Origin of the sequence: Streptomyces sp. M41 (genome assembly GCF_043673425.1) — a bacterium.
Lineage (GTDB): Bacteria > Actinomycetota > Actinomycetes > Streptomycetales > Streptomycetaceae > Streptomyces.
Window position 1 is genome coordinate 1 of the sequence record NZ_JBIMKE010000037.1, and the last position, 54,661, is coordinate 54,661.

Annotated in this window: 56 protein-coding genes, 2 tRNA genes and 1 other RNA gene (1 of these 59 cut by a window edge); 31 read left to right on the forward strand and 28 right to left on the reverse strand. The window is 71.8% G+C overall.

Annotation, left to right across the window (positions count from 1 at the left end; all coding sequences use genetic code 11):
- A partial coding sequence (locus ACHBTE_RS31620) for a DNA polymerase III subunit gamma and tau (protein WP_394728401.1) occupies positions 1–1,611 on the reverse strand: 1,611 nt, incomplete at its 3' end.
- 74 nt (positions 1,612–1,685) lie between these two features.
- Positions 1,686–1,780: signal recognition particle sRNA small type (gene ffs / locus ACHBTE_RS31625), an RNA gene on the reverse strand.
- A gap of 73 nt (positions 1,781–1,853) precedes the next feature.
- Between ffs and ACHBTE_RS31630 the strand changes: the two genes are divergently transcribed.
- The 7 genes from ACHBTE_RS31630 to ACHBTE_RS31660 all read left to right on the forward strand — a co-directional run bounded on the left by ACHBTE_RS31630 (position 1,854) and on the right by ACHBTE_RS31660 (position 8,283).
- A tRNA-Ser gene (locus ACHBTE_RS31630) sits at positions 1,854–1,938 on the forward strand.
- A gap of 266 nt (positions 1,939–2,204) precedes the next feature.
- A complete protein-coding gene (locus tag ACHBTE_RS31635) occupies positions 2,205–4,646 on the forward strand; it encodes a helicase-associated domain-containing protein (RefSeq protein WP_394728403.1) in 2,442 nt (813 codons plus the stop codon).
- A gap of 73 nt (positions 4,647–4,719) precedes the next feature.
- Entirely contained in the window at positions 4,720–5,652 is a 933-nt protein-coding gene (locus ACHBTE_RS31640) for a phosphorothioated DNA-binding restriction endonuclease (RefSeq protein WP_394728405.1), read from the forward strand.
- A 75-nt stretch (positions 5,653–5,727) separates the two neighbouring features.
- Positions 5,728–6,006, forward strand: coding sequence for a CopG family transcriptional regulator (locus tag ACHBTE_RS31645; protein ID WP_394728407.1), 279 nt, complete (start codon positions 5,728–5,730; stop codon positions 6,004–6,006).
- Complete coding sequence (locus tag ACHBTE_RS31650; protein ID WP_394728409.1) at positions 6,003–6,428, forward strand: hypothetical protein; 426 nt, start codon at positions 6,003–6,005, stop codon at positions 6,426–6,428. Before ACHBTE_RS31645 ends, ACHBTE_RS31650 begins: the two co-directional genes overlap by 4 nt.
- 498 nt (positions 6,429–6,926) lie before the next feature.
- Positions 6,927–7,061: a hypothetical protein gene (locus tag ACHBTE_RS31655; RefSeq protein WP_394728411.1), complete on the forward strand. Its 135-nt coding sequence runs from the start codon at positions 6,927–6,929 to the stop codon at positions 7,059–7,061.
- Positions 7,062–7,065: 4 nt separating this feature from the next.
- Positions 7,066–8,283, forward strand: a complete 1,218-nt coding sequence (locus ACHBTE_RS31660) for a serine hydrolase (RefSeq protein WP_394728413.1) — start codon at positions 7,066–7,068, stop codon at positions 8,281–8,283.
- A gap of 132 nt (positions 8,284–8,415) precedes the next feature.
- Here the strand turns inward: ACHBTE_RS31660 and ACHBTE_RS31665 are convergent, their stop codons facing one another.
- Genes ACHBTE_RS31665 through ACHBTE_RS31685 form a run of 5 tightly spaced genes read right to left on the reverse strand, consistent with a single transcriptional unit; the run spans position 8,416 to position 13,054 of the window.
- Positions 8,416–9,126 (reverse strand): ABC transporter, encoded by a 711-nt coding sequence (locus ACHBTE_RS31665; RefSeq protein ID WP_394728415.1) that lies wholly within the window; start codon positions 9,124–9,126, stop codon positions 8,416–8,418.
- The gene (locus tag ACHBTE_RS31670) at positions 9,123–10,712 is read right to left on the reverse strand and encodes an ABC transporter permease (protein ID WP_394728417.1); all 1,590 of its coding nucleotides are present in this window, start codon (positions 10,710–10,712) and stop codon (positions 9,123–9,125) included. Before ACHBTE_RS31670 ends, ACHBTE_RS31665 begins: the two co-directional genes overlap by 4 nt.
- The gene (locus ACHBTE_RS31675) at positions 10,709–11,584 is read right to left on the reverse strand and encodes an ABC transporter ATP-binding protein (RefSeq protein WP_394728419.1); all 876 of its coding nucleotides are present in this window, start codon (positions 11,582–11,584) and stop codon (positions 10,709–10,711) included. Before ACHBTE_RS31675 ends, ACHBTE_RS31670 begins: the two co-directional genes overlap by 4 nt.
- Positions 11,581–12,465 carry a zf-HC2 domain-containing protein gene (locus ACHBTE_RS31680; protein ID WP_394728421.1) on the reverse strand — a complete coding sequence of 295 codons (885 nt, stop codon included), beginning with the start codon at positions 12,463–12,465 and terminating at the stop codon, positions 11,581–11,583. Before ACHBTE_RS31680 ends, ACHBTE_RS31675 begins: the two co-directional genes overlap by 4 nt.
- A complete protein-coding gene (locus ACHBTE_RS31685) occupies positions 12,431–13,054 on the reverse strand; it encodes an RNA polymerase sigma factor (protein ID WP_394728423.1) in 624 nt (207 codons plus the stop codon). Before ACHBTE_RS31685 ends, ACHBTE_RS31680 begins: the two co-directional genes overlap by 35 nt.
- A 371-nt stretch (positions 13,055–13,425) precedes the next feature.
- Between ACHBTE_RS31685 and ACHBTE_RS31690 the strand changes: the two genes are divergently transcribed.
- Positions 13,426–13,764, forward strand: coding sequence for a hypothetical protein (locus tag ACHBTE_RS31690; RefSeq protein WP_394728425.1), 339 nt, complete (start codon positions 13,426–13,428; stop codon positions 13,762–13,764).
- Positions 13,765–13,931: 167 nt separating this feature from the next.
- Here the strand turns inward: ACHBTE_RS31690 and ACHBTE_RS31695 are convergent, their stop codons facing one another.
- Genes ACHBTE_RS31695 through ACHBTE_RS31710 form a run of 4 tightly spaced genes read right to left on the reverse strand, consistent with a single transcriptional unit; the run spans position 13,932 to position 16,068 of the window.
- Complete coding sequence (locus tag ACHBTE_RS31695; protein WP_394728427.1) at positions 13,932–14,444, reverse strand: GNAT family N-acetyltransferase; 513 nt, start codon at positions 14,442–14,444, stop codon at positions 13,932–13,934.
- Positions 14,441–14,863: an arsenate reductase ArsC gene (locus ACHBTE_RS31700; RefSeq protein WP_394728429.1), complete on the reverse strand. Its 423-nt coding sequence runs from the start codon at positions 14,861–14,863 to the stop codon at positions 14,441–14,443. The genes ACHBTE_RS31695 and ACHBTE_RS31700 overlap by 4 nt, the downstream gene beginning before the upstream one ends.
- Positions 14,864–14,890: 27 nt before the next feature.
- Positions 14,891–15,691: an aquaporin gene (locus ACHBTE_RS31705; protein WP_394728431.1), complete on the reverse strand. Its 801-nt coding sequence runs from the start codon at positions 15,689–15,691 to the stop codon at positions 14,891–14,893.
- Complete coding sequence (locus tag ACHBTE_RS31710; RefSeq protein WP_394728433.1) at positions 15,688–16,068, reverse strand: ArsR/SmtB family transcription factor; 381 nt, start codon at positions 16,066–16,068, stop codon at positions 15,688–15,690. Before ACHBTE_RS31710 ends, ACHBTE_RS31705 begins: the two co-directional genes overlap by 4 nt.
- Before the next feature lie 80 nt (positions 16,069–16,148).
- Here ACHBTE_RS31710 and ACHBTE_RS31715 point away from each other — a divergent pair, with 80 nt between their 5' ends.
- Positions 16,149–16,622, forward strand: a complete 474-nt coding sequence (locus tag ACHBTE_RS31715; RefSeq protein WP_394728435.1) for an ArsI/CadI family heavy metal resistance metalloenzyme — start codon at positions 16,149–16,151, stop codon at positions 16,620–16,622.
- A 129-nt stretch (positions 16,623–16,751) separates the two neighbouring features.
- Positions 16,752–17,534, forward strand: a complete 783-nt coding sequence (locus tag ACHBTE_RS31720; RefSeq protein WP_394728437.1) for a DUF899 family protein — start codon at positions 16,752–16,754, stop codon at positions 17,532–17,534.
- A 4-nt stretch (positions 17,535–17,538) separates the two neighbouring features.
- On the opposite strand, the gene ACHBTE_RS31725 is transcribed toward ACHBTE_RS31720, so the two are convergent.
- The 9 genes from ACHBTE_RS31725 to ACHBTE_RS31765 form a co-directional block, all read right to left on the reverse strand.
- Positions 17,539–17,844 (reverse strand): hypothetical protein, encoded by a 306-nt coding sequence (locus ACHBTE_RS31725; RefSeq protein ID WP_394728439.1) that lies wholly within the window; start codon positions 17,842–17,844, stop codon positions 17,539–17,541.
- Positions 17,845–17,957: 113 nt separating this feature from the next.
- Positions 17,958–20,528, reverse strand: coding sequence for a SpoIIE family protein phosphatase (locus ACHBTE_RS31730; RefSeq protein ID WP_394728441.1), 2,571 nt, complete (start codon positions 20,526–20,528; stop codon positions 17,958–17,960).
- Between the two features lie 100 nt (positions 20,529–20,628).
- A complete protein-coding gene (locus ACHBTE_RS31735) occupies positions 20,629–21,432 on the reverse strand; it encodes an Fpg/Nei family DNA glycosylase (RefSeq protein WP_394728443.1) in 804 nt (267 codons plus the stop codon).
- A gap of 80 nt (positions 21,433–21,512) precedes the next feature.
- Complete coding sequence (locus ACHBTE_RS31740; RefSeq protein ID WP_394728445.1) at positions 21,513–22,853, reverse strand: TerD family protein; 1,341 nt, start codon at positions 22,851–22,853, stop codon at positions 21,513–21,515.
- Between the two features lie 131 nt (positions 22,854–22,984).
- Positions 22,985–24,745, reverse strand: coding sequence for a copper resistance CopC/CopD family protein (locus ACHBTE_RS31745; RefSeq protein WP_394728525.1), 1,761 nt, complete (start codon positions 24,743–24,745; stop codon positions 22,985–22,987).
- Between the two features lie 163 nt (positions 24,746–24,908).
- On the reverse strand, positions 24,909–25,676 hold the full coding sequence (locus tag ACHBTE_RS31750; RefSeq protein ID WP_394728447.1) for an SDR family NAD(P)-dependent oxidoreductase: 768 nt from the start codon (positions 25,674–25,676) through the stop codon (positions 24,909–24,911).
- Positions 25,673–26,146, reverse strand: a complete 474-nt coding sequence (locus ACHBTE_RS31755) for a cupin domain-containing protein (RefSeq protein ID WP_394728450.1) — start codon at positions 26,144–26,146, stop codon at positions 25,673–25,675. Before ACHBTE_RS31755 ends, ACHBTE_RS31750 begins: the two co-directional genes overlap by 4 nt.
- On the reverse strand, positions 26,143–26,766 hold the full coding sequence (locus ACHBTE_RS31760) for a GNAT family N-acetyltransferase (protein WP_394728452.1): 624 nt from the start codon (positions 26,764–26,766) through the stop codon (positions 26,143–26,145). The genes ACHBTE_RS31755 and ACHBTE_RS31760 overlap by 4 nt, the downstream gene beginning before the upstream one ends.
- A complete protein-coding gene (locus ACHBTE_RS31765) occupies positions 26,759–29,119 on the reverse strand; it encodes a penicillin acylase family protein (protein ID WP_394728454.1) in 2,361 nt (786 codons plus the stop codon). The genes ACHBTE_RS31760 and ACHBTE_RS31765 overlap by 8 nt, the downstream gene beginning before the upstream one ends.
- A 77-nt stretch (positions 29,120–29,196) precedes the next feature.
- On the opposite strand from ACHBTE_RS31765, the gene ACHBTE_RS31770 reads away from it, so the two are divergent.
- From ACHBTE_RS31770 to ACHBTE_RS31805, 8 genes are all read left to right on the forward strand, one after another.
- Positions 29,197–29,916 (forward strand): siderophore-interacting protein, encoded by a 720-nt coding sequence (locus ACHBTE_RS31770; RefSeq protein ID WP_394728456.1) that lies wholly within the window; start codon positions 29,197–29,199, stop codon positions 29,914–29,916.
- 236 nt (positions 29,917–30,152) lie between these two features.
- Positions 30,153–31,640 (forward strand): FG-GAP-like repeat-containing protein, encoded by a 1,488-nt coding sequence (locus ACHBTE_RS31775; RefSeq protein WP_394728458.1) that lies wholly within the window; start codon positions 30,153–30,155, stop codon positions 31,638–31,640.
- Positions 31,641–31,665: 25 nt separating this feature from the next.
- Positions 31,666–32,259 (forward strand): HhH-GPD-type base excision DNA repair protein, encoded by a 594-nt coding sequence (locus tag ACHBTE_RS31780; RefSeq protein ID WP_394728460.1) that lies wholly within the window; start codon positions 31,666–31,668, stop codon positions 32,257–32,259.
- Positions 32,260–32,538: 279 nt separating this feature from the next.
- The gene (locus tag ACHBTE_RS31785) at positions 32,539–33,231 is read left to right on the forward strand and encodes an HdeD family acid-resistance protein (RefSeq protein WP_394728462.1); all 693 of its coding nucleotides are present in this window, start codon (positions 32,539–32,541) and stop codon (positions 33,229–33,231) included.
- Positions 33,232–33,317: 86 nt separating this feature from the next.
- The gene (locus tag ACHBTE_RS31790; protein ID WP_394728464.1) at positions 33,318–33,644 is read left to right on the forward strand and encodes a hypothetical protein; all 327 of its coding nucleotides are present in this window, start codon (positions 33,318–33,320) and stop codon (positions 33,642–33,644) included.
- Between the two features lie 46 nt (positions 33,645–33,690).
- Complete coding sequence (locus ACHBTE_RS31795) at positions 33,691–33,816, forward strand: hypothetical protein (RefSeq protein ID WP_394728466.1); 126 nt, start codon at positions 33,691–33,693, stop codon at positions 33,814–33,816.
- A 503-nt stretch (positions 33,817–34,319) separates the two neighbouring features.
- Entirely contained in the window at positions 34,320–34,616 is a 297-nt protein-coding gene (locus ACHBTE_RS31800; RefSeq protein WP_003999914.1) for a type II toxin-antitoxin system VapB family antitoxin, read from the forward strand.
- A gap of 111 nt (positions 34,617–34,727) precedes the next feature.
- Complete coding sequence (locus tag ACHBTE_RS31805; protein WP_394728469.1) at positions 34,728–35,369, forward strand: LytR C-terminal domain-containing protein; 642 nt, start codon at positions 34,728–34,730, stop codon at positions 35,367–35,369.
- A gap of 103 nt (positions 35,370–35,472) precedes the next feature.
- Here the strand turns inward: ACHBTE_RS31805 and upp are convergent, their stop codons facing one another.
- Positions 35,473–36,108, reverse strand: coding sequence for a uracil phosphoribosyltransferase (upp, locus tag ACHBTE_RS31810; RefSeq protein WP_394728471.1), 636 nt, complete (start codon positions 36,106–36,108; stop codon positions 35,473–35,475).
- A gap of 137 nt (positions 36,109–36,245) precedes the next feature.
- Between upp and ACHBTE_RS31815 the strand changes: the two genes are divergently transcribed.
- The 9 genes from ACHBTE_RS31815 (at position 36,246) to ACHBTE_RS31855 (ending at position 41,835) form a co-directional block, all read left to right on the forward strand.
- The gene (locus tag ACHBTE_RS31815) at positions 36,246–36,521 is read left to right on the forward strand and encodes a hypothetical protein (RefSeq protein ID WP_394728473.1); all 276 of its coding nucleotides are present in this window, start codon (positions 36,246–36,248) and stop codon (positions 36,519–36,521) included.
- Between the two features lie 316 nt (positions 36,522–36,837).
- A complete protein-coding gene (locus tag ACHBTE_RS31820) occupies positions 36,838–37,371 on the forward strand; it encodes a hypothetical protein (RefSeq protein WP_394728527.1) in 534 nt (177 codons plus the stop codon).
- Between the two features lie 38 nt (positions 37,372–37,409).
- Positions 37,410–37,928 carry a nucleoside deaminase gene (locus tag ACHBTE_RS31825; protein ID WP_394728475.1) on the forward strand — a complete coding sequence of 173 codons (519 nt, stop codon included), beginning with the start codon at positions 37,410–37,412 and terminating at the stop codon, positions 37,926–37,928.
- Positions 37,929–38,002: 74 nt separating this feature from the next.
- Positions 38,003–38,087: transfer RNA gene (locus ACHBTE_RS31830), tRNA-Ser, on the forward strand.
- Between the two features lie 142 nt (positions 38,088–38,229).
- Positions 38,230–38,409 carry a hypothetical protein gene (locus ACHBTE_RS31835; protein WP_394728477.1) on the forward strand — a complete coding sequence of 60 codons (180 nt, stop codon included), beginning with the start codon at positions 38,230–38,232 and terminating at the stop codon, positions 38,407–38,409.
- A gap of 28 nt (positions 38,410–38,437) precedes the next feature.
- Positions 38,438–38,731, forward strand: a complete 294-nt coding sequence (locus ACHBTE_RS31840) for a Dabb family protein (protein ID WP_394728479.1) — start codon at positions 38,438–38,440, stop codon at positions 38,729–38,731.
- A gap of 165 nt (positions 38,732–38,896) precedes the next feature.
- Positions 38,897–39,781: an RNA polymerase sigma factor SigF gene (locus tag ACHBTE_RS31845; protein WP_394728481.1), complete on the forward strand. Its 885-nt coding sequence runs from the start codon at positions 38,897–38,899 to the stop codon at positions 39,779–39,781.
- A gap of 268 nt (positions 39,782–40,049) precedes the next feature.
- Positions 40,050–40,958: an RNA polymerase sigma factor SigF gene (locus tag ACHBTE_RS31850; RefSeq protein ID WP_394728483.1), complete on the forward strand. Its 909-nt coding sequence runs from the start codon at positions 40,050–40,052 to the stop codon at positions 40,956–40,958.
- Positions 40,959–41,007: 49 nt separating this feature from the next.
- Positions 41,008–41,835 carry a hypothetical protein gene (locus ACHBTE_RS31855; protein ID WP_394728485.1) on the forward strand — a complete coding sequence of 276 codons (828 nt, stop codon included), beginning with the start codon at positions 41,008–41,010 and terminating at the stop codon, positions 41,833–41,835.
- A 12-nt stretch (positions 41,836–41,847) separates the two neighbouring features.
- On the opposite strand, the gene ACHBTE_RS31860 is transcribed toward ACHBTE_RS31855, so the two are convergent.
- A complete protein-coding gene (locus ACHBTE_RS31860) occupies positions 41,848–42,039 on the reverse strand; it encodes a hypothetical protein (protein ID WP_394728487.1) in 192 nt (63 codons plus the stop codon).
- Positions 42,040–42,245: 206 nt separating this feature from the next.
- On the opposite strand from ACHBTE_RS31860, the gene ACHBTE_RS31865 reads away from it, so the two are divergent.
- From ACHBTE_RS31865 to ACHBTE_RS31880, 4 genes are all read left to right on the forward strand, one after another.
- The gene (locus ACHBTE_RS31865; RefSeq protein WP_394728489.1) at positions 42,246–42,746 is read left to right on the forward strand and encodes a MarR family winged helix-turn-helix transcriptional regulator; all 501 of its coding nucleotides are present in this window, start codon (positions 42,246–42,248) and stop codon (positions 42,744–42,746) included.
- A gap of 13 nt (positions 42,747–42,759) precedes the next feature.
- On the forward strand, positions 42,760–45,276 hold the full coding sequence (locus ACHBTE_RS31870) for an MFS transporter (protein WP_394728491.1): 2,517 nt from the start codon (positions 42,760–42,762) through the stop codon (positions 45,274–45,276).
- Between the two features lie 89 nt (positions 45,277–45,365).
- Positions 45,366–46,190 (forward strand): YceI family protein, encoded by an 825-nt coding sequence (locus tag ACHBTE_RS31875; protein ID WP_394728493.1) that lies wholly within the window; start codon positions 45,366–45,368, stop codon positions 46,188–46,190.
- 49 nt (positions 46,191–46,239) lie between these two features.
- Positions 46,240–46,710: a PPOX class F420-dependent oxidoreductase gene (locus tag ACHBTE_RS31880; RefSeq protein ID WP_394728495.1), complete on the forward strand. Its 471-nt coding sequence runs from the start codon at positions 46,240–46,242 to the stop codon at positions 46,708–46,710.
- A gap of 7 nt (positions 46,711–46,717) precedes the next feature.
- Here the strand turns inward: ACHBTE_RS31880 and ACHBTE_RS31885 are convergent, their stop codons facing one another.
- From ACHBTE_RS31885 to ACHBTE_RS31910, 6 genes are all read right to left on the reverse strand, one after another.
- Positions 46,718–47,485 carry a TetR/AcrR family transcriptional regulator gene (locus ACHBTE_RS31885; protein WP_394728497.1) on the reverse strand — a complete coding sequence of 256 codons (768 nt, stop codon included), beginning with the start codon at positions 47,483–47,485 and terminating at the stop codon, positions 46,718–46,720.
- 147 nt (positions 47,486–47,632) lie between these two features.
- A complete protein-coding gene (locus ACHBTE_RS31890) occupies positions 47,633–49,132 on the reverse strand; it encodes an MFS transporter (RefSeq protein WP_394728499.1) in 1,500 nt (499 codons plus the stop codon).
- Positions 49,133–49,207: 75 nt separating this feature from the next.
- Positions 49,208–51,427: a glycosyltransferase family 39 protein gene (locus ACHBTE_RS31895; protein ID WP_394728529.1), complete on the reverse strand. Its 2,220-nt coding sequence runs from the start codon at positions 51,425–51,427 to the stop codon at positions 49,208–49,210.
- Between the two features lie 71 nt (positions 51,428–51,498).
- Entirely contained in the window at positions 51,499–52,818 is a 1,320-nt protein-coding gene (locus ACHBTE_RS31900) for a glycosyltransferase (protein WP_394728501.1), read from the reverse strand.
- A 14-nt stretch (positions 52,819–52,832) separates the two neighbouring features.
- The gene (locus ACHBTE_RS31905; RefSeq protein WP_394728503.1) at positions 52,833–54,434 is read right to left on the reverse strand and encodes an ATP-binding protein; all 1,602 of its coding nucleotides are present in this window, start codon (positions 54,432–54,434) and stop codon (positions 52,833–52,835) included.
- A protein-coding gene (locus tag ACHBTE_RS31910; RefSeq protein WP_394728505.1) for a response regulator transcription factor crosses the window boundary here: on the reverse strand, positions 54,431–54,661 show its final stretch. 510 nt of this gene lie beyond the right edge of the window; only the last 231 of its 741 coding nucleotides appear in the window; its start codon lies off the right edge, out of view; it ends in the stop codon at positions 54,431–54,433. Before ACHBTE_RS31910 ends, ACHBTE_RS31905 begins: the two co-directional genes overlap by 4 nt.

Genomic DNA, 54,661 nt, shown 5'->3' on the forward strand with positions numbered 1-54,661 from the left:
GCCTGCCGACGCGGCGGTGGGCCAGGCGCCGGGGGCGGAGGCGGGGGGCGTGGAGGCGGGGGGCCCGGAGGGGTGGGCGTCCGCGGGAGCAGGTGCGGGAGGGGCGGGCGGGGCGGGCGGGGCGGGCGGCATCGGAGGCTGGGCCGCAGCCGGATCGGGAGCCGAGGGTGCGGGCGGGGCTGTCCGGTCCGAGGCTGCGCCCTGATCCGCGGCCGAGGCCGCCGCGGCCGTACCGCTGCCGGGGCCACCAGGAACGCCGGCACCAGCCACGCCCCCCGGTCCTCCCGGACCGGGCGCACCGGGCCCGCCTGCCGGTGCCCCCGACGTACGTACGGCGGCTCGGGCCGCGGCGGGACCGCCGCCCGGCGGAACGGGTGCGGCGCTCGCTCCCGCATGGGCGTCGGGACCCGGCACGTACCCCATCGTCGGCATGCCGCCGCCCGCGGAGAAGTTGACGCCTCGCTCCAGCCGGTCGAGGCGGGCCATCACGGAACGCTCGTCCCCGTAGGCCGCGGGCAGCAGTACGCGCGCGCAGATGAGCTCGAGCTGGAGGCGGGGCGAGGTGGCGCCCCGCATCTCGGTCAGCCCCTCGTTGACCAGGTCGGCGGCGCGGCTCAGCTCGGCGGCGCCGAAGGTGCCCGCCTGGGCCCGCATACGCTCCAGCACGTCGGCGGGGGCGTCGAAGAGCCCCTTCTCGACGGCATCCGGCACGGCGGCCAGGATCACCAGGTCCCGCAGCCGCTCCAGCAGATCGGCGACGAACCGCCGGGGGTCGTTGCCCCCCTCGATGACACGGTCGACGACCTCGAAGGCCGCGGCCCCGTCACCGGTCGCGAAGGCCTCCACGACGGAGTCGAGCAGCGAGCCGTCGGTGTACCCGAGCAGGGAGGTGGCCATGGCGTATGTCACACCCTCCTCCCTCGCTCCGGCGAGCAGCTGGTCCATGACGGACATCGAGTCACGCACGGATCCCTGGCCGGCGCGCACGACGAGCGGCAGCACTCCGTCCTCGACGGGGATGTTCTCCCGGCCGCACACATCGGCGAGGTAGTCGCGCAGCGTGCCGGGCGGGACGAGCCGGAAGGGGTAGTGGTGGGTCCGCGAGCGGATGGTCCCGATGACCTTCTCGGGCTCGGTGGTGGCGAAGATGAACTTCAGATGCTCGGGAGGCTCCTCGACGACCTTCAGCAGCGCGTTGAAACCGGCCGACGTGACCATGTGGGCCTCGTCGATGATGTAGATCTTGTAGCGACTGCTCGCGGGCCCGAAGAACGCCTTCTCGCGCAGCTCACGTGCGTCGTCCACACCGCCGTGCGACGCGGCGTCGATCTCGATGACGTCGATGGACCCGGGCCCGTTGCGCGCGAGGTCCTGGCAGGACTGGCACTCCCCGCAGGGGGTCGGCGTAGGACCCTGCTCACAGTTCAGACACCGCGCGAGGATCCGCGCGCTGGTCGTCTTGCCACAGCCGCGCGGACCGCTGAACAGGTACGCGTGATTGACCCGGTTGTTCCGCAGCGCCTGCTGCAACGGGTCGGTGACATGCTCCTGCCCGATGACCTCGGCGAACGACTCCGGGCGATAGCGGCGGTACAGCGCGAGAGACGACACGCATACGAGGTTATAGGCGCCCACTGACAACGAGCCCCGCCCGTAGATCACCCACGGCCCGGAACCCCGCACACGCAAGGGCCCCCCACGCACCCGCCAGAGCCAACCTACCCTTGCTGCCTTCCGGCCCTGGGGGAGTTCAGTCAGATAGCGCCGCGTGAGGGGCTTCCCAGAGAGTACCCGATGTCAGCAGCGCGGAACGAGTTCGCGAGCACTCCTCTCGGTCATGTAATGTTTCCGGCGGAGGATTCGCCTAGAGGCCTAGGGCGCACGCTTGGAAAGCGTGTTGGGGGCAACCCCTCACGAGTTCGAATCTCGTATCCTCCGCAGCCGCCTGAACAGGCGAAACGAGAACCCCGGACCGCTCAGCGGCCGGGGTTCTCGGCATGTTCTGGTCTCAGTCCTGGTCTCATTCATTTCCGGCATAGAGCACTTTTCGCGCATCGCTTTGCCGCTGGTGGGTCGATCCACAGGACAACGCCTTCACTCCCAAGCGGCTTCTTGCCGCCGCAGGACTCAGGTGCCCCCGCGATGCGCCATTCTGGAGCGTGTGCTGGACCGGTTCCGGTTCGAAGAGCAACGGCGTCGTCTTGGTGAGGTGCCCCATCGGCAAGCCCAGCGGATCAACTCTGGCCTCGTGGCTGAGTGGTCTGGAAGTCGGTCGACTTGAGCGAGTCCTGGCGACTCGCCTGGATGCCGTGTCCCCGCCGGAGCCACGATCGTTCGGCGAACTCGCGGACCGCCTTCAGCGCCCGGCGTCGGTGGCACCGGTGCTGGCGGAGCTCGCGCTGCCACAGCTGCAGGTGGCTGAGGCGCTGGCGGCGCTGGGACCCGTTCCACGTGCCGCTTTGGCCGATCTGCTGGACGTGACCGAGCCTGGAAGCGATCGCGGGCTGGACGCGGTCCTGGAGACACTGGCCGATCACGCGCTCGTCTGGCCGGACGGCCAAGGGCTGCTGCACCTGGTGGCGCCGTTGCGGCAGGCGTGGGATTCGCCGCTGGGGCTGGACGGGCCGCTCGCCCGGCTGCTGGCGGACACGACCTCCGAGGAGCTGCGCCGCATGCTGGTTGCCCTGGGCGTCCCGTCGCCCGGCACCACCAAGAAGGACCGGCTGGCCACTCTGCTGGAACACCACAGTGATCCGGAGCGGGTGGCCGCGGTGGTCGCTTCGGCGCCTGTGGCCACTCGGAAACTGCTTGAGCGGCGAGCCCGTCACCAGGGTGAACAGACGCAGGGACAGGCGGAATTCATCATGCTCGGGGCTCCACGGGCCGACTCCGAACCGGGTGCGCGGTGGGCGCTGGAGCGAGGACTTCTGGTCCAGGACCGGTACTCCGGGTACGGGCCCGCACGCATGCCGGCCGAGGTGACGCTCGCGCTGCGAGGGGCCGACTGGCGCGCCCGGTTCGAGCCGTTCCCGCCCGTCGTGCAGACGGTGTCCGTCACCGACGCGGAGGTGGATCGGGAGGCGGCGGCAGCCGCCACGGCGTTCGCCGCCCACGCCGCCTCGGTTCTGGCGGCGTGCGCCGCGTCCCCGCCGGCCCGTCTGAAGTCCGGCGGGGTCGGGGCGCGTGAGCTGTCCCGGATCGGCAAGGCCACACAGTGCGACGACATCGTCGTACGCCTCGTCCTGGAGACGGCGTACGACGCCGGGCTGCTGGCCCGGGACGGTGACCGGGTCGCGGCGACGGACGGCTACGACGCCTGGGCGGAGCGGGAGCCGGCGGAGCAGCTCACCGCGCTCCTCCAGGCATGGCGGACGCTGCCGCTGACCCCTACCCAGGCCCGCGACGAGGACGGCAAGGCGCTGCCCGCACTCGCCGGAACACCACCCTGTGGCGGCTGTGCGCAGGCCCGGGACGGGCTCCTCGCCGCGGCGGTGGGTCTCCCGGCGGGCCAGGGAGTGAAGAGCCCCGTGGAACTGGGGCCGCTCGTCGCCTGGCACCGTCCGCTCGCCGATCAACTCCCCCAGGACGCCGCGCCCTTCGCCTCCGTGATCCGCGAGGCAGAACTGCTCGGTGTGATTGCCCGCGGCTCCCTGTCCCGCATCGGTGCCGCCTTGCGGGCCGATGACGGCGAAGCACTGGCCGCGGCCAGTCGGCGGCTGCTGCCGACGGCCACCAGCACGGCCCGCTTCGGCGCGGACCTCACCGCCGTCGTCACGGGCACACCGTCAGCCCGCCTGGCCGCTCTGCTGGACGCCGTCGCAGACCGGGACGCCGTCGGCACGGCGTCCGTGTGGCGGTTCAGCCCGGGCACCATCCGCGGCGCCCTGGACACCGGCCGTACACCCGACGCCATCACCTCCGACCTGGCCGACGTCGCCGTCGGCGCCCTCCCCCAGCCGCTGTCGTATCTGATCCATGACACCGCGCGCGCTCACGGCCGTGTGCGCATCGCCCCCGCGGCCTGCGTGATCCACGGCGAGGAACCCGCCCTCCTCGCCGAACTCGCCGCCCACCGGGGGCTCGCCGAGCTCGGGCTGCGGCAGCTGGCACCGACCGTGCTGGTCTGCCGGACTCCGCTCGACAAGACCCTCGCCACGCTCCGGGCCGCAGGCTACGCCCCCGTCGCCGAGACGGCCGACGGAACCGTACGCGTCGAGAAGACCCGAAGCCGACGTGCCTCCGCCCCGACTCCGACCCCACTCCCAGGCCAGCGATCGCGGTCTGTGCCGACGGAGACCCCGGTGGACATCGGTCTGAGCGCCCTGGCCGCCAGGCTGCGGGACGCCCCGCCGACGCTTCCGGATCCCGACCCGTTCGGCACCGGGGTCCCCTACGGCACGGACACCGAGGAGATCATCGCCGGGTACGCGAAGAACCTGACGTACAGCGATGTCCGCCAGCTCGCCCACGCCGTCGACGCCGGCGCGGCCATCACGGTCGAGTACGTCGCCGCCTCGGGCAACCGGACCGTACGTACGCTCAGCGAGCTCGATCTCGACCCGCCCCATCTGTATGCCTGGTGCCATCTGCGTGAGGACGAACGGGTCTTCACCCTCTCCCGCATCCTCGGCGTCATGCCCGCGTAGCCCTCGACTTGTCCCATTGGCCCACCCCGTGCACGGGTCACTGTTTCGCGAGCCGCCACTACGATCGCCGGTCATGGACTGGGTCGAGCGCACCGCGCAGCTGAGGCAGTGGACGAGGAGTGGGGTGCGGGCTCCGCACAAGCCGTTGCTGTTCCTGTACGCGCTCAGCCGGTTCCAGCAGGACGCCGACGGCGAGCTGCGGTACAGCGCGGTGGAGCAGGACCTGCGGCGGCTGCTCGCCGAGTACGGGCCCGGAAACCGGACAACGCCCGCTTATCCGTTCCATCACCTGGTGAGTGACGGAGTGTGGGAGGTGCGCACCGCGCGCGGGACGGGTAGCCCCGGGACCGGGGTCAGGGAGCTGCGGGCGACCGGGGCCGCCGGGCGGCTGACGCCTCAGCTGCGGGCGGCGCTGCGGCGGGAGCCGTCCCTGCTCGGCCGGATGACTCGGGTGCTGCTCGATCTGAACTTCCCGCCCTCCCTCCACGGCGAGCTGTGCGAAGCCGTCGGCCTGGAACCGGAGGAGGCCGAGACCGGACGGCTCTCAGCCGCGCGCAGGCAGCGGGACCGGCGGATGCGGGAGCTGGTCCTGACGGCGTACGAGTACCAGTGCGCCTTCTGCGGGTACGACGGCAGGATCGGCGCGGTGCCGGTCGGGCTGGAGGCCGCCCATGTGCGCTGGTGGGCGTTCGACGGACCGGACGACATCGACAACGGGCTGTGCCTGTGCTCGCTGCACCACAAGCTCTTCGACAAGGGCGTTCTCGGTATCGGATGGGGGTCCCCCCGCTCGAGCGAAGCCGAGAGTGGGGGAGGCCACCGCATCCTGGTCTCGCAGAGCTTCGTCGGCCGCAGTGCCGCCGCCCGCGAGCACGTCATCACGCTCGCCGGCCGTCCGGTCATAGGTCCCCAGCCGGGCGTCCGCCCCATCGCCGTCGCCCACCGCTCCTGGCACACCAGCCAGGTCTTCCACGGCAGCCCACGCCCCGCCGCCGTGACCGTCTGATCGCCGATCCGGTGGTCACATGAACGCACTGAACGCGCTGGTAAGGAACGCGATACCAAGAGTATGGTCTCTTGTATGGCGACGAAGAAGGTGACGGTGACGATTCCCGAGGATCTCCTGGACGAGATCCGCGCGGAGGCGGCGGAGCGGGGCCTGTCGGCGTACGTCGCCGAGGCGCTGCGCTTCAAGCGCGACCGGGACCGGCTGCGGGAGCTGTCCGACTGGCTGCAGGAGGAACACGGCTCCCTCACCGAGGCGGAGCGCACGGCAGCGTTCGAGGAGTTGGAGGAGCTCGACGCCGAGCACGAGCGCCGTCGCGCCGCCGGAACGCACGGCGCGGGAGAGGCCGCGTGAAGAAGCGGGCCGGTGAGCCGGGGCAGCGGCCACTGCGTGTCTTCGTACTCGACTGCGAAGCCCTGTCCCTGGCCGTACGAGGCGACCGGAAGATGATCGCCTGGATCGACCTCGCGGCCGGAGGTGAAGCCGAGGTCGTGACATCTCCGATGACGCTGATCGAGGCGTTCGACGGCAGAACCACCGAGCAACGCTGGGACTGGGTGCTCTCGCGGCTCAGAGTCGCCGACATCGGAAAGGACGAGGCCCGCCAGGCCCGCCGTTTGCTGGCAGATGCCAAGCTGCATGGCCACAAGTACGCGATCGACGCGGTGCTCGCCGTCATCGCGCGCCAGCAGAAGGGGCAGGTCACCGTCTTCACCTCGGACGTGGACGACCTGGAGAAGCTGGTTCCGGAGTCGATCGTCGTCAAGAAGGTGTGACCCGGCACTCTGGTCTCACTTCTGGTCTCATTCACCCCCGTCCAGAGCCGTTCATCAACCGTCCGAATCTCGGCTCCGCCCCAGGTCAGAACGCCCCCGTCCCTCCTTGAACCCCCAGACGAACATTTGGAAAGCGTGTTGGGGGCAACCCCTCACGAGTTCGAATCTCGTATCCTCCGCCAGTGCCTCACCGGGCACGATCTCGATGGGCCCCACCGTTCGCGGTGGGTGCCCATCGACGTTGTCGGCCTCAGTTTCCGTCGCAGTTGGTTGACGTGGAAGTCGGTATTACGGATGCGGACGTACCCCGCGTCGAGGTCGACCGTGCATGATCCAGGGGAACGGAAGATCGCCAGCGCGCCTGCGCGGAAACTGTGGGACGGCCCGCAGGGCGGCTTCCTCTGCCTAACAGATCGAACGATCTACTGGGGCGCATGGCTGGGTGATGGAAGACGGACCAGGCCCGTTCGCCCAGGCTGTCCCGGTCGGCATTCACCGATGGGAGGGCCCGGGCCGTTCGCCACTCCGATGGGCGTGGCCAGGATGTACCGGTCCGTGCCGTCGGTGACGCTGGCGGAGGACCAGCCCTTCTCGCTCGTCGCGGCTGGATGCGTCGACATACGGGAGTCGTGAGCCAATGGGTCGGTGCAGAGGACGTCTGCTGGGTGCTCTTGTCCTGGTCAGCGTCCTGGCATTGTCGGCATGCGGGTCGAACGACGACAGCACGGAATCGAGTGGCAGTGGCCCTCTCGACGCGGCGACCGAGGCCAAGCTGGAGGACATCGTCCGCCGCTTCCAGGATACGAACCGTACGCCGGGAGTCGTTGTCGGCATCTGGAGCCCGAAGGGGGCGTTCGTCAGCGCCACTGGTGTCGCCGACCTCGCGACCGAGGCGCCCCTTCGATCGGACATGCAGTTCAAGATCGCGAGTCAGACCAAGACATTCACGGCCAATCTCGTCCTGCAGCTCGTCGGGGAGGGCAAGGTCGCCCTCGACGACCACATCTCCAAGTGGGTGAAGGGCGTACCCAACGGAGACCGGATCACGATCCGGCAGCTGCTCAACCACACCAGCGGCCTCGCGGACGGCTTCACGTCGCCCACCGTCCAGTCGAAGGTACAAACCGGCTGCACCGTCGCGGAACTCCTCACGGCGGAGGCAAAATTTCCCCCCGTCGCACCTCCCGGCACCAAGTGGTCCTACAGCAACTACGGTTACAACCTGCTCGGCCGGGTCGTCGAGCTGGCCGGCGGCCAGGATCTGAGCGCCGCGGTCCAACAGCGCATCGCCCGACCGCTCGGACTCCGGCGCACCTTGCTCCCCACTTCGGGCAACGGCCTCAGCGAACCCTTCACACACGGCTACGGGCTGGGAGACGTGGGCCCCACCCAGGCACCCACCGCTTCCGACGATGCGACGGACCTCCCGGCGTCGTGCCTCTGGGCGCACGGAGGCATGGTCTCGACGCTCTCGGACATGCGGGTCTGGTCCCGCGCCCTGGCGACCGGTGAGCTGCTCGAGCCAGAGGTCTGGGCCGAGGCGACCAAGAACCCGATCCCCTTCACCTTCGCGGGGAACTACAACGGACCCGGCAAGTGGCGGTACGGACTGGGGTTCGTCGAGACTGGCGGCTTCATCGGTGGAGAGGGAAGTTTCGCCGGCTATGAGTCGACCGCCATGTACTCGCCCACCCGTCGGACGGCGATCGAGGTGGTAAGCACCAAGAATCCCAACGCCATCACGCCTCCCCCGATGTTTCAGGCTCTGGCCATGGCGATCTACGGCACAGACATCGGCTTCGGTCTCACGCCCGAACAGGCGCTCGCGCCCACGCTCAAGGGGGCGGCGGGATGAAGCGGCGCACGGTCGCACAAGCCGTCAGCCGCACGCGTGTCGAAGGAGCCCAACATCCGAACGGGATTCCCTGGAAGGCGCCACGACACGCGGCAGCGGTGATGTGACGGTTCAGCCCGTCGCCGCGCAGGCCTAGTGGACTGCCCGCCCCGGGGAAGCGGGAGAAGGCGTGGCCGGGGAGCGGGGCGGGCGTTTTGCGCGGGGCTCGGGGCGTAGTTGTGCTGTGCAGGCGGTCAGGGCGGCGGTCAGCAGCGCCGTCCATCGCAGGGTGGCGTCGGTCCAGTTCGGGTCGCCCGGTGTGGGAAACAGTTCCAGGCCGTCCGGCAGAAACATGGCCGCCATGACGAAGACCGTCAGCGCTGGGGCGGCGAGCAGGCTGCCCGTTCCCAGGGCCGAGCGGCGCATGCCGTAGAGGGCGAAGGCCAGGGTTCCTACGGCGAGGGTCGCTGCTTCGAGCGCGAGGCCGCCGAGGGGGAAGAGCTGACGTGCGTCGGTCGGCAGGCCGAGTCGGACGAGGCTCGCCGAGGCGGCCCAGAAGAGGGCGAAGAGCAGGAGGCCCACGGCCATGCGCAGGCCGCTGCGCAGCGCTCGGGAGACAGGCACCACGACGGTGGTGCGGGCCGCGGGATCGTCGAGGAGACAGGCGAGGCCGATGGCGGTCAGTACGGTCGCGATCCTCAGGAGCACGGCAGCCGCGTCTGGTTGGACTTGTGCGGAGAACAGCACCGGGCAGGCCGTACCGGCGACCCCCACCACGCCCGCGCCGAGCAGCGGAAGGATGCGGGTGGCCCGCAGGTCTGGCCCTAGGAGAGTGCGCAGCACCGCGCCCGTGGAGGCAGTCACCGGCATTGGCCCTCCTCGCCTTCGCGCGCGGCCGGCGGGGCCGGGACGCCCAGGAGGGACGCCGCCTCGTCGGTCGTGGTGTCCGGGGCGGTGAGCTCCGTCCACGACTGCTTCACCTTGGCGCCGACTTCGGCGTCGGGCCGCGCCAGCAGGGTCCGTACGAGGTCCTGTTCCCGCGCGTTGACGCTGAAGCCGGTGGCGGCGTTGAAGGTGTTCAGGGGGATGCCGCCGAAGGATCGCCCGCTCAGCGAGTCGTAGGCTTCCCGGGTCCCGTCGGTCGCCTGGACCGCGAGCCACAGCGTGATCGCCCCGCGCGCACGGCAGATCGTCTGGTTGCCGGCGCTCGCAGGGGCCTCGCCGGTCACCGCGCGGTACGCGAAGCCTCCGGCGAAGCCGAGCATGTGGTCGCCCGCGGAATCGCTGTGCGTGCCCCAGTCGGTGCCGACGGGCACGGCGCCCGGCGTTCCGGCCGCACGATCGTCGGCGGCCCACTTCGCGACCGGCAGCGGAGGGAGGACACCGTCGTCGACCGTGTTCAGGAAGAGGTGCTGGCGTACGGCGTACGGCTTCTCCCGCGCGGTCTGCGGCACCCGGCGCAACACTCCCCCGGTCACTTCGGCCCACTGCCGGTACCGGTCCTTGAACTCGGGGAAGGCGCAGTAGTCGACGCCGCCGCTCTCGACGCACACCTGCTGTGACGACGGGGCGTTCTCGGCGGTCGTACGGGCCTTGCGCACCTCGTCCGGCAGGCCGCCCTGCTGGGCGACACCCGTGCCGAGGACGGTGAGCAGGGCGAGCCCCGCCGTCGCCTTGACCGCGGTCGAGCGACCGCCGGCGCGCAGGACCGCCACCGTGGCCACCAGGACCACCAGGGCGGCCAGGTAGAGCAGATGCCAGGTCACCGGACGGTGGGTGAGGGCCGTGGGCAGCGGGGGGACGTTCTCGTCCTCGATGCCGATCAGGCCCCACCACCGCGCCCCCGACTCCGGCTGGAGTGCGCCCGCCACGGTCACGATCCCGAGCGCGGCCAGCGTGAGCGGGGCGGCCACCACGGACCGGACGACGTGGGCCGCCAGGACGCCGATCGCGCCGGCGAGGAGCACCACGACCGGACCCGTGGCGAGCTCCGCCACGGAGGGGCTGCCGACCGCCGCGTCCTGAGCGGCCGCGTATCCGATGCGGGCCCCGGACAGCACCGCCGACAGCACGGTCACGGGCACCAGGGCGAGCAGATGGGCCCCGGTGCGCCGCCAGGGCGGGAGCACCAGGAGGTCGAACATCGCATCGGTGCCGTGCCGGTGCGAGCGGAGCGCGGCGAGGTTGGCCGCGAGCAGGGTTCCCGCCGCGATCAGCAGCAGCGTCACCTGGGTGTAGCGGTCCTCGTCGTGCAGCACCGGATAGCTGTCGTCGCCGGAGTACGCGCTGTACGCCCACTGCGCCAGATACACCGCGAACGCGGCGAGCACCGCGGGGTGCCGCAGGAGTCGTACGGCTTCGGCGCGGGCGAGGGTGCGTGTGGCGGCGCCCGCCGCGGAGGGGGTGCGGCTCACGGTACCCACCGGGGCCTCGGTCATCGTGCCGCTCATGCCGCGGCCCCCTGACCGGCCCGCCGCCCGGTGTCGTCCAGGAGCAGCAGATAGCCGTCCTCCAGCGCCGGGTCCACGATCGCGGCGCCCGGCGGTGGACTGCCGATGTTGCGGAAGGTCCCGTTGCCCGTACGCCATCCGGCCAGCGCCCGTGGGTCGCGCTCGGCGCTGCTCCACACCCGGCCCTGGGCGACCGCGCTCAGCCCGACCGGATCGCCGTCGAACTTGACGACGCCGTGGTCGAGTACGACGACGCGACGGCACAGGGCGGCGACGTCCTCGGTCTGATGAGTGGAGAGCAGGACGGTCCGACCCTCTCCGATGTCGGCGATCAACTCACGGAAACGCAGGCGCTGTTCGGGGTCGAGGCCGACGGTCGGCTCGTCGAGGATGAGCAGTTCGGGCTCGCCCGCGAGGGCCGCTGCGAGCGCCACGCGCTGCTTCATACCGCCCGACAGCATCCTGATCCGCTTGCCGCGGTGCTCACTGAGGCCCACGGCGTCGAGCACCCGGCGCACCTCGTCGTGCCTACGGCCGCGGTGCGTCATCTCCTTCAGGATCGCGACGTAGTCCACGAACTCGAAGGCGGTGAAGTTCGGGTGGAATCCGGGGTCCTGCGGCAGGAATCCGAGGTGCCGCCTGATCTCCGTCCGTTGACCGGGGTGGCGGGGATCCCGGCCGAGCACCCGGATCTCGCCGGTGTCGGGGACGAGAGCGGTGGCGAGGGCCCGCAGCAGGGTGGTCTTGCCCGCGCCGTTGGGCCCGAGCAGACCGGTGACGCCGGTCTGCAGCGAGAAGGACACGGAGCCGAGGGCCACGGAGCGCCGGTAGCGCACCCCCAGCTCCCTCACCTCGACGGTGTGTTCGGTCATCGGGCAGTCCCCTGTCGGTGGATGGGTCGTCGGTGGAGGGGCCCTCGCTGGACGGGCCGGTCGAATGCGGTACGGGACAGCAGCACGCCCGCACAGGCCACGGTGAGCACCGCGGCCGAGGCCGTCTGTCCCGTCGTACTGAAGACCGCGTGCGAGTCGTGGGTGGCGAACAGGACGGCGAGCCATCCGGCCGCGGTCACGCCGGCCGCCGTCGTGGATTCCATGCGTGCCGCCAGCGCGAGACTGACCGCGGTGAGCGCACAGCCGGGCAGCAGCCAGCCGAAGGTGGCGAGGCCGAGCCCGGGCAGGGCCAGACTGGCGGCGCACGTCAGGGCGATGCAGGTGCCGAGGACCACCGCGGTGCGCAGCAGCACGAGCCGGAAGGCCCGCAGGGGCGTCACCAGACCCATCTCGTGCGCGGGGTCCCAGCGCCACCCGTAGGACACGGCCACTCCGGCCACGGGCAGCAGCGGCGCGAGACCGAGGAAGAGCACCGGAGTCCCGGCCGGCTCGGCGAGGCGCGCGATCAGCGCGGCAAGCAGCAACGTCAGCGCGGCGGCGCCCACCCAGGACGCACGCAGCACGGGAGTCGCCGCGACGAGTCGCGCCACATGGTCGGGCACGCCGAACCGGAGCAGCAACCGCTCCGCCCGGCCGGGTACGGGTGCGTCGATGGCCACGTCGAGGCGCTGCCAGCCGTGGTCCAGGACGCGCGGGTCGGTGTGGGCGGACAGCCGGGAGCGGCAGAGCGGACAGCGGTCGAGGTGCGCCTCGACGGCCCGCAAGGCGTGCGGCGCCGTCTCTCTGCGCGCGTAGTCGCGCAGCAGCGCGTCGGGGGTGTGGGGGTCAGCGCTCTCCTGCGGCAGTCTCTGCTGCGTCATCCTCGCCTCCTCTCCAGCCGGGCCGCGACCGCGACCCATCGAGTTCCTGCTTGAGTAACCTGCGGGCGCGCATGGCGCGCGTCTTCACCGTGCCGGGCGGCACTCCGAGGGCGCTCGCTGCCTGCCGTACGGTCAGGCCCTCGACCACCGTCGCCTGCATGACGTGCCGGAGCTCTACGGGCAACCGGGCCAGCGCGTCGGCCAGATCGCCGTGCCGGCCGCCGGCGAGCACCTTCTCCTCGGCCGACGGTTCGTCGCGTATCCGCAGTCGTTGCAGTGCCTGCTGCAGCCGCGAGCGGGCGCCGCCCGAGCGGGCCTGGTCCGCGAGCCGCCGGGAGGCGATACGCCACAGCCAGCCGGCCATGTCCGCGACCTTCTGCTGCCGGCCGGCCGCACAGGTGCGCCACAGGTCGAGAAACGTCTCCTGCACGATGTCGTCGAGCTGGGAGTCGTCCGCGCATCGGTGGCGCAACCGGCTGGTCAGCCAAGGGGCGTAGTGACGGTAGAGCAGCTCGAAGGCATCGCGGTCCCCCTCGGCGACAGCCGCCACGAGGTCCGCTTCGGTATCCGCGTCGCGCGGCTCTCCCATCACACCCCTTCGTCGTAGCGGCCCGCGTTTCCGGTTCACGCACCCGAAGTGACCCTCATCACATTCAAATCGAGCGCACCGCTCGGTTCAGGCCACACGGCGGACGCCCATCAGGTCGATATTCGGCCGCGGAGGGCGCGCATGATCGACGAACGCCCTGACTGGACACGATCAAGGCCGAACGGAGGACATCCCTCCCTTTATCGGACTCGCGCACATTTTCGGACGCGGCCTCAACTCACCTACCGATCAAGCCACTTGCGTGCCGAACAAGCGCAGACAAAGCTTCCAATCGACCGCGCTCCCAGGAGGAGGACGACCAGCGCTCCGGTGGAGCGGTTTGTTGGTATCCACACAAAGGGGGAATTCCTTTGACTACCTCGACCACCCTCAAGCGATCGGCGGCGGTGGCGCTTTCCGCAGCGGCTCTCGCAGTCACTGTCGGCGCCTCGCCGGCGACGGCGGCCACCACCAGCAGCAGCAGCAGCAGCGCCCGCGCCGCCGCGCCCACTTGCGTTGCCGGCTGGGTCGACAGGGGCACCATCACGCAGACCGGCCACGCTCGTAACGACTGCAGCTACCGCGTGCGCGTGAAGATCGTCTGGGCCTACGGCGCGGACGGCTCCTGTCACACGCTCAACCCGGGCGGGCACGCCACCTCCAAGGTCGCCATCCAGCCGCGCCGCTTCGACGGCATCAAGAACTGCTGAACGGCCACCGGATGAGGCGTAGTTGACGCCAAAGCACGTGATCACGTGAGCAAGTGAGTACGTGAGTACGTGAGTACGTGAGCACAAAGGGCGTTCCCCGGAAGTCAGCTCCGGGGAACGCCCCTTGCGTGCACATGGTACGTCGGTGAGCCAGGTCTGGCGCCCGGTCAGGAGACGGTGCGGCTGCGGCGTTCGATCAGGACGACATCGCGCCAGATGCCGTGCTGCCGGCCGATGCGTTCGCGGGTGCCGATCACGCGGAAGCCCGCCTTCTGGTGCAGGGCCAGGCTGGCGGTGTTCTCGGGGAAGACCCCGGACTGCACGGTCCAGATGCCCGCCGCCTCGGTCGAGGTGATGAGGGCGTTCAGCAGGGCGCCGCCGACGCCTCGGCCGCGGGCGTCGGGATGGACGTACACCGAGTGTTCGACGACACCCGCGTAGGCGCAGCGGTCGGAGACCGGCACCGCGGCGATCCAGCCCAGGACCCGGCCGGAGAGGTCGAGGGCGACGTACCGGTGTCGGGGCAGCTTGGCGGCGTCGAACTCGGCCCAGGCCGGGGCGGTCGCCTCGAAGGTGGCGTCACCCTCGTCGATGCCCAGCCGGTAGATCCTCAGGACGTCGTCCGCATGCTCGGCCGTCATCGCGGCGACGCGGATGCGGGTCCCGTCCGGTGAACTCATCGTCGGCCCGCCGGGGAGATCTCGTCGAGCAGGCCGCGTACGCGCTTCTCGATCTCGTCGCGGATCGGGCGGACGGCTTCGGCGCCCTGCCCGGCCGGGTCGGGCAGCTGCCAGTCGAGGTAACGCTTGCCGGGGAAGACCGGGCAGGTGTCGCCGCAGCCCATGGTGATGACGACGTCGGACGCTTGGACCGCCGCCACGGTGAGCACCTTGGGGACCTCCGACGAGATGTCGACGCCCGCTTCCGCCATGACCTCGACGACGGCGGGGTTCACGGTGGCGGCAGGCGCCGAACCTGCGGAGCGCACCTGGACGCGGTCGCCCGCCAGGTGGGTGAGGAAGGCGGCGGCCATCTGTGAGCGCCCTGCGTTGTGGACACAGACGAACAGGACGGACGGTCGCTCGGGGGGCGTGGGCATGGTGGCTGTCCTTCTGGGCGCGGCGGTTCAGGAGGTCGGGGGCGGGGCGGGTTCTGGGTCGTCCTGGAGCACGTGCACGGGCCGCGTCCGGGCGAGCGCGGGTGAGGGCGCCTGTGCGGGCACGGATGGGGGCGCGGGCGCAGGTGCGGGCGCGGGGCGGGGGAATACGGCGGGCACCAGCAGCAGGGCGAGTGCGGCGCCGGCGAGCTGGGCCGCGACGAACGGCGGCACCGAGGCGGGGGCGATGCCCGCGAACGTGTCGGTGAAGGCACGTGCGACGGTGACCGCCGGGTTGGCGAAGGACGTGGACGACGTGAACCAGTACGCCGCCCCGACGTAGGACGCCACGGCCACCGACGCCAGGTGGGCCCGGCCGACTCGGGTGAGCCCGAGGATCAGGAGGACGAGCCCCGCCGTCGCGACGATCTCGCCGAGCCACAGATGGCCGGCCGAACGGTCGTGCGTGGACCACTGCACCAAGGGCCTGGCGAACATGGCGTCCGCCAGGACCGCGCCGCCGATCGCCCCGGCGGTCTGCGCCGGGAGGTACGCGGCCACGTCCCGCGCCGTCGGTCCGTCGGGGGTGCGGCGGCCGGTGAACCAGGCAGCGAGCGTGACGACGGGATTGAAGTGGGCGCCGGAGACCGGGCCGAGCAGCGCGATGAGTACGCCCAGGCCGAACACCGTGGCCAGGGAGTTGGCCAGCAGCCGCACGCCGACGTCATCGGTCAGTTCGGTGGCCTGGATGCCGGAGCCGACCACCACCGCGACCAGGGCGGCCGACCCGATGGCCTCAGCGAGGGCCCGGCGGCCGAGCGTGGCGTTCACGCAGTCGTCCCGGCCTGCTGCGCGGTGGTCAGGAAGGCGGAGAGCCGGTCCAGAGCGGCGGGCAGCACCCAGTAGTAGACCCAGGTGCCCCGGCGCTCGCAGTCGATCAAACCGGCCTGGCGGAGCAGTTTGAGGTGGTGCGAGATCGTCGGCTGGGAGAGGTCGAAGGCCGGGGTCAGGTCGCAGACGCAGACCTCGCCGCCGGCCCGCGAGGCGATCAGCGACAGCAGGCGCAGTCGCACCGGGTCACCCAGGGCCTTGAAGGTCTTCGCCAGGTCGGCGGCCTGGTCCTCGCCCAGAGGAGCGGTCAGCAGCCCTGGGCAGCAGCCGTCGGACGGGGCGTCCTGCCCGAGCACCACCAGCTCTTGATTCGACATGCTTCTATGTTGACGAATATCGATCCAGGGCGCAAGCTGTGTATCGACAGACATCAATGCAAGCAGATGGGAACCGTGCCATGTCTCGTGCCCAGCTCGCCCTGCGCGTCAGCGACCTCGAAGCGTCGATCACCTTCTACTCGAAGCTGTTCGGCACCGAACCGGCCAAGAGGCGCCCGGGCTACGCCAACTTCGCCCTCGCCGAGCCCCCGCTCAAGCTCGTCCTGATCGAGGGCGAGCCCGGCCAGGACACCCGGCTCGACCACCTCGGCGTCGAGGTCGAGTCCACCGAGCAGGTCGGCGCCGCGACCAACCGCCTCAAGGACGCCGGCCTGGCCACCTTCGAGGAGAACGACACCTCCTGCTGCTACGCCCTCCAGGACAAGGTGTGGGTCCACGGCCCCGGCCGGGAACCCTGGGAGGTCTATGTCGTGAAGGCGGACGCCGACACCCTCGGCAAGGACGCCGACCCGAACGGATCCGGGGACGGCTGCTGCACCGGCCAGGCCACCGAACAGACCCCGGCAGCCGCTGGCTGTGCGTGCGGGCAGTGATGCGTGGGCCGACCTCACCGCGATGGTGATCCGGTCGCCGCGTCCGGTCGATGAGTTTCCTTCGGGGCGGGAGTCTGTTCTCGTGGACCGGGCCTCCACCCGGTCACCTGACTCTCGCTGGAGGACGTCATGACGACCACGCCGGACGATTCGACGGCCTCGCTGCCCGGCTGGCCGGCCGTCGTCGACCTCGCCACCTGGCAGCGCGCCCGCGATGAGCTGCTGGTCCGCGAGAAGGCCCATACCCGTGCGGGGGACGCCATCGCCGCGGACCGTCGCCGGCTGCCGATGGTGGAGTTCGACGGGACGGTCGAGGTCGTCGGGGCCGACGGGCCGGTTCCGTTCCTGGATCTGTTCCAGGGGCGCGACGAGCTCGTGGTCTACAAGCACATGTGGTACGACGGCGCGCCGCACCAGGGACAGTGCGAGGGCTGCACGACCACGGCCTGGCACCTGAAGGACGCCGCCTATCTCAACGCCCGCGGCGTCTCGTTCGCCGTCCTGACCACGGGCCGCTGGGCGGAGGTGGCCCCCTACGTCGAGTTCATGGGCTACACCCAGCCCTGGTACTCGGTGCGGGGCGTGGCAGAGCCGGTCGGCGGCGAAATGGGGTACCTCACCTGCTTCCTTCGCGACGGCGACCGCGTGTTCCTCACCTACTCCACGACGGGCCGTGGCAACGAGCGGGTCAACGCCTCACTGGGCCTGCTCGACATGACCCCCTACGGCCGTGGCGAGGCGTGGGAGGACAACCCGGAGGGCCGGCCGGAGGGAGGGCACGCGTGCTGGTCCTGGCGCTCGGACGCGGACGGAAACGCCACCTGGGGGCCGACCAGCCGCCCCGTGCCCCAGTGGACCCGGCCCGGCGCGACCCCCGTGGAGACCCTCGGCCGGCAGGGCGACCCTCACTGACAGATCAACCCCATGGGAAACCCTGGGTGATGCCGAAGAGGACCGTGAACAGGGCCATGGCTCCCAGAGGGACGATCACGAACGAGTCGGGGCGTTCGCGGCGGACCGCGCCCCAGGTCAGGGCGATGGCCGGGCCGGTCAGGGCGGCGGCCATCAGGGACCAGCCCGCGTTCTTGTGGCCGACGACGTTGAAGGCGATGAACGCCGCCGTGATGAAGCAGAAGGGCGAGGCCCACAGGTGCTTCAGAGCCTCGGACATGCCCCCGGCCGGCCGGACCGGTTCCGTCGTGCGCACGGCGTCGCCGTTCATATGTGCTCCCCCTCGGCCCGGGTGGTCGTGCCGGGCGCTCATGGTCCGCGGAGACGTCCACGGAAACGTCCACGGAAGCTAACACGCGTAGATCATCAGCCCGTGTCGGACCTTCAGACGTCCAGTGGCTGTTCCGTCCAGATCGTCTTGCCTTTCGGGGTCTGACGCGTGCCCCAGCGCCGGGTGAGCTGGGCGACCAGGAGCAGGCCCCGGCCGCCCTCGTCGTAGGTGCGGGCGCGGCGCAGGTGGGGGGCGGTGCTGTCGCCGTCGGCCACCTCGCAGATGAGGGAGTTGTCGTGGGCGAGGTGGATCAGGCGGAGCTCGATGGGGGGCTGGGCGTGCCGGATGGCGTTGGTGACCAGTTCGCTGACGACCAGTTCCGTGACGAAGGCGGCGTCCTCCAGGTCCCACGCGTCCAGTTGGGCCAGCGCGTCCTTGCGGGCCTGGGCGACGGCGGACGGATCGGCCGGTACGGCCCAGGTGGCGACCTGGGAGGCGTCCAGCGCGCGGGTGCGGGCGAGGAGGAGGGCGACGTCGTCGGGCGGGCGGGGCGGGAGCAGGTCGGTGAGGATCCGGTCGCACAGGGCGTCCAGCGTCGGCTCGGGGCGGGTGAGGAGGTGGCGCAGGCGGAGGATTCCGTCGCCGCCGTCGGTGTCATCGGCGTCACCGGCGTCACCGCCGCCGGAAGGGCGGCCGTCGCCGCCGTGCCGGTCACCGCCGTCCCGGTCGCCGTCGCGCAGGCCGGGCCTGACCAAGCCGTCCGTGTAGAGGGCCAGCAGGCTGCCCTCCGGCAGATCGATCTCGGCCGCCTCGAAGGGCAGCCCGCCCAGGCCCAGCGGCGGTCCCGCCGGCAGGGCCACGAGTTCGGCGCCGCCGCCGGGGCTCAGCACGGCCGGCGGCGGATGGCCGGCCCGGGCCAGGGTGCAGCGCCGGGAGATCGGGTCGTACACGGCGTACAGGCAGGTCGCCCCCACGGCGCCGCCGGTGTCGCGTTCGGTCGACAGCCGGGCGACCAGGTCGTCGAGGTGGGTGAGCAGCTCGTCCGGCGCCAGATCGATGTCGGCGAGGGTACGTACGGCCGTCCGCAGCCGGCCCATGGTCGCGGAGGCGTGCAGGCCGTGGCCGACGATGTCGCCGACGACCAGGGCCACCCGCCCGCCGGACAGCGGGATCACGTCGAACCAGTCGCCGCCGACGCCGGCGTGCGCGTCGGCCGGGAGGTAGCGGGAGGCGACCTCGACCGCCGCCTGCTCCGGCAGCCGCTGCGGCAGCAGGCTGCGTTGCAGCATCACCGCGGTGCCGCGCTCGCGGGCGAAGCGGCGGGCGTTGTCGATGCACACGGCCGCCCTGGCCGCCAGTTCCTCGGCCAGCACCAGGTCGTCCTGCCGGAAGACGTCGGGGTGGCGATGGCGTACGAAGACGGCGACGCCCAGGGTGGTTCCGCGTGCCGTCAGCGGCACCGCCATCACCGAGTGGACGTTGAACTCCCGGACCCGGGAGGCCCGGGCCGGGTCGCGGGCGACCAGCGCGGTGATCGCGGGGTGCGTCATCTCGTAGAGCATGGCCCGCCCGGAACGGAGCGTCTCGACCGGCGCGGAGCCCTCCGGGTACTCGTCGAGGCTGCCGAGGGCGACGACCGCCTCCGGGACGCCCGGGGTCCCGGACTGGTGGGCGGCCCGGCGCAGCACCAGGGGGCCGGCCGGAACGGCGCCGTCGGGCAGTGGCTCCTGGAGGTCGTCGAGTGAGGTCAGCAGGTCGACGCTGACGAAGTCGGCGAATTCGGGGACGGTCACGTCCGCCAGCTCCTGCGCCGTACGCATCACATCGAGGGTGCTGCCGATGCGCCGGCCGGCGTCGGCCATCAGCTGGAGCCGTTTGCGCGCCCAGTACTGCTCGGTCATGTCGTGCGAGGTCAGGCACACCCCCCGCAGGGTGCCGGCGCCGTCGCGCAGCGGCGACATGAGGACCGACCAGGCATGCCCCCGCGACTCGCCGCTGCCGCGCAGGAAGTTCTCGTTGTACTGCGGCTCGCCGGTCTCCAGGACCCGGGCCATGCTCTGTTCCGCCCGCTCACCGGCCGGGTCGTCCACGATCTCGCTGACGCGCAGCCCGAGCATGTCGGCCTCGGGGAGGGCCACGGCCCGTTCCATGGCCGTGTTGGCCCGTCGCAGACGCAGCCCGGTGTCGTACAGCGCCAGCGCGCAGCACGGGGACTGGGCGAAGGTCCAGGTCACGAACGACTCCTCGGCCGGCGGCCGGGCCGGCCGGCCGGTCAGGGCGGAGACCAGGAACCAGCCGCGCCCGCCGCTACCGGCGCGCCCGCCGCTACCCGCGCTCCCGCCGCTCCCGCCGCTCCCACCGTGCCCGCCGCTTGCGAGCTTCCGGTGGTGGGCGAGGACCCTGATCTCCAGCCGTCGGCCGTCGAGGTGCCGGACGGCGACCTCGCCGTGCCATCTGGGCAGCTGGGCGAAGGGGGGCAGGGCCTGCGCCGGCACCGGATCGGCCAGCAGGCCGGCCACCGGCCGTCCGACGATCTGCGCGCCCGTGTACCCGAGAAGCCGTTCGGCGCCCTCGTTCCACCCGGTCACCGTGCCCTGTTCGTCGACGGTGACGCGGGCCGTGAGCTCGTCGCCGACCACCGGGTCGAGCGGACGGTTCGCCCGGCCGATGGCGGGCTCGTCCATGATCGCTCATCTCGCTCTCGCAGAGATCCGTCAGGTCGGCGTCCGCGGCGCGCGGGCCGGGTCCGCGCGTCCGGAGCCGCCATTGCCCGGGCTCAAGCCATTATCGCCGCCCCGTGTCACTCGGCGCGGCCTGGCAGCCCGGGCACCACACCGTGGTCCTGCCTCCCACGCGGGTCCGGCGCAGGGCGGTGTGGCAGCGGGGGCAGTGCGGGTCGGGGGTGTCCCGGTGGCCCGTCAGCCAGGTGTCGCGGGGCGGGACGCGGCCTGCGGCGACCGCGGGGCGCAGGGTGCGTCGCATCTCCGTGTAGAGGCGGCGGGACTCGGGTGCGGTGAGGGCGTCGGCGGGAGTGCCGGGGCGCAGCCTCGCGCGCCACAGGATCTCGTCGGCCAGGAGGTTGCCGAGGCCGGCGAGGACCGACTGGTCGATCAGCACCGCCTTGAGCCGGCCGCGGTGGGAGGCGAGCGCCGCCTCGAACTCCGCGCGGTCCACCGTCAGGGCGTCCGGGCCCTGGCCCGCCAGCAGCCGTACGACGTCGGACTCGTCGTGGGCCAGCCACAGGCCCTGGAGCTTGCGCTGGTCGCGGTAGCGCAGCTGGCGGTCGCGGGCAACGGTGAACAGGACCCGGTCGTGCGGCTCGGCCGGGTCGTCCGGGTGGGCGCACAGCAGCCGCCCCGTCATGCCGAAGTGCAGCAGCAGGGTGGGGCCGCCGGTCCGAGCCAGCAGCCACTTGCCGTGCCGTTCCGTCCCGGTGACGCGCCGGCCCTCCAGTGCCTCCCGCAGCTGCCGCGCGCCGACTCCGTGCAGGACGCCGGTGTCGCGCACCTCGACGCGCCGGACGACCCTGCCCTGCGCGCAGGACTGGAGTACGTTCCGGAAACCTTCGACGTCGGGAAGCTCTGGCATGGCGGACGGCCTTCGGCAGCGGGATGCCGTACTTCCTGTCATGTGCCCGGTTCTGTGGGGTCTTGCACCTCACTGGACGCTCAGCGTCTCTTGAACTCCACCGGCCCCGCGTTCATCTCGATCGTGCCGTCCGGGTGGAGCACCGGGCGGCGCTCGGTCATGCGGGCGCTGTATGCCTCGATGTGGTGGATCGCCGCTCCGTCGGAGTCGGTGAAGTCGACGAGGGCGAGGGCCACCCAGTAGCGGGTCTTGGTGTTCTCGAACAACGGGACGGTGACGGTCGAGCCGCGGTCGTCCGTGACGACGACCTTCGCGCCGAAGCTGCGGAAGGAGCCGAAGCCGTTGCTGACCGCGGAGTAGGCGCAGAGCAGGACGTAGCCCTGCTGGTCGGGGCGGACGATACGCAGGGTCTCGCGGCCCGGGACGCGGGCGTCGCCGTCGAGGTGGATGAAGGGACGGTTCTTCAGGGAGCCGAGGCGCTTGTAGTAGACGACGTCGCCGCCCTTGCCCTTCTTCGCCGTGCCCGAGTCGTCCGCGGGGCGCGGCCCCTTCTTCTTCGGACTGACGACGGTGCCGGGCGGTTGCTCGCCGCGTACCGCCTTGGAAGCCGGCACGAACAGGGCGTACAGGTCGAGGTCGGCGCCCTTCCTGCGGCGTGCGTCGCTGCCGCCGTCCCACTCCAGGGTGGCCGTGACCACCAGCTCGCGGTCCCCCTTGTCCAGGCTCATCGAGACCTGGCTGCCCTTGTCGAGGCTGATCGTGCCGAGCGGCGGCTTGCGCAGGTCGACGGGCGGCGCCGCGGGGGCGGGGTGCGCGGCGGCGGACTGCGGGGCGGGCTGGGTGGGCTGGGCGGGCTGCGCGGCGGGCTGCTCGGGCTCCTCCGGCTCGCAGCCCGACTCCTCCGCCACGTCGATCCCGAAGTCGGTGGCAAGGCCCGCCAGCCCGTTCGCGTACCCCTGGCCGATCGCGCGCAGCTTCCAGCTCTCGCCCCTGCGGTAGAGCTCCACGAGCAGGACGGCGCGTTCGCCGTCGGTGAGGGCGGGCGGGCGGAAGAGGACGGGGTCGGGGTCGGCGCCGGGCTGGGCGGCGCGTATCAGGACGTCCTTCACCTCACTGAAGGTGCGGCTCGTGTCGTCGGGGTCGCAGCTGCCGACCAGGACCACCCGGTCCACGTCCACGGGCAGCGCGGCCGGGTCCAGTTCGACGCGCTCCACGCCCCCGGCGTCGGCGGCGAGGTGCCGTACCGCACCGGACTCGGCGGACGGCTGGTTGTAGAAGACCAGGTCGTCGTCGGAGCGGACCTTGCCGTCCGCGGCGACCAGCAGGGCGCTGAGGTCGACCGTGCCCCCCTCGGTGTGCAGTTCGGCGACGAGGGGCCCGGAGCCCACCACGATGTTCCCGCCCTTGCTCAGCTCCGGCATGCCGCCCACCCCTCGAAGTCCCCCGGCGATGTCACGTCACCTTGTCACAACCGATCGGGCCCGCAAGAACGTTCGAGCGCCAGGACGCCCCCGCCCCATACGGTCCGGCGGCCCGGGCGGCCCCCGCGCACCTAACGGATGACCACGGTCCGGGTCTCGCTGACCTGGTCGACCTCGGACGTGCGCACCGTCACCTTCATCTCCCAGGTGCCGGCCAGCGGCAGGTTGAGGAAGCTGTTGCTCCAGTAGCCGCCCTTGTCGGTGAGTTCGGCGTCGATGGGGCCGACGTCCTTCGCCGGAAGGGTGAAGGACATCCGCAGTTCGGGAACGACGGCCACCCCGCCGTCGGGGCCGTAGACGAGCGCCTCGACGGAGTTGTCGCCGACCCGGCCCGGATCGATCGTGATCTGCACCTTGCCGCGGCCACCGGGCGTGCCGACGTCGAAGGGCACATTGGTGACGGAGGCGCCGACCACCGTGGGCGCCCCGGCCGCCGCCTCGGCCTGCGCCCGGCCCGGCAGCGTGCTGGTGAGCAGCGTGGTGATCGCCAGAACCGCGGCCCCGACGGCGACCTCGGCGAACACGGAGCGACGCAGGGCCCTGCGCTGCCCGGGCCCGTCGCCCTCCGGCCCGCCGGGCTCAGGGGAGTCCCCCGCCTCGGGCCCTTCGGTCGACTCCATGGGCTGCGGCAGGGCCGGGCCGCCGACCGGCTCCGGAACCTTCTCCCGTACGACCGCCCGGACATCGGCCGTCGCGAGCCGCGTCGTCCAGCGGCGGGACAGGGCCGCCGCGCCGAGGAGCAGGACCACGGCGGCCAGCTTCAGGACGAGCAGCCTGCCGTACGTCGTACCGGTGAGCGCCTCCCAGGAGCCCAGGCCGCGCCAGGACTGGTAGCCGCCGGTGACCACCAGGACGACCACACAGGCGAAGGCGAGTCGCGAGAAGCGGGTGACCGCGGCCGGTGTCAGATGCGCGCGGTACAAGGTGACGAGCAGGGCCGTGAGGCCGCCGAGCCAGACCGCGGTGGCCAGCAGGTGCAGCGCCGAGGACGTCATCGCGGCGGGCACCTGGATGCCCGCGGAGGCGTGCTCGCCGGCCGCCCAGGTCATGGCGAGGCCCACGGCGAGGGCGGCGCCGGACCAGCCGTAGGGCTTGCGCTGCCGGGACAGCCGTACGAGATGGACGGCCGCTGCCAGGAGCAGGGCCAGCCGGGTCAGCAGGACCGCGCCCGGGCGGCTGGTCAGGGTGCCGGTGAGGGAATCGGCGCTGAGCGAACCCAACGGGCCCTCGCCCGTCTCGTACGGGCCGCGCAGCACCAGCAAGGCGAGGGTGGCGGTGAGGAGAGTCCACCAGCCGGTGCGCAGCAGCCTGGCGAGCGCCGGGGTGTCGGGCGGTCGGCAGACGGCCATGAACGTCGCCGTGCCGATGAGCACGGTCGCGGCGAGGTAGGCGAGATAGCGGGCGATGTTGTAGAGGCTCTTGGTCGCCGGGTCCTCGACGGGTCCGGGGTCGGCGGTGGCCGTGGTCAGGGAGCGTTCGCCGACGGAGAAGGTGAACGCGCCGGAGACCGGGTGACTGTCGGCCGACACCACCCGCCAGGCCACCGTGTACGTGCCCCGGTCCAGTTTCGCCGGCAGCGACACCCGGGCGGTGTCGGCGCCGCCCGTGCCGTGCCGCGGCTCGCCCGTGCGCAGCCGGCGGCCGTCCGGGTCCAGAACGCGGAAGGAGTCATCGAGCAGGCCGACGGACTCCGTGAAGGTCAGGGTGAGATGACGGGGGGCGGACTTGAGGAGGCTGCCGTCCCCGGGATCGGTGCCGCGCAGGGCGGCGTGCGCCGAGGCGGGGCCGGTGCCGCCGAGGAGGAACAGGACCAGCAAGGTGCCCAGCAGCACCAGCCGGTGAAGTCGTCGCCGCGGGTCGGTCCGGCGCCGTCCCTGTCGGTCATCGCACCCCACGTCAGTCACACATCTCCGTCGTCGGACCTACCGCCTCGGGGATACGTACGGACGCGAGGCGTTTCCGTCTCACCTCGGCCCCGTGATCGGTGCGGTCCGGTCACCACGTCGGCCGCGCCGACACCCCGCCGTCCACCACCAGGTCGTGCCCCGTGACCCAGGACGCCAGCCGCGAGGCCAGGAACACACAGGCGTCGCCCACGTCCTCCGGCCGCCCCAGGCGCCCGGTGGGCACCGCCCGTTCCCAGCGCCGCACCCCTTCCGGCCAAGCCTGCGCCAGCCCTTCCCGGTCGATCAGACCGGGCGAGACGGTGTTGACGCGGATGCCGGAGCCGCCGTACTCCAGGGCGGCCGAGCGGGCGTGCATCACCACGGCCGCCTTGGCGGCGCAGTAGTGGGCGTGCAGGGGCGCCGGGTGGGTCGCCTCGATGGACGCGATGTGGGTGACCGAGCCGCCCCCGTCCTGCCCCCGCATGACCTCGGCCGCCGCCTGCGTACACGCGAAGACGCTCGACAGATTGGTGTCCACGACCGCCCGCCACTGGGCCGCCGTCATCCCCGCCAACTCCTGCGTCGGTTGCACTCCCGCGTTGTTGACCAGCGCGGTCAGCCGCCCCCCGCCCCACTCGGCGGCCTCGGCGACCGTCCGCCGGCAGGCGTCCTCGTCCGCCAGGTCGGCCCGCACGACCAGAGCCCGGCCCCCCAGCCCCCGGATGCGCCGCGCCGTCTCGTCCGCAGCCGCCACGGCCGTACGGCAGTGCAGCACGACGGCCGCGCCCTCCTCGGCGAACCGCGTCGCGATGCCGCGCCCGATGCCGCCGCCCGCACCCGTGACCAGGGCCACCTGTCCTTCGAGGAGTTGGCTCATGGGCGGCACAGTGCCGCGATACGGGCGGCCTCGCGGGGATAGCGCGCTGTCAGTTCCGCCAGGTCGCCGTGCTCGTAGCCCTCGTAGGTGAACCCCGGCGCCATCGTGCAGCCGAAGAAGGTCCAGGAGCCGCCCGCCACCACCCGGGCACCCATCCAGGTTCCGGCGGGGACGGTGAGCTGGAGGTGCTGGCCGCGCCCTATGTCCGGGCCCAGGACCGCGGTACGGGACGTGCCGTCGGGGGCGAGGAGCAGCATCTCCAGGGGGTCTCCCAGGTAGAAGTGCCAGACCTCGTCGGACGGCAGGCGGTGCAGGGCCGAGTAGTCGTCGGCGGTGAGCAGGACGACGATCGCGGTGCCCTGAGGCCGTCCGTCGGACAGTTCGGGTCCCGCCCAGGTACGGCGGAACAGTCCGCCCTCGCGCGGGATCGGCTCCAGGGCATAGTGCGCGACGAGTTCTTCCGGGGTCACGCCCCAAAAGCTACCTCCCGGGTGAGGAAGGCGAGTTGGGCCTCCTTCTTCGGCAGGTACACCTCCGGCAGGTCGACCTCCGGCAGCACGACCACCGGTCCGGCCGTGAAGCCCTGCTTCACGAAGCGGGCGATGGCCTTGTCGTTGCGCACATCGGGGTCGACGACGACCCGCCGCCGGCCCAGCGTGCCGAAGACGTACGCCGCGGCGACGGACAGCAGCGCCGACGTCCAGCCGGGACGCCCGCCACCGGGGCCGGCCGGCGCGAGCAGCAGGTGGACGCCGATGTCGCCGGGCAGGACGTCGTAGCACTCGCCGACCCGGTCGGCCCACGGCTCATAGGTCTGCAGGAGCGCGACCGGCTCGGCGTCCCGTACGACGAGGAAGGCGTGATGGGTGTCGAGGGTGTCCATGTGGGCGTAGATCTCGGTCACCTGGTCCCTGGTGAGGCCGTTCATGCCCCAGAAGGAGGCCCGCTGCGCACTGACCCAGCCGTGTACGACCTCGGCGTCGGCCCGCGGGTCGAGGGGCAGGACGCGGACGGTGCCGAAGCCGTCGACGGACTGCTCATGGAGGGGTGTACGGACGGCGGCACGGACGGCCGCGGGCTGCTCAGACATCGGATTCCTTCTCGAGCCGGGTGAAATCAGTGACGACCGGGACCAGGTCGCCCCTGGTCCACAGGGGGAGTTGGTCGCGGTGGTGGGGCGAGCCGGGGATGCCGCAGGCACCGAGCGGGACCACCCAGCGGCTCGCCTCGCGGTCGGCCAGGTCCCAGACATAGCGGGCGGCGGGACCACGCGCGCTCAGATCGCTGAGGCCGGGCACGGCCGAGGTGCACAGCACGCAGTCGTGGTCCCCGGCGAGACCGGGTTCGTCGTACGACGGGCCGGGCAGCGCCCGCCAGGGGGCGAGGCGGTGACTGTCGCCCCAGGTCCGCCGGGGCCCGCGGGAAGCGGCCTCGGGCGCGGCGCCGCTCCCGGCCACCTCCTCGACCGCCGCGCGGACGATCCCGGCGCGGTCGATGCCGTACAACTCCTCGGCGCGCAGCAGGTGTTCGAGCGCGAAGCCGACGCGCGGGAGCAGCGCCAACCAGGGCAGGAGGACCTCCGGGTAGGCGGGCGGTACGGCCAGCGCGGCGAAGGCCGGGTGGGCGGCGAGCCGGCGTACGACCGCGCCGCGCACCGCCGCGTAGACGGCCGCGGCCTCGCTGTCCGCGTCCATACGGCGGTCCCAGGCCACGAGGGTCCGCCGGACGCGGTCGGCCTCGGGGCTGAGGGCGTCCAGCGCGTTCAGGCGGTCCAGGAGGGGTGCGGCGGAGGCCAGTCGGGTGTCCATGTGGATCGCCGGCATGTCGGCGGCCGACCAGTGGTCCTTCTCGCCCAGCAGGGCCGTGATGCGGTCGGCGCGATGCGGCGGGGCGAACTCCACGCCGAGGGGAGCGGCGAGACCACGCTGGTTGGCCATGGCGGCGATGCCGTCGGTGAGCCCGCCGCGGGGCGTCTCGTGCCGGCCGTGCCAGTCGTGGCCGGGCACCCACGCGGGTACGAGGCGGGTGCGGTTGGCCGCGGAGCGCACGGGCACCGTTCCGGCGACCCGGTGCAGCAGGCCGCCCTCGGTGTCGGCGGCCTGGACGACGTTGACGGGCTCGGCCCACAGGTCGAGGGCACGGTCGACATCGGCGACCCGGCGGGCGCGCAGCAAGGGGAGCAGCGCACCGAAGCCGAGGTCACCGGTGACGCGGGGCGGGTAGCGCAGGGCTATGGCGAGGGGCGGGGGCGGGGGGTCGGAGAGGCCGGCGAGGTCGGGTGCGTGGGGGGCTTCCGGGGTGTCGGGGGCGTCGGGGAGGGCGGGGGCATGAGGGGCCTGGGGGGTGTCCGGGGCGTCGGGAAGACGGGTGGAAAAACGTTCCTGCGAAGCGGCGAGACCCTCCTGGACGCCGGCCGCCGGCACGCCGGCTTCATCAGCCCCGGCCTCCTCGACCCCGACCTCCTCGACCCCGACCTCCTCGACCCCGGCTTCATCGACCTCGGCGAGACCGCCCGGCAAGCCCTCCGGCCCGCCGATGATCACCGGCCCCCGCTCGGTCTCGATCACCTCGATCTCGACCGGCTCCTCCCCCGCCACCTCCACGACCTCGGTGTGCCGGGCGGCCCGCCGCCACACCCCGTCCGGGCCCAGGGCCTCCACCCCCGCCCCCGTGCGCCGCAACCGCTCCCGGTACAGGTCCTGGTAGTCGGCCATGGCGTTGGTGATGGCCCAGGCGACCGTGCCGGTGTGGCCGAAGTGGGCGATGCCCGGGACACCCGGGACGGCGAGGCCGATGACGTCGAACTCCGGGCAGGAGAGGTGGATCTGCTGGTAGACGCCGGGTTCCTCGATGAAGCGGTGCGGGTCACCGGCGATGATCGCGTGCCCGGTGACGGTCCGTTCGCCGCTCACCAGCCAGCCGTTGCTGCCGGAGGTGCCGGGCCCGTCGGTGGCGAACAGCCCGACCGCGTCGGCGCCGAGATGCCGTACGACCTGCTCGCGCCAGAGCTTGGCCGGGAAGCCCGCGAACAGGATGTGGATGCCGAGCCAGACACCGAGCGGGGTCCAGGGCTCCCACCGGCCGGGCGCGAGGCCGGTCCGCGCGAACTCCGGGGTGCGGCGGGCTCCCTCGGCGAGCCCCTCGTTGACCCCGTCGACGTACGCCCGCACCCAGGCCGCCGTCTCGGGGTCGCGTCTCTCCAGCTCGGCGAAGCAGCGTCTCGCCGTGTCGTCGAGGCGGGCCCGTCTGACGAACCGGTCCCAGGGCAGGGCCTCGGCGCCGAGGAAGGACGCGGACGTCCCCTGCGCCCGGTGCCGTTCCACCTCCAGCTGCCAGGCCCGGTCGAGGGCGGTGACGCGGCCCTGGACCCGGGCGAGTTCTCTCGCCCCGTCGGCGCGGAGATGCGGAATGCCCCAGGCATCGCGGAAGATCTCGCCGGTCACCTGTGCCCCTCCTTTACTTTAGGTTAGGCTCCCCTAAGTTATTGGTGCGGGAATGGTACTTGAAGGGTGAAGAAGCCATGGGGCAGGGTCACGGCTGGGAGGGCGCGGTCCTGAAACTGCTGCGCGCCAAGGATTTCGTCTTCACGGTGACGGGCGCCGAGGACGTCACCGAGCGCTACCGCCGCGTCCACCTCACGGACGGCGGCATGCTGGCGGCGACCGGCGTCCACCCCACCATGTGGGTCCGGCTCTGGTTCGACAACGCGGGCAAGCCCCATCAGCGGGCCTACACCCTGGTCGACCCGGACCCGGCGGCCGGCACCTTCAGCCTGGAGTTCGCCCTGCACGAGGGGGTCGCCAGCGACTGGGCACGGACGGCGAAGCCCGGCGACACGATCGAGGCCACCGTCCACGGAACCGGCTTCGCCGACCCGGACCCGGCCCCCTCCCACATCTTCGCCGTCGCCGACGCGGCCTCCCTGCCCGCCCTCAACTCCCTGCTCACCGCACTGGGCCCGACCCCGGCCACGGTCTGGTTCGAGGGCGAGCGGGACGGACTGCCCTTCCGCGCCGAGCCGTCCCACCACGAGGTGCGCACCCTGCCCCGACGCGATGCCGGCGCCCACCTGGTCGCCCAGGTCAAGGAGACGCTGCCCGGCCTCCTCGAACGCGCCGCGGACCCCTACGTCTGGATCGCCTGCGACACGGCGACGACCCGCGCCCTGACGTCGTACGTCCGCAAGGACCTGGGCGTGCCCAAGCAGCGGGTGAACGCGCTGGGGTACTGGCGACCCTGACCCGGCGTCGGACGCCGACTGTCGGGTGTCATGTGTCGGCTGCCGGATGTCGGGTGTCGGCTGCCTGTCGTCGGCTGTCGACTGTCGGCTGTCGATCCTCAAGTGTCGGGCTGTCGGTCCTCGGGTGTCGACTGTCGGTCCGCGAGTCCGGGGGGGTCGATTGTCGGTGTTCGTACAACCATTCCTGTGACTCGTGCGTCGAGTGTGACACCCGTTGCACGAGTCGAGGAGTTCCGTTGCGCAGAGCAGTCACGGCGGCAGCCGTGCTCGCCGCTTCCGTCGCCGTCACGCTCACCCCGGTGACGTCGTCCGCCGCCGCCCCCTACAAGGGCGCCAACACCGCCGCCGTACAGGACGACTTCAACGGCGACGGGTACCGCGACCTGGCCGTCGGCGCGCCGGGCGCCGCCAACGGCACGGTGGAGGAGGCCGGTTCGGTCGTCGTGTTCTACGGCTCGGCGTCCTCGGTGAGCACCGCGCGCCGCACGGTCGTCACCCAGTCGACCACCGGGATCCCCGGCACCGCCGAGGAGTCCGACCGTTTCGGCAGGACGGTGGCCACCGCCGACCTGGACCGGGACGGCTACGCCGATCTGCTCGTCGGCGCCCCCGGCGAGGACGTCGGTGAGGCCGCCTCGCGGGGCTCGGTGACCGTGGTGTGGGGCGGGCCGAGCGGGCTCAAGGGCGGCGCGACCATCGCCCCTCCGGCCGGATTCGGTGAGGACCGGACGTACTGCCGCTTCGGCATGTCCATCGCCACCGGCGACATGAACGGCGACGGCGCCCCGGAAGTCGGCATCGGCTCGGGCTGCCAGGCCACCTCCTACAACGGCCCCTTCACCCGCACCGGACAGGCGGCCTCCCGCTATCTCGAGTGGCGGGACAACGCCCGCGGCGTGGTGATGGGCGACGTCAACGGCGACGGCAAGGCGGAGCGCTTCCATCTGGCCGGCCCCACCGACGGTGACATCCGCGGTCCGGTGAGCCTCGACGTCGGTCCCCCCGACCCCGAGAACCCGCTCACCACGTGGCCGGTGGAGCTCCCCCACGCCGACGGCCACGCCGGGCGGATCGGCGACGTCAACGGTGACGGGTACGGCGACCTGGTCACCGGGATCGCGGGCGACGACAACCACTTCAACGCGCCCACTCCGGCAGCCCGTCGCGGGGGCGAGATCCAGGTCCTCTACGGCAGCGCCCAGGGCATCACCGCCGAACAGAAGCCGAAGGTCTTCCATCAGGACACGGCCGGCGTCCCCGGCAGCGCGGAGTGGGGCGACTGGTTCGGTCAGTCCCTGAGCGTCGGCGACGTCGACGCCGACGGGTACGCCGACGTCCTGGTCGGCTCCCCGGAGGAGGCCGTCGGCTCGCGTGCCTCGGCGGGCACCGCCGTTCTGCTGCGCGGCTCCGCCACCGGCCTGACCACCGCGAAGGCCGTCGGCTACACCCAGGACACGGCGGGCGTGCCCGGCTCGGCCGAGACGGGCGACCAGTTCGGCGGGGCCGTCCACCTCGCGGACCTCAACAAGGACGGCAAGGCCGAGGCGGTGGTCGGCGCACCCGGCGAGAACAGCGACGGCTGCGTCTGGGTGGCCCGCGGCTCGGCCTCGGGCCCGGTCACGAGCGGCTCGGTCGACCTGTGCGGAAAGAGCGCCGGCATCACGGTCCGGGGGATGGACGCCGGCTTCGGCGCCGCCCTCACGAGCCCCCACGTGGAGATGTGACGCAGGCCACGGCATGATCGGGGTCATGGACGTCACCCTTCACCTCGCCCAGGACCCCGAGGCCGACCGGCTCCTCGGCCGCAGCCCGCTCGCCGCGCTGGTCGGCATGCTGCTGGACCAGCAGGTTCCGATGGAGTGGGCGTTCAAAGGGCCGCGCACGATCGCGGACCGGCTCGGCGCGGACGACCTGGACGCTCACGAGATCGCCGCGCAGGACCCGGACGCCTTCTCGTCCCTGCTCTCACAGAAGCCGGCCGTGCACCGCTACCCCGGGTCCATGGCCAAGCGGATCCAACAGCTGTGCCAGTACCTCGTCGAGCACTACGACGGCGACGCCGAGCTCGTCTGGAAGGGCGTCGACGACGGCCGGGAACTGCTGCGCCGACTCCAGGACCTGCCCGGCTTCGGCAAGCAGAAGGCCCAGATCTTCCTCGCCCTGCTGGGCAAGCAGCTGGGCGTGCGCCCCCCGGGCTGGCAGGAGGCCGCCGGCTCCTACGGCGAGGAGAAGTCCTTCCGCTCGGTCGCCGACATCACCGGCCCGGAATCGCTGGCCAAGGTGCGTGCACACAAACAGGAGATGAAGGCCGCGGCCAAGGCGGCGAAGACGACGGGCGCGTAGAGACCACACCCGGCCGCCCAACGCCCTCGCCCGGCCCCGGACAGCAATCGCCGCCCCCGGCAAGACCCACATCCCGAACGGCACCCTCACGGACCGACTCCACCGAGGCCGACCCTCGCGACCGTAGGACTGCCGCCCTCCGAAGCACCAGCACATGCCCGAGGCCCCCGCCCTCGGGCTCGCAGCCGTGCCCCTGCCCTCGCCCTCGCCCCCGCCCGATGTCAGTCGAGTGGACCGTCCCGGATGGCGGAGCGGGTGGGGTCGTTCGGAGCATGGACCATGACCGAGGCACCGACCGGCTCGCCCGGGGGCCGGGACTACGACGACCGCCGGGTCCATGCCGGCCACCCGCACGGGCCCGGAACCTCCCGTGCACCGGGAGCGGCGGGCCATGAACCCGAACCGCCCTTCGAGGGCTTCCTGCACGCCCTCTCGCGTGCCGCCTGGCAGATCGTCCTGCTCACCGGCGTCGCCTCCCTCGCCCTCGGCCTGCTGATCCTTCTCTGGCCGGACGCCTCGCTCTTCGTCTCCGGTGTCCTCTTCGGCCTCTACCTCCTGATCAGCGGCGTGTTCCAGCTGGTGGCCGCCTTCGGAACCCACCGAACGACCTCGCTGCGCGTGCTCGCCTTCATCAGCGGCGCCCTGTCGGTCGTCCTCGGACTGTTCTGCTTCCGTCGCCCGATGCAGTCGATCCTGCTGCTCGCCCTGTGGATCGGCATCAGCTGGGTCATCCGCGGCATCACCCAGACCCTGGCCGCCGCCTCGGACAAGTCCATGCCGGCCCGCGGCTGGCAGATCTTCCTCGGCGTCGTCACCATCGCCGGCGGGATCGTGCTCATCGACGCCCCGATCGAGTCGATCACCGTGCTCACGCTGCTCGGCGGGTGGTGGCTGGTGGCGGTCGGCGTCGTCGAGATCGTCACCGGGATCCGGATGCGGAGACGGGCCGCCCAGGTCCCGCACGAGCTGTGATACCCGCCGCCCATCCCTACGCCGTGCGGGCGGATCTCGCGCCGGGCGCGATGAACGCCGTACGGCCACCGGGGAGATGACCTTCCGTGAGCAGCACCGCTCGAAGCCTGCCGCGCAGCCGTGCCTGGCTGCGGGCCCTCGTGCTGCTGCTCGCCCTGCTGGTGCCGGGCGCGCACGCCCAGGCGCACGCCGTGCCCACGGTGGCCGCCACTCTCGGTGAGGCGGCCGAGCACGACGTCCTCGACACGGCCCTGCGTCCCCCCGCCCGCGCCGACCGACGCGGCACCGCGGGCCCGCGCCCCGAGCCCCCGCCGAGCCCCGCGCCCGCCACCCGGCCTTGCCTTCCCCGGCCCGCCCCACCGCAGCCGCCGTACCTCCCGCCCTTCCTGCGCACTGTGGTCCTGCGCTGCTGACCGACCTCGCGACCAGGTCAGTCGGTACGACAGAAGGAGCACAGCCATGCCCACGGACCACTACGCCGTCCTGCGCGCCCTGCTGCGCGCGGAAGCCGCACGCAACGCGCCGAAACCGCAGGCCAAGCAGGAGAAGCAGCAGCAGCCCCCGAAGGAACGGCCACGCGGCTGACCCCGACGCGGCGGAGGCGGGGGCAAGGACCGGGGGCGGGCGGGGCCTGCGAGACCCCTGCCGGTGCGGCAGGCCGGCCGCCCCGACCGGCCTCCCACCGGCCATCCCGAGCAGCGATCCGGACGGGACTTCCGACCGGTCGACCGGTCCTCCCACCGGCCATCCGGACGCGGCTCCCGACCGGTCATCCCGGCCGTGCCTGCCGTCTCCGCCGCGTGGCTTCCGAAGGGGGCACCGGAGATCTGCCCCCTTTCGGGCGAACCGGGCGCACGGTCGGCGCAATGACGCCGGGGACGCTCCGGGCACCACCCCCTGCCCCGACTGGTGTTCGGTTCGGTCCCGCGGACGCCACGCCCGGGTTCCGTTCAGGCCCGTTCCGGGGCCTGATCCGGCCGTACCTTCCCGGCTCAACATCATTTCGCCCTGTTTCGCCCCGGCTTTTCCGGCGTCGTACTCCGTCGCCATGGCTGCGCCCGGAAGGTCTTGACCGGTAGGCTTTCCGTGTGATCTTCAAGCGCATCGGAAACGGCCGGCCGTACCCCGACCACGGCCGGGAAAGCACCCGGCAGTGGGCGGACGTCGCGCCGCGCCCGGTCCGCCTCGATCAGCTCGTGACGACCAAGGGCCAGCTCGATCTGGAAACCCTGCTCGCCGAGGACTCGACGTTCTACGGCGACCTCTTCGCGCACGTCGTGAAGTGGCAGGGCGACCTGTATCTGGAGGACGGCCTCCACCGCGCCGTGCGCGCGGCGCTTCAGCAGCGTCAGGTGCTGCACGCGCGAGTCCTCGAGCTGGACTGACCGGCGCCGGCCACCCCCGCCCATCGGGCCGTACACCCTTTCGGGTTGGACTGAGCGGCATCTGATGATCATCTAGTAGGCATTGCCGCTCGGGCGCACTACGCTGCGCCCATGAGCATGCTGACTCCCCCGGGCATGGGCGGCCAGTACCGGATCAAGGGGGACAAGTACCCGCGTATGCGCCGGCCCCGGCGGCGCGGCCGGCTCGTCGTCCTGACCGTGGCCTCCGCCGCCGCACTCGGCATGATCGGCTGGGGCACCCTGCAGCTCATCGACGTCTTCAGCGGCGGCGGCAGAAAGGCTTCAGCAGCCGGCCCGAAGGCGGACTGCGGCACGACGGGGACCCCCTCGCCCGCCTCGACGGCCCCGCTGCCCCGGCCGGGCAAGATCACCGTCAACGTCTTCAACGCCACCACCCGCAGCGGACTCGCCAAGCAGACGGCGGACGAGCTGAAGAAGCGCGGCTTCAAGATCGGCGACGTGGGCAACGCGACCAAGGAGTTCGACAAGAAGGTCAAGGGCACCGGGATGCTGCTGGGCCCCGACTCGTCGCTGAACTCCGCGCTGCCCGTCCTGGGCACCCAGCTCGCCACGGCCGAGCGCCGCACCGACGCCGCCCGCAAGGACAAGACCGTCGACCTCATCATCGGCAACGGCTTCAAGGAGCTGACGAAGAAGAAGGACGCCGACAAGGCCCTGGCCGCATTGGCCGAGCCGAAGCCGGCGCCCAGCACTTCAGGGAAGGCCTGCTGAGCGACGCCCCGAAGGAGCGCACCCGCCGGAGGGCGGGAGCAGGCCCGAAGGCGGGAGCGGGCCCGAAGGCGGGAGCAGGCCCGAAGGGGCGAGCACGCCCGTCCTACTCGGCCGCCCCGTAGAGGCGGTCCCCGGCGTCGCCCAGGCCCGGCACGATGTAGCCGTGCTCGTTCAGGTGGTCGTCCACCGCCGCCGTCACCACGGTCACCGGCGTCCCCGCCAGCTCCCGCTCCATCAGCTCCACACCCTCGGGCGCGGCGAGCAGCACGACGGCGGTCACGTCGTCCGCGCCGCGCTTGATCAGCTCCTGGATCGCCGCGACCAGCGTGCCGCCCGTCGCGAGCATCGGGTCCAGGACGTACACCTGACGCCCGGAGAGGTCCTCCGGCATACGGGAGGCGTACGTGGACGCCTCGAGCGTCTCCTCGTTGCGGATCATGCCCAGGAAGCCCACCTCGGCGGTCGGCAGCAGCCGGACCATGCCGTCCAGCATGCCGAGACCGGCCCGCAGGATCGGCACCACCAGGGGGCGCGGGTGGGAGAGCTTGACGCCGGTGGTGTCGGTGACCGGGGTCGTGATCTCGACCGCTTCGGTGCGCACGTCCCGCGTGGCCTCGTAGGCGAGCAGGGTGACCAGCTCGTCGGCGAGCCGGCGGAAGGTCGCGGAGTCGGTGCGCTGGTCGCGCAGCGTGGTGAGCTTGTGGGCGACCAGGGGGTGGTCGACGACGTGGAGACGCATGTCCACAACAGTAACCGGGCCGGGTGTCCCCGGGGCCCCACGCAGAGCAAGCCCAGGGCCATTGCTTGACCCTGTCGATGGCATCAAACCGCCCATCGGAGGGAAAGTGGGAGGGACGTACCCGGGGTGGTGAACCAATGCCGAAACCAGAGGCCCCGGCGGGTCCCCTGCGGGACGCGCCGAAGGCGCCGGACACGTCGGACTCGCCGGATCTGTCGCATTCGACGGACTCGCCGGACTCACCCGTCTCGTCGGTCACATCGGAGGTGACCGACGCGGCGCGCCGTCGGCGGCGCGCCCAGTTCCTGCGGGAACTCGCCGAGGCCCGCGCCCTGCGCGACCGCGTCCAGCCGCGCCGTGCCAAGGCGGCCCGACTGCGGCGCGCGATGCGCATGCGAACGTTCCGCTGGTAGGCCGGGACGACCGGGAAGATCCGCGGCACACCGGGGCGTTGAAGCCGTGGGCGTGCGTGGACGCCTGGAAAAGCCGCGTACGATCCGCACGTGGTGGCAACGAGTGTGCTGGTGAGTCCTTCACGGACGTGCTCGCGGACCCCATGGGGCCGACGCGATCAAAACTGCCGGACACAGGGAGCCGAAGACGTCCCCTGAACGCCTTGTTTCTGCCACGATTCCGAGTGGGTGGGGCTCGGACCCCGAGCCTCCCCGCCCGCAACCTCCGCCGGGGGGACCCCCAACCGGCACGCCTATGACCAGTGGGAGAGTCACGGTGTACTTCGCCGCACTGCTCGCGCGCACCGAAGACGGGTGGGAAGCGAGCGACACAGAGCTCGACGATGTGGAGACCCTGTCGGATCTGGCCGACCTGGCCCGTGAAGCCTCGCCCGAGGACGACACGGTGCTGGTGCTCATCGAGCAGGAGGACGCCTGGTTCGGCGTTGTCCGGATCGACGGCGAGGACGACCCTCGTATCTACGTCTCGGACGCCGCCGCAGCCGCCCGCAGCAGCTACGGCGAGATCCTGCTCACCGACGAGCTGCTCGGCAGGGAGCCCGGCGACGACGGCGCCGACCTGGACTCCCTGGACCTCGACGGCACGGAGGAGCCCGACGGCGACTCCGAAGACGACGAGGAGGACGGCGGCGGGGCCGAGGCGGTCCCGCACAGCCCCGTCGGCGACAGCGAGATCCTCGACGACCTCGGGGTCGGCGAGAAGGAGCTGAAGGCACTGGACGCCGACGACGCGCTCAGCGCGATCGCCGAGGCGCTCGGCGCCTCGGAAGTGCTGGAGACCGTCCGCTGACCTCGTTCGACCAAGGGCCGTCGCCCCGGCTGCCCGAGATGCCCGACCCGGTACGCGACCGCTGGCGGGCCGCGATGCGGCTCGCCCTGGACGAGGCCGCACTGGCCGTCCGGGGCGGGGACGTCCCCGTCGGCGCCGTCGTGCTGTCCGCGGACGGTACGACCGTGCTCGGCGCCGGTCACAACGAGCGGGAGGCGACCGGCGATCCGACCGCGCACGCCGAGGTGCTGGCGATCCGGCGCGCGGCTGCCCGACTTGGAGAGGCGACCCACGGCGCCTCCGGCAAGGGTGCTGATGGGCGACGGGCGGGCGAGTGGCGGCTGTCCGGCTGCACGCTCGTCGTGACCCTGGAGCCCTGCACGATGTGCGCGGGCGCGCTCGTGCAGTCCCGGGTGGACCGGGTCGTCTACGGCGCCCGCGACGAGAAGGCCGGCGCGGCGGGCTCCCTCTGGGACGTCGTACGCGACCGGCGGCTCAACCACCGGCCCGAGGTGATCGAGGGCGTGCTCGCCGGGGAGTGCGCGCGCCTGCTCACGGAGTTCTTCCGGGACCGGTGAGCGGGGCCCGGGCGCCCGAGCCCCGGTGAATACCGATTTCAGAGCATGGCCCGGCGTGCTGTAAGGTCTCCCTCGGTAGCGTGTCCGAGCGGCCGAAGGAGCTCGCCTCGAAAGCGAGTGTGGCGCAAGTCACCGAGGGTTCAAATCCCTCCGCTACCGCTGAAGAAGGGCCCCGCCGACAGGCGGGGCCCTTCGTGCTGTTGATCTCCGCGGAGCCCCGAAGGTTACACTCACCGCCGGTAACACAAGGCCCTTTCGTCTCTTTCGGCTCATACGGCACAGCAGCACAGGGGAGGCCGCGATGGCGGTGAATTCGAAGAAGATCGCCGTCTATCTGCTCGCGGTCTTCGTGCTCTACGTGATCATCACCGACCCGGCCAAGGCCGCCGACTATGTGCAGGTAGGGTTCGAGGGCATTTCGGACGCCGCCAAGGCCATCGGCGACTTCATGACATGGATCGCCAACGGCGGCGAGGGCTAGGAAAGCTCGGGAAGGCTAGGGAGTACGCATGATCCGCCACCTGGTTCTGTTCAAGCTCAACGAGGGCGTCGGGCGGGACGACCCGCGGGTGGTGGAGGGCGTCGAGGCGTTCAAGTCGCTCGAGGGGCGGATCCCGCAGATCCGGCACTGGGAGCTGGGCTGGAACATCAGCGACCGCCCCATCGCCTACGACTTCGCCATCAACTCCGCCTTCGACGACGCGGAGGGGCTGCGCGCCTACGCGGAGCACCCCGAGCACCAGGCGGGCGTCACGCTGTGGCGGGAGTTCGCCACCTGGGTGATCGCCGACTACGAATACTGAGCCGCCGCACCTCCGGGTCGCCCCGAGCCTCTGGAGCCCTCCGCCGTAACGGCGGGGGGCTTTCGCGTGTCTTGCGTCCCGATCCATCCCCAACACGGGATTATGCGGTACTTGAACACAATGAACTGTCTTGTGATGCTATGACCGCTTTTGACCGATGAGTTGATGGATCACGAGGTGGAGTTGACCGTGCCGGCCAGTACTGCGCCTCAAGCCCCGAGCCCGCAAGCACCGAGCCCTCAAACACCCGGTCAGGAGGACACTCCGGCGGCCACGCCGCCCCGGAGCCGAGGAGCCGACACCCGGGCGCTGACACAGGTGCTCTTCGGTGAACTCAAGCAGCTCCAGCCGGGCACGCCGGAGCACAACCGCGTACGCGGGGCGCTCATCGAGGCGAATCTCCCGCTCGTGCGCTATGCAGCCGCCCGCTTTCGCTCCCGCAACGAGCCGATGGAAGACGTCATCCAGGTCGGCACCATCGGGCTCATCAACGCCATCGACCGCTTCGACCCGGACCGGGGCGTGCAGTTCCCGACGTTCGCGATGCCGACCGTCGTCGGCGAGATCAAGCGCTACTTCCGCGACAACGTCCGTACGGTCCACGTACCGCGCCGGCTGCACGAGCTGTGGGTCCAGGTCAACAGCGCGACCGAGGACCTCACCACCAGCTTCGGGCGCACCCCGACGACCGCCGAGATCGCCGAGCGGCTGCGCATCACCGAGGACGAGGTGCTCTCCTGCATCGAGGCCGGGCGGTCGTACCACGCCACCTCACTGGAGGCCGCGCAGGAGGGCGACGGGATGCCCGGGCTGCTGGACCGGCTGGGCTACGAGGACCCGGCCCTGGACGGCGTGGAGCACCGGGACCTCGTCCGGCACCTGCTGGTGCAACTCCCCGAACGCGAACAGAGAATCCTGCTGCTGCGCTACTACAGCAACCTCACGCAGTCGCAAATCAGTGCCGAACTCGGGGTCTCCCAGATGCACGTTTCGAGGCTACTCGCGCGTAGCTTCCAGCGGCTGCGCTCGGCGAACCGAATCGACGCATAACCGGAAACAGGATCGACCGGTCACCGGCAGGAGCGAATCGCTCACCAGGGCGGATCCCGACAGTTGCGCCCCGAAAGGCCGTCAGACCCCGTTTATCCAGGGCGGATTCGGGTCTCACATGTCGACATGTCACTACAGCGTGTTGCCGACATGTGACATTCTTCGGGAAGCGCGTTTGCCGCGGCTTCGGCTCCGGTATTCAGGTGAAGGCTGACCTTCCTCGACGGGAGCGTCCGCCACGACCGTCCCGCGACCCAAAGGGGGTGGCATGTCCGTAGACCAGGGCAGCTCGAAGGTGCTCACGCTCACCAAGAGCGAGTCCGCGCCCGACGCCGCGCTCGACGACGTTACGGCCCCGGCCGCTGAAGCCCCGGCCCTTCCGGCCGCCGACGTCCCGGCCCTGCCGGCCTCGGTGAACATCGACACCCGCACCCTTTCCCGCTCCCTGTTCCTGCGGCTCGCCGCCCTGGACGAGAACAGCCCCGAGCGCGCATACGTCCGGGACACCCTGATCGAGCTCAACCTCCCTCTCGTGCGCTACGCGGCGGCCCGCTTCCGCTCGCGCAACGAGCCGATGGAGGACATCGTCCAGGTCGGCACCATCGGCCTGATCAAGGCGATCGACCGCTTCGACTGCGAACGCGGCGTGGAGTTCCCGACGTTCGCGATGCCGACCGTCGTCGGCGAGATCAAGCGGTTCTTCCGCGACACCTCGTGGTCGGTGCGCGTCCCGCGCCGCCTCCAGGAGCTGCGCCTCGCCCTCACCAAGGCCAGCGACGAGCTCTCCCAGAAGCTGGACCGCTCGCCCACGGTCACCGAACTCGCCGCAGTGCTGGGCGTGTCCGAGGAGGACGTCGTCGACGGCCTCGCCGTCGGCAACGCCTACACGGCCTCCTCGCTGGACTCCCCGGCCCCGGAGGACGACGGCGGCGAGGGCTCGCTCGCCGACCGCCTCGGGTACGAGGACACCGCCCTGGAGGGCGTCGAGTACCGCGAGTCCCTCAAGCCGCTGCTGGCCAAGCTGCCGCCCCGCGAGCGACGCATCATCATGCTGCGCTTCTTCGCCAACATGACGCAGTCGCAGATCGGCGAGGAGGTCGGCATCTCCCAGATGCATGTCTCCCGACTGCTCACCCGGACCCTGGCGCAGCTGCGTGAAGGGCTCATCTCCGACTGACCCCTGCCGCACCCTTCATATTTGACGGAGCGTCAGCCACCATGGCCCGATGCTTCGCCGGATATGGACGACCTCGACACCTGGCCGTCGGCGCGCCGTGATCGGTGCCTCGGCGGCCGTCGTCTGCCTGGGCGGGGCACTGGCTTCGTGCGGAGGCGGCCCGGGCAGTGACGGGTACGTGGCGACGGGCGCGGCCGGCGGTTCGCCCCACGCCTGGGGTACGGCTGCCGCGCCGACGGGCGAGGTGAGGCTGGTGCCGCTCGACGGGCCACGGGGTGGCAAGGGTGGGGGTGAGAGCCGCGAGGGCGGCGGTGACAGCCGCGAGGGCGGCGCCAACTCCGCCGGCCAGGGCGGGAGTCAGGAGTCGACAGCCGCCCGAGGGGAAGCAGAGCGCCGAGGTACGGAGACTCCCGGCCGCCTCCCGAGCGAAACCCCCGGCAGCACGGTCACACCGGCCGATCCCGCCGATCCCGCCGCCCCCGCCGACCCCGGCGACCCCGCCGACCCCGGCGGCCCTGCCGCCCCGGGCGGCAGTTCATCCGCACCCTCAACGCCCGCGACCACCCCCTCGCCCGCGAAGCTGACCGTGAGCGCCCCCGTTCGGGAGCCCGCCGACAAGCGCTGGTGCGAGAAGGTGACGCTGGTCCTCCACAACTCCGGCGGCGCGGCCGTGCGTTCGGGCACCGTCACCTTCGGCACCCACGTCATCGGCGCGCTCGGCGTCGACTGGGCGACGGTCGAGTCGTCGCAGGAGCTCCCTGCGCCCATCGAGGCCGGCGCGCGCAAGGAGAAGAGCTGGACGGTGTGCGTCGAGTCCTGGCGGGTGCCGCTCGGCATGCACATCGAGACGCGGGACGTCTCCGTCCGGTGGAAGTGAGGCCGGCAGCGCCTACTTGAGCGCCAGCCAGGCCACCGCCGCCACGATCGCCACGGCGGCGATCACGCCGACGATCAGACCGATACGCGGGCCGGAGGAGGCCTGCTGACGGCCGCCCTGCGGGGCCTCGTCGACGAACGCGCGGAACATCTGGGTGCTGCCTGCGGGGTCGTGGTTGCCCTGGGGGCCCTGGGTGTTAGCCATGGCCTGAGACCCTAGCGAATCCGCCCCGTCCGGCCCAAGTGCGGGCTCCGGGCCTGCACAGGGGCTCACAGGACCCCCCTCACCTGCACATTTACGGTCGCAATACTTGCCTTTGCCAACTTTTTGCGGCGACGGTCCACCTTTTGTTTGCCTGTAGCAACCAAATGCTTCTATGGTTGCCCTAAGCAACAAATACGGGAGGTGTGATGGCCGCACAGGCGCAGTACGAGGAACTGGTCCGCCAGTTCAGCGCGTTCGGCGCCGTGAAGCGGGAGATGGGTCGGACGCTGCCGTCCGACTGCCCGGCCGGTTCCGCCGCCGTACTGACGTTGCTGGCCCGCCATGGGGAGATGCGCATGAGCAAGCTCGCGGAGCTGCTCGCCGTGGACATGTCGGTCACCAGCCGCCATGTCGCCCACGTCGCCGAGCGCGGCTGGATCGAGCGCTCCCCCGACCCCGCGGACAAACGCAGCCGCATTCTGCGGCTCACCGCGGCCGGCGAGGAGCGGGTGCGGGAGATGTCCCGGCGGACCACGCAGCTGCTCGCTGAGCGGCTGAGCGACTGGACCGATGACGAGGTCGCCCAGCTCACCCGGCTCATGACCCGGCTGCGGGCGAGCTTCGGCGACTGCCGCTCCACGCACCGGATGCCGGCCGCGCCCCCCGGACCCGACGAGTCCACCCGTACACCTGCGATCACCCAGTAAGAGAAGGAAGCCCATGGCAACGACCACACCATCCGGTGTGCGGGCCCACGCCAAGCACTCAGGAGGCCCGTCCGCCGACGGCGCCCCGATGTCGCACCGGCAGATCATGGAAGCGCTGACCGGGCTGCTGCTCGGCATGTTCGTCGCGATCCTGTCGTCGACGATCGTCTCCAACGCCCTGCCGGACATCATCAAGGACCTCGGCGGCGGCCAGAGCGCCTACACCTGGGTCGTGACCGCCTCGCTGCTGGCGATGACCGCCTCCACCCCGCTGTGGGGCAAGCTCGCCGACCTCTTCTCCAAGAAGCTGCTCATACAGCTGTCCCTCGTCATCTTCGTGGCCGGATCCGCGCTGGCCGGTCTCTCGCAGAACCCGGCCATGCTCATCACCTTCCGTGCGGTGCAGGGCATCGGCATGGGCGGTCTGTCGTCGCTGGCCCAGATCATCCTGGCCGCGATGATCTCCCCGCGTGAGCGCGGCCGGTACAACGGCTACCTCGGCGCCACCTTCGCCACCGCCATGGTCGGCGGCCCGCTGATCGGCGGTGTCATCACCGACACCGACTGGCTCGGCTGGCGCTGGTGCTTCTACGTCGGCGTGCCCTTCGCCGTCGTCGCCCTGATCGTGCTCCAGCGCACCCTGCACCTCCCGGTCGTCCGGCGGAAGGTCAAGGTCGACTGGGCGGGCGCCTTCTTCATCACCGCCGCGGTCTGCCTGCTGCTGATCTGGGTGACCTTCGCCGGCGACAAGTACGACTGGCTGTCCTGGCAGACGTACGCGATGACCGGCGGCGCGCTCGCGCTGCTGCTGATCTTCGTCTTTGTGGAGACGAAGGCGAGCGAGCCGATCGTGCCGCTGCGTCTGTTCCGCAACCGCACCATCACGCTGGCCTCGCTGGCCTCGCTCTTCGTCGGCATCGCGATGTTCGCGGGCACGATCTTCTTCAGCCAGTACTTCCAGCTGGCCCGCGGCGAGTCGCCGACCATGTCCGGTGTCCTGACGATCCCGATGATCGTCGGCATGTTCGTCTCCTCCACCGTCTCCGGCCAGGTCATCACCCGCACCGGCCGCTGGAAGGCATGGCTGATCTCCGGCGGTGTGCTGGTGACGGCGGGCCTCGGGCTGCTGGGCACGATCCGCTACGACACCGAGTACTGGCACGTCGCGGTCTTCATGGCCCTGCTGGGTCTCGGTGTCGGCATGATGATGCAGAACCTGGTCCTCGCCACGCAGAACCAGGTGGACCCGAGCGACCTGGGCGCCGCCAGCTCGGTGGTGAACTTCTTCCGCTCCCTCGGCGGTGCCATGGGCGTCTCGGCGCTCGGCGCGGTCCTCAGCCACCGCATCACGCACTACGCCGAGGAGGGCCTGACCAAGCTGGGCGTGCAGGGTTCGTCGGGCCACGGGGAGATCCCCGACCTCGACGCGCTGCCCGCGCCCGTCCGCACGGTCATCGAGAGCGCGTACGGCCACGGCGTCGCCGACGTCTTCCTGTACGCCGCGCCGATCGCCCTCCTCGCCCTGCTGTTCGCCCTGTTCATCAAGGAGGTCCCGCTGAAGACGCAGGGCGCCCTGGCGCAGGCCGCCGGGTCCGAGAGCCCGGAGCCGACCCGGGCCGCCGCGGCCGAGCCGGCCGTCGCGCAGGAGCGGGTGCCCAGCTGGGCCGTCGCCTCCTCCGAGGCCGGGAGCGAGACGGAAGCCGCGGCCGACGGCACGCAGAAGCTCGCCGCGGTGGCCACGGTGGCCCGTCCCGAGGAGTCGTCCGGCGGCGGCGTCCCGGTGCGGGGCTTCGTCCGGGGTGCGGAGAGCGCGCCCGTGCCGCGGGCCGCGGTCACGCTGATCTCGCTGTCCGGGCGGCAGCTCGGCCGCTCGGTGGCGCAGGCCGGCGGCGCGTACGCCGTCGACGCGCCGGGCGCGGGATCGTACGTCCTGATCGCCTCCGCCGACGGCTTCCAGCCGCAGGCGTCCACGATCGTCGTGAACGACGAGCCGGTCGCCTACGACATCCTGCTCAGCGGCACCAGCGGTCTGACCGGGCTGGTCCGGGCGGCCGGGAGCGCGCTGCCCGTCAAGGACGCGATGGTGATCGTCACCGATGTCCGCGGGGATCTGCTGGCCACCGCCGCCACCGGTGAGCAGGGCGAGTTCTCTTTCGCCGAGCTGGTGCCGGGTGCCGTGACCGTCGCGGTGAACGCCGCCGGCTACCGGCCGCGCGCCCTGCCCGTCGAGATCGCCGGCACCGGGGTCACCCGGGTCGAGGTCGACCTGGAGGCCGGGGCCCAGGTCCAGGGCGTCGTACGGGCGCCGCACGGTCCGCTGGCCGACGCCCGCGTGACCCTGGTCGACGCCGCGGGCAACGTCGTGGGCACCGCCACCACCGGGGCGGACGGGGCGTACGCCTTCACCGACCTGGACGGCGGCGAGTACACGGTCATCGCCACCGGCTACCCGCCGGCGGCGACCGCGCTGACGGTGCCCGGGCACGGCGTCGACGGCCACGACATCGAACTCGCCCACCCCGGCGAGTAGCAGACCACCGGCCCGTGGTGGGCGGCGCGCCGGAGCGGAGGCGCGTCGCACCCACGGGCCGGTCCCATGAGTTCGAGGAGTTACGTGAGATGGGACTGACCGCGAGGATCCGTACCCGGGACGGATGGGCCGTGTCGCACGCGGTCGTCACGGTGACGGACATGACCGGGGCACAGGTGCTGCGGCTGGAGGCGGACGCGGAGGGAGCCGTACGGGACGCGAACCCGCTGCCCCCGGGGGCGTACACCGTCATCGTCACCGCCGTCGGCTACGCGCCCGCCGCCGCGAGCGCGATCGTCACCGCGAGCGGCCGTGCCGAGGTCGGCACGGTGACCCTGGCCCGGCAGGGCGGCACGGAACTGCCGCCGCCGGGACCGTGGACCGTGGACCCGGCGCACTCCACGGTCGCCGCGGTCGCCCAGCACCTGGGGATCTCCAGCGTGCACGGCCGGTTCACCCAGTTCTCCGGCGCCATCGAGATCGCGCCGGACGACGTCACCAACTCCCGGGTGGAGGCGGTGATCCGGGCCGGCTCCATCGACACGGGCAACGGCATGCGCGACGGGCATCTGAAATCGCCGGACTTCCTGGACGTCGAGAAGTCCCCCGAGATCACATACCGGTCGACGGGGCTCACGGCGGCCACCGGCTCCGACCGCTGGACGGTCCACGGCGAGCTGGGCATGCACGGCGTCGTCCGGGCGGTGGACCTGGACCTGGCCTACCTGGGCACGGGGGCCGACCCGTGGGGCGGGACACGGGCGGCGTTCCGGGCCACGGCGGAGCTTCATCGGGACGACTTCGCCATGAACTACAACCAGGTCCTCCAGGCGGGCGTCGCGGCCATCGGTACGACGCTCAAGGTGGAGCTGGACATCCAGGCAGTGCAGGGGGACACGCTGCCGCAGGCGTAGGCACGACAGGGTCACGCCGATCGGCCCCGGACAGCCCTAGGCTGACGCCATGTCACCGAACATCGCGACGAACACCCGCGTCTCGCTCGAAGAGCTGCTGGACTTCGTACGGCCCCGTCATCGCGCGATCCTGCTGACCCGGCGGGCGGACGGCGGTCCACAGGCGTCGCCGCTGACCTGCGGGGTCGACGACTCGGGGCGGATCGTGGTGTCCACGTACCCCGAGCGGGCCAAGGCCCGCAACGCCAAACGGGATCAGCGGGTCGGCCTGGTCGTGCTGAGCGACGACTGGAACGGGCCGTGGGTGCAGATCGACGGGGCAGCCGAGGTCATCGACTTCCCGGAGTCCGTCGAGCCGCTGGTCGAGTACTACCGGAACATCGCCGGGGAGCACCCGGACTGGGACGAGTACCGGGCGGCGATGGTGAAGCAGGGGAAGTCGATCATCCGGGTCACGCCGCAGAAGTGGGGTCCGGTGGCCACGGGCGGGTTCCCGGCGCGGCTCGTGCAGGGGGACTGACGGGGCGCTACTCGTGCCCGGCGCGCTCGACCATCGCCTCGATGCCCGCCACCAGCAGATCGAGGGCGAACTCGAAGTCCCGCTCCCACATCTCCTCGACCGTGTCGCCGCCGCGGGCCGCCATGAGCTCCGCGGCGTCCTGGACGAGGTCGGCGGCCTCCGGCGCCTGTGTCACCGTGCTCATGGAGTGCTGGAAGTAGTCGTCGGGGGTCATCCCGAACGCCGCGCTGCGGGCGATGAAATGGCCCTCGATCGTGCCGAATCCGTACACGAACTGGAAGACGGCCGAGATGGCGGCGACCAGACCGTGTGCGGGCAGGCCGGTCTTGCGGATGATGTGCTGCACGAGCCGGGAGAAGGCGAGACTGTTCGGCCCGATGTTGACGTAGGTGCCGATCAGCGGCGACAGCCAGGCATGCCGGACCAGCAGCCCCCGGTATCCGCGGGCCAGCGCCCGCAGTTGGTCGCGCCAGTCGTCGTCGGCGTCCGCTTCGGGCAGCGTCAGTTCGCCGAAGGCGGCGTCCAGGGCGAGTTCGAGGAGGTCGTCCTTGGTGTCGACGTACCAGTAGACGGACATCGCGGTCACGTTCAGCTCGGCGGCCAGCCGTCGCATGGAGAACTTGGCCAGGCCCTCGGCGTCCAGCAACCGGACGGTCACGTCGACGATCCGGTCCCGGTCGAGCCCCGAGGGCTGCCCTCCGCCGCGCCCGCCGCGCCGCTCCTTGCCCTCCAGCCAGACACTGGTCCGGGCGGACTGCCGGGCTGCCCTCACCATCGCGCACCCTTCCTAGACACTCGAGCCGCCGGTCCGGTCGAGCACCCCCTTCCGGGGGCCCGGAGCCCGTGACATCAGCGGCCTCGTCACGGGCGCGACCAGCCACAACGGTCCCACAGCCGCCCCACCACCGTATGCCCCGAACTCTCAGGCCGAGTCTGCCCGCTCCGCCCGCCGCAGCAACGCCGCCGCGACGACACCGCCGGCCAGCACGGCCACCGCGCCCACCAACTGACTGGTCTCGAGCCCGGACGCGAACGCCTGCGTGATCCGCGCCCGGTCCGCATCCGACCCGGCCTCGGCCAACGCCGCCGGCAGGGACACCGCCGCGACCGAGATCAGCGCGGCGAAACGGGCGTTGAGCACCGCCCCGAGGACAGCGACGCCGAGCCCCTGGCCGAACTCCGCCACCGTGCCGTTGATGCCGGCGCCGACCCCGGCCTTCTCCGGCGGGATGGAGCTCATGATCGCGTGCGCCATCGCCGGGCTGGCGACCGCCGCTCCGGCCCCGATGAGCACCAGCCCCAGCAGGGTGCCCGGGTACCCGTGCTCGGTGAGCGTCGCGATCGAGACGAGACCGGCGGCCATCGCCGTCATGCCGAGCCCGACGGAGAACGGGGTTCCGAGCCTGCCGGACCACTTCGCGGCGAGGCCGGTGAAGTTCAGGGCCACGATCATCAGCGCGAGCGGTGCGGTGCGCAGTCCCGCCTCCAGGGGGCCGTATCCGAGGACGAACTGCATGTGCTGGGTGAGCAGGAAGAGCGAACCGCCCATCCCGAAGGTGATCAGCACCGCACCCGCGACAGCCCCGGTGAACCGGCGGTTGCGGAAGAAGTGCATGTCGAGCATGGGATACGGGATCCGGCTCTCCCAGTACGCGAACGCGGCCAGCACCACGACCGCGACGCCCGCCGTCACCAGCACCCGGCCGGACGTCCAGCCGTGCTCCGGCCCGGAGATGATCGCGAACACCAGGGAGGCCATGCCGATCGTGGACAGCAGGGCGCCGAACAGGTCCGGCCGGTCGCCCTGCGGGTTCTTGGACTCGGGCACCAGCATCACGACCGCCACCAGACCGAGCGCGGCGACCGGCAGATTGATCAGGAAGATCGCGCCCCACCAGAAGTGGTCCAGCATGAAGCCGCCGAGGAGCGGTCCGGCCGCGAAGCCCAGCGAGTTCACGGCCGCCCAGATGCCGATCGCCTTCGGCTGCTCGTCGGGCGTGAAGATCTGCATCGCCACCGCGAGCGTGGTGGTCATCAGCAGCGCACCGCCGACCCCCATCCCGGCCCGCGCCGCGATCAGCTGGCCCGAGCTCTCCGCCAGGCCCGCCACCAGCGAGCCGATGCCGAACAGGGCGAGGCCCGTGGCCAGCATCTTCTTGCGACCGTAGCGGTCGGCGGCGCTGCCCGCGGTCAGCAGCAGACCGGACTGCACCAGCGAATACGCGTTGATCATCCACTGGATGTCGGAGGTGGCGGCGCCCAGTTCGCTGGTGAGGGAGGGGATCGCCACGTTCAGGATCGTGTTGTCGAGCAGCACGGTGAGCTGGGCCAGACAGATGACACCGAGGATCAGCCAGCGCTGCGGGTGGCCTTGCGGTCGGGTCTCGGCCACCGGGGTCTGTTCCTGGGGTGATGTCGTCATGTTGTACACCGTAGAGCAGTCCCTATACGGCGTACAACGCGATTTTCCACCGTGCCTGCCCTGCTCAGTCGCTCGTCAGTCGCTCGCCTTCTGCGTCAGGTCGTAGAAGATCGCCGAACCGACCGTGATCTGCTTGAAGTTGGCCTCGACCCACTCGGTGACCTGCGCGGACGTGCCGTTGCCGCCGCCCATGCCGCCGCCGCCCATGCCGCCTGCGCCCATGCCACCTGCTGATCCGCCGGCGATGAAGTAATGGATCCTGCCGTCGGCCACGTACTGCTTGAACTCGGCCAGTGTCGGGGACGGGTCCGTGCCGTTGAAGCCGCCGATCGCCATGACCGGGTCGCCGGTGGCGAGCTGGTAGCTCGCGGCGTTCTGGGCCCCCACAGCCGCGGCCGGCCAGGTGTAACGGCCCGCGTTGTTCTCCAGCAGCTCCTTGGCCTCGTCGCTGACGCCGGTGCCGTCGAGCAGACCGCCCATGCCGCGACCGCCGCCGGTACGGCCACCGTCACCGGCCCGGCCGGCACCGGGCATGCCGCCCTGTTGGTTCTGCTGGCCTTGCTGGTTCTGGCCGGGCTTGCCCCCGCCGGGGATGCCGTTGCCGTTGCCCTGCTGGTTCTGGCCGCCCTGCTGGTTCTGGCCCGGCGTCCTGCCCCCGCCCGGGCCGCCCCTGCCGTCGCCGCCCATGCCGTCGCCGCCGGGGCCGCCGCCCGGGCCACCTCCGCGTCCGCCCGCGACAGCCGGGCCCGCGGTGACGATCGAGCCGGTGTGGCCCTCGTTCACCGTGGTGAGGGTGTACGCGGTCGGGCCGGCCAGCGCGGCGGCGAGACCCAGGGCGACGACGCCCATGGCCGGTCGGCGGCCCAGCCTGCCGGCGAAGATCAGGCCGAGGGCGGCGACCAGGCCGCCGGCCAGCACGAGCCACTTCAGCCAGGGCAGGTGGTCCGAAGAGCGGTTGAGCAGGACGTAACCCCAGGCCGCCGTGGCCGTCATCGCCGCCGCGAGGCTCGCCGACGCCCACCCCTCGGCACGCCTCTCCCAGAGCAGCGCCGCGCCCATGCCGATCAGCGGGGCGATGTAGGGGGCGAGGGCGACGGTGTAGTACTCGTGGAAGATGCCCTGCATATAGCTGAAGACCAGCATGGTCATGAGCAGCGCGCCGCCCCAGACGAGGAACGAACCACGGGTCACGGATGTGCGCCCGGCCTTGCGCGTGGCCACGATGCCCGCGACCAGCAGGATCAGCGCGGCCGGGATCAGCCAGGAGACCTGGCCGCCGATGGCGGAGCCGAACAGCCGGTCCCAGCCGGTCTCGCCCCAGTTGCCACCACCGCCCCCGCCCGTGCCGCCGCCTCCTGCGCCGCCTCCGCCGACGCTGCCGGTCTCGTTGCCGTTGAGGCGGCCGAGCCCGTTGTAGCCGAAGGTCAGCTCCAGGAAGGAGTTGTTCTGCGAGCCACCGATGTACGGGCGGGAGGAGACGGGCCACAGCTCGACGACAGCGACCCACCAGCCACCGGATACGACGATCGCGGCGAGACCCGCGGCCAGTTGGCCGATCCGCTTCTTCACCGTGCCAGGCGCGCAGACGCCGTGGACCAGGGCGAGCGGCGGCAGGATCAGGAACGCCTGGAGGGTCTTGGCGAGGAACGCCAGGCCGATCGCGGCCCCGGCCCACACCAGCCACTTCGTACGGCCGTCCGCCAGCGCCCGGATGACGAAGTAGCAGGCCACGGCCATCAGCAGGGCCAGCATCGCGTCCGGGTTGTTGAACCGGAACATCAGCGCCGCGACGGGGGTGAGGGCGAGCACCGAGCCCGCGATCAGTCCGGCCGCGGGGCTGAACCGGCGCCGCACGGCCGCGTACACCACGGCCACCGTGCCGACGCCCATGAGGACCTCGGGGAGCAGGATCGCCCATGAGCTGAGGCCGAACAGGCGCACCGACAGGGCCATCGGCCACAGCGCGGCCGGGGGCTTGTCGACGGTGATGGCGTTCGCCGCGTCGAGCGAGCCGAAGAAGAAGGCCTTCCAGGACTGGCTGCCGGCCTGTACGGCCGCCGAGTAGAAGGAGTTGGCGTAGCCGGAGGCGCTCAGGTTGTAGAGGTAGAGGAGGAACGTGGCGAGGAGCAGCCCGAGGAAGGCCGGGCGCGCCCAGCGCGGGTCCTCGGGGCGACCGCGCCACAGCCGTCGTACGAAGGGCGTCTTGGGCTCACCGGCGTCGGGTGCCGGAGGCTCGGGCAGCGGTGCCGGGGGCGGGCCCCAAGTCTCGGGGCTCGTCGCGCTGTCCCGGCTCATTGCGCTGTCCTGGCTCGCTGCGCTGTCCTGGCTCGTTGCCCTGCCGTTGCTCGGCCGGTCGTGGTGGACGCTCATCGGTGGTTCCTCGCGTCGGTGTCGTGCGGGTAGGGGGAGGGGGTGCGGGATGCGGCGGCCGGCGTCGAGGGGGCGTAGCGCTGGTCCGGGAACACCCACGCCCGCAGGAGCAGGAAGCGCAGGACCGTCGCCGCGAGGTTGGCGGCGATCAGGACGGCGAGCTCGGTGGAGTGCGCGGGGTCGCTGCCGGCCGCGTTCAGGGCGGCCAGCGAGCCGCTGGTCAGGGCGAGGCCGATGCCGAAGACGACCAGGCCCTGCGCCTGATGGCGTACGGCACCGCCACGGCCGCGCACCCCGAAGGTCAGGCGCCGGTTGGCGGCCGTGTTGGCGATGGCGGAGACCAGCAGGGCGAGCGCGTTGGCGATCTGCGAACCGGTGAACAGGCGGAAGCCGCTGTAGAGGAGGAGATAGCACAGGGTGGACAGGGCGCCGACGACGCAGAAGCCGACGAGTTGGCGGGCCAGGCCACCCGGCACGCCTTTGATCTCGCGGTCGCGCGGATCGTCGCCGAAGGGCCGGGCGAGCCGGTCCAGCGGCAGCGAGCCGGTCGCGAGCGCCCTGCCCACCCGCCACACGCCCTTGAGGTCGTCGGTCGCCGTCCGCACGATGTGGACCGTGGAGTCGGGGTCGTCGACCCAGTCGACCGGCACCTCGTGGATCCGCAGCCCCGCGCGCTCGGCGAGCACCAGCAGCTCCGTGTCGAAGAACCAGCCGGTGTCCTCCACCAGCGGCAGCAGCACCTGGGCGATGTCCCGGCGTATCGCCTTGAAACCGCACTGGGCGTCGGAGAAACGGGCCTGGAGCGAGCCGCGCAGGATGAGGTTGTAGGAGCGGCTGATGAACTCCCGTTTGGCGCCGCGCACCACCCGCGAGGTCCGGCTGAGCCGGGAGCCGATCGCCAGGTCCGAGTGACCGGAGATCAGCGGCGCCACCAACGGCAGCAGGGCGTTGAGGTCGGTGGACAGGTCCACGTCCATGTAGGCGAGGACCGGGGCGTCCGAGGTGGCCCAGACGGTCCGCAGCGCCCGGCCGCGGCCCTTGTGCTCCAGCCGGAAGGCCCTGACCTCCGGGAGCTCCGCCGCCAGCCACCGCGACATCTGAGGGGTGGCGTCCGTCGACGCGTTGTCCGCGATCGTGATGCGGAACGCGTACGGGAAGGTCCGCTCGAGGTGATCACGCAGCCGCCGTACGCACGGCTGGAGGTCCTTCTCCTCGTTGTGGACGGGAATCACCACGTCCAGGACAGGCGTACCGGCGTCCGCGGCCGGGAGGTGCTCCCGTGCCGGCAGGGTGCCGGGAGAAGAGTCGGTTCGCATGGGACCGACTTTCGTCAGGCGCCCTGTTCCGCCCATGTGGTGACGCTGTGCCGTGCCTGTGAGTGCGGTGGCCGGCTCGCTCCGGGGCTCGGCGGCGGCCCGGGGAGCGCGGGCACACGCACCGTGAAGACGGTGCGTCCGGGCACGCTGTCCACGGTCACGACACCGCCGTGCGCGGTGACCACGGCCTGCACGATCGCGAGGCCGAGGCCGGTCGAGCCGGAGGCACGCGAGCGGGAGGAGTCGCCGCGCGCGAACCGTTCGAAGACATGCGGAAGCAGCTCCGCCGGGATGCCCTGACCGTCGTCCTCGACGTCCACGCACAACCAGTGGCCCCGGCGTCGGACACGGGCGGTGACCGTCGTGCCGGGCGGGGTGTGGGTGCGGGCGTTGCCGAGCAGGTTGACGAGGACCTGGTGCAGCCGGGCCGCGTCCGCGGGGACGAGGGCGGGCTCGTCGGGCAGGTCGAGCCGCCACATGTGGTCCGGGCCCGCCGCTCGGGCGTCGCTGACGGTGTCGACGACGAGCGGTACGAGATCGGTCTGCTCGAACCGGAGCGGCCGTCCGGCGTCGAGCCGGGCGAGCAGGAGGAGATCCTCGACGAGCAGCGTCATGCGCCCGGCCTCGGACTCGATACGTCCGAGGGCGTGCCGGGTGTCGGGCCCGACCTCTTCTCCGCCGCGCCTGGTGAGCTCGGCGTATCCCCGGATGGAGGCGAGGGGCGTTCTGAGTTCATGGCTGGCGTCCGCCACGAACTGCCGTACCCGCGTCTCGCTCTGCTGACGTGAGTGCAGGGCGCTGTGAACGTGGTCCAGCATCCTGTTGAGGGCCGCGCCCACCCGGCCGACCTCGGTGTGCGGGTCGGTCTCGGACTCGGGGACGCGCTCCTCGAGGTTCACCTCGCCCGCGTGCAGCGGGAGTTCGGCGACCCGGGTGGCGGTGGCGGCGACCCTGCGCAGGGGGCGGGTGGCCACGCCGACGATGACGGTGCCGGCGATTCCGGCGGCTACGACGGCGGCGCCGGTGACGCTGACCTCCACGAGGACCAGGGTGTCGAGGGTGCTGGTGACCGTCTCGGTGGGGAGGGCCACGTAGTAGTCGTCCTCGAAGCCGGGGACGTACATCACCCGGTACTCACCGAGGCCCGGAAGCGTCACCGTGTGCTTCTCGCGGTCGGCGGGAACGCCGGAGAGCACCTCCCGCACGGCGCTGCCGAGGTCGGTGGCCTGCCCCTCGAAGCCACTGGCCTGGTCGGACCGCTGCTCGGCCATGACGGCCCTGGTGACCGCGCCGTCCGCGCCGACCTCGGCCGCGACTGTCCTCACCTGCACGGGTCCTTTGGTGACGAAGCCCTCGATCCGGTCCTCCGTCGCCGGCGGGTCGCCCCTGCCGCCCGGTTTGACGGGCCCCGACAGACGCTCACCGGCGGCCTGCACCTGCCCGTCCAGCTGATCGGTCAGGTGCTGTCGCAGGGCGAGAGCCGTCACCGTACCGATCACCGCGCACACCACGGCGATCAGCACCACGGACGCGACGACGAGCCGCGTCCGCAGAGTGCGCGGCCGGCCCGCCCGCCGCTGCCGCTTCTGCGCACGCGTTCGTCGCCGCCCGCTCATGACGCGGCGGGCTTGATCAGGTACCCGGCGCCACGCCGGGTGTGGATCATCGGCTCCCGGCCGGCGTCGATCTTCCGGCGCAGATACGAGATGTACAGCTCGACCACGTTGGCCTGCCCGCCGAAGTCGTAGGACCAGACGCGGTCCAGGATCTGAGCCTTGCTCAGGACCCGTCGCGGATTGCGCATCAGGAACCGCAGCAGCTCGAACTCGGTGGCGGTGAGGTG

Coding starts and splice junctions, on each gene's coding strand:
- ACHBTE_RS31640 (WP_394728405.1), top strand. CDS start 4,720: ATGGACTGGGTCGAGCGCACCGCGCAGCTGAGGCAGTGGACGAGGAGT.
- ACHBTE_RS31645 (WP_394728407.1), top strand. CDS start 5,728: ATGGCGACGAAGAAGGTGACGGTGACGATTCCCGAGGATCTCCTGGAC.
- ACHBTE_RS31655 (WP_394728411.1), top strand. CDS start 6,927: ATGGGAGGGCCCGGGCCGTTCGCCACTCCGATGGGCGTGGCCAGGATG.
- ACHBTE_RS31660 (WP_394728413.1), top strand. CDS start 7,066: ATGGGTCGGTGCAGAGGACGTCTGCTGGGTGCTCTTGTCCTGGTCAGC.
- ACHBTE_RS31670 (WP_394728417.1), bottom strand. CDS start 10,712: ATGAGCGGCACGATGACCGAGGCCCCGGTGGGTACCGTGAGCCGCACC.
- ACHBTE_RS31675 (WP_394728419.1), bottom strand. CDS start 11,584: ATGACCGAACACACCGTCGAGGTGAGGGAGCTGGGGGTGCGCTACCGG.
- ACHBTE_RS31680 (WP_394728421.1), bottom strand. CDS start 12,465: ATGACGCAGCAGAGACTGCCGCAGGAGAGCGCTGACCCCCACACCCCC.
- ACHBTE_RS31685 (WP_394728423.1), bottom strand. CDS start 13,054: ATGGGAGAGCCGCGCGACGCGGATACCGAAGCGGACCTCGTGGCGGCT.
- ACHBTE_RS31695 (WP_394728427.1), bottom strand. CDS start 14,444: ATGAGTTCACCGGACGGGACCCGCATCCGCGTCGCCGCGATGACGGCC.
- ACHBTE_RS31700 (WP_394728429.1), bottom strand. CDS start 14,863: ATGCCCACGCCCCCCGAGCGACCGTCCGTCCTGTTCGTCTGTGTCCAC.
- ACHBTE_RS31710 (WP_394728433.1), bottom strand. CDS start 16,068: ATGTCGAATCAAGAGCTGGTGGTGCTCGGGCAGGACGCCCCGTCCGAC.
- ACHBTE_RS31715 (WP_394728435.1), top strand. CDS start 16,149: ATGTCTCGTGCCCAGCTCGCCCTGCGCGTCAGCGACCTCGAAGCGTCG.
- ACHBTE_RS31720 (WP_394728437.1), top strand. CDS start 16,752: ATGACGACCACGCCGGACGATTCGACGGCCTCGCTGCCCGGCTGGCCG.
- ACHBTE_RS31725 (WP_394728439.1), bottom strand. CDS start 17,844: ATGAACGGCGACGCCGTGCGCACGACGGAACCGGTCCGGCCGGCCGGG.
- ACHBTE_RS31730 (WP_394728441.1), bottom strand. CDS start 20,528: ATGGACGAGCCCGCCATCGGCCGGGCGAACCGTCCGCTCGACCCGGTG.
- ACHBTE_RS31735 (WP_394728443.1), bottom strand. CDS start 21,432: ATGCCAGAGCTTCCCGACGTCGAAGGTTTCCGGAACGTACTCCAGTCC.
- ACHBTE_RS31740 (WP_394728445.1), bottom strand. CDS start 22,853: ATGCCGGAGCTGAGCAAGGGCGGGAACATCGTGGTGGGCTCCGGGCCC.
- ACHBTE_RS31750 (WP_394728447.1), bottom strand. CDS start 25,676: ATGAGCCAACTCCTCGAAGGACAGGTGGCCCTGGTCACGGGTGCGGGC.
- ACHBTE_RS31760 (WP_394728452.1), bottom strand. CDS start 26,766: ATGTCTGAGCAGCCCGCGGCCGTCCGTGCCGCCGTCCGTACACCCCTC.
- ACHBTE_RS31770 (WP_394728456.1), top strand. CDS start 29,197: ATGGGGCAGGGTCACGGCTGGGAGGGCGCGGTCCTGAAACTGCTGCGC.
- ACHBTE_RS31780 (WP_394728460.1), top strand. CDS start 31,666: ATGGACGTCACCCTTCACCTCGCCCAGGACCCCGAGGCCGACCGGCTC.
- ACHBTE_RS31785 (WP_394728462.1), top strand. CDS start 32,539: ATGACCGAGGCACCGACCGGCTCGCCCGGGGGCCGGGACTACGACGAC.
- ACHBTE_RS31795 (WP_394728466.1), top strand. CDS start 33,691: ATGCCCACGGACCACTACGCCGTCCTGCGCGCCCTGCTGCGCGCGGAA.
- ACHBTE_RS31805 (WP_394728469.1), top strand. CDS start 34,728: ATGAGCATGCTGACTCCCCCGGGCATGGGCGGCCAGTACCGGATCAAG.
- upp (WP_394728471.1), bottom strand. CDS start 36,108: ATGCGTCTCCACGTCGTCGACCACCCCCTGGTCGCCCACAAGCTCACC.
- ACHBTE_RS31815 (WP_394728473.1), top strand. CDS start 36,246: ATGCCGAAACCAGAGGCCCCGGCGGGTCCCCTGCGGGACGCGCCGAAG.
- ACHBTE_RS31825 (WP_394728475.1), top strand. CDS start 37,410: ATGCCCGACCCGGTACGCGACCGCTGGCGGGCCGCGATGCGGCTCGCC.
- ACHBTE_RS31835 (WP_394728477.1), top strand. CDS start 38,230: ATGGCGGTGAATTCGAAGAAGATCGCCGTCTATCTGCTCGCGGTCTTC.
- ACHBTE_RS31840 (WP_394728479.1), top strand. CDS start 38,438: ATGATCCGCCACCTGGTTCTGTTCAAGCTCAACGAGGGCGTCGGGCGG.
- ACHBTE_RS31845 (WP_394728481.1), top strand. CDS start 38,897: ATGGATCACGAGGTGGAGTTGACCGTGCCGGCCAGTACTGCGCCTCAA.
- ACHBTE_RS31850 (WP_394728483.1), top strand. CDS start 40,050: ATGTCCGTAGACCAGGGCAGCTCGAAGGTGCTCACGCTCACCAAGAGC.
- ACHBTE_RS31855 (WP_394728485.1), top strand. CDS start 41,008: ATGCTTCGCCGGATATGGACGACCTCGACACCTGGCCGTCGGCGCGCC.
- ACHBTE_RS31860 (WP_394728487.1), bottom strand. CDS start 42,039: ATGGCTAACACCCAGGGCCCCCAGGGCAACCACGACCCCGCAGGCAGC.
- ACHBTE_RS31865 (WP_394728489.1), top strand. CDS start 42,246: ATGGCCGCACAGGCGCAGTACGAGGAACTGGTCCGCCAGTTCAGCGCG.
- ACHBTE_RS31870 (WP_394728491.1), top strand. CDS start 42,760: ATGGCAACGACCACACCATCCGGTGTGCGGGCCCACGCCAAGCACTCA.
- ACHBTE_RS31875 (WP_394728493.1), top strand. CDS start 45,366: ATGGGACTGACCGCGAGGATCCGTACCCGGGACGGATGGGCCGTGTCG.
- ACHBTE_RS31880 (WP_394728495.1), top strand. CDS start 46,240: ATGTCACCGAACATCGCGACGAACACCCGCGTCTCGCTCGAAGAGCTG.
- ACHBTE_RS31885 (WP_394728497.1), bottom strand. CDS start 47,485: ATGGTGAGGGCAGCCCGGCAGTCCGCCCGGACCAGTGTCTGGCTGGAG.
- ACHBTE_RS31890 (WP_394728499.1), bottom strand. CDS start 49,132: ATGACGACATCACCCCAGGAACAGACCCCGGTGGCCGAGACCCGACCG.
- ACHBTE_RS31895 (WP_394728529.1), bottom strand. CDS start 51,427: ATGAGCCGGGACAGCGCGACGAGCCCCGAGACTTGGGGCCCGCCCCCG.
- ACHBTE_RS31900 (WP_394728501.1), bottom strand. CDS start 52,818: ATGCGAACCGACTCTTCTCCCGGCACCCTGCCGGCACGGGAGCACCTC.
- ACHBTE_RS31905 (WP_394728503.1), bottom strand. CDS start 54,434: ATGAGCGGGCGGCGACGAACGCGTGCGCAGAAGCGGCAGCGGCGGGCG.